Source organism: Bacillus sp. JJ1562, from assembly GCF_036962705.1.
GTDB lineage: Bacteria > Bacillota > Bacilli > Bacillales > Bacillaceae_L > Ferdinandcohnia.
Map to the genome: position 1 here is coordinate 1 of NZ_JBALOQ010000057.1, position 57,671 is coordinate 57,671.

Annotated in this window: 55 protein-coding genes, 3 riboswitches and 1 other annotated feature (1 of these 59 running past the window's edge); of the genes, 19 read left to right on the top strand and 36 right to left on the bottom strand. The window is 37.1% G+C overall.

The genetic code is table 11. The features are described from left to right. Positions 1 to 355 precede the first annotated feature (355 nt). Positions 356 to 1,372 (bottom strand): DUF1646 family protein, encoded by a 1,017-nt coding sequence (locus V7097_RS23575; protein WP_335706074.1) that lies wholly within the window; start codon positions 1,370 to 1,372, stop codon positions 356 to 358. A gap of 521 nt (positions 1,373 to 1,893) precedes the next feature. Here V7097_RS23575 and V7097_RS23580 point away from each other — a divergent pair. After that, a complete protein-coding gene (locus V7097_RS23580) occupies positions 1,894 to 3,294 on the top strand; it encodes a purine-cytosine permease family protein (RefSeq protein ID WP_335706075.1) in 1,401 nt (466 codons plus the stop codon). 424 nt (positions 3,295 to 3,718) lie between these two features. Beyond that, positions 3,719 to 4,876 carry a pyridoxal-phosphate-dependent aminotransferase family protein gene (locus V7097_RS23585; protein WP_335706076.1) on the top strand — a complete coding sequence of 386 codons (1,158 nt, stop codon included), beginning with the start codon at positions 3,719 to 3,721 and terminating at the stop codon, positions 4,874 to 4,876. A gap of 69 nt (positions 4,877 to 4,945) precedes the next feature. Here the strand turns inward: V7097_RS23585 and hprK are convergent, their stop codons facing one another. From hprK to V7097_RS23600, 3 genes are all read right to left on the bottom strand, one after another. Continuing rightward, positions 4,946 to 5,872: an HPr(Ser) kinase/phosphatase gene (gene hprK, locus V7097_RS23590; protein ID WP_335706077.1), complete on the bottom strand. Its 927-nt coding sequence runs from the start codon at positions 5,870 to 5,872 to the stop codon at positions 4,946 to 4,948. Positions 5,873 to 6,258: 386 nt separating this feature from the next. Then, positions 6,259 to 7,260 (bottom strand): 3-dehydro-L-gulonate 2-dehydrogenase, encoded by a 1,002-nt coding sequence (gene yiaK / locus V7097_RS23595; RefSeq protein WP_335706078.1) that lies wholly within the window; start codon positions 7,258 to 7,260, stop codon positions 6,259 to 6,261. 25 nt (positions 7,261 to 7,285) lie between these two features. Beyond that, a complete protein-coding gene (locus V7097_RS23600) occupies positions 7,286 to 8,128 on the bottom strand; it encodes a sulfurtransferase (RefSeq protein ID WP_335706079.1) in 843 nt (280 codons plus the stop codon). Positions 8,129 to 8,241: 113 nt separating this feature from the next. Between V7097_RS23600 and V7097_RS23605 the strand changes: the two genes are divergently transcribed. Beyond that, entirely contained in the window at positions 8,242 to 9,858 is a 1,617-nt protein-coding gene (locus tag V7097_RS23605; RefSeq protein WP_335706080.1) for an acetolactate synthase large subunit, read from the top strand. A gap of 71 nt (positions 9,859 to 9,929) precedes the next feature. Here V7097_RS23605 and V7097_RS23610 read toward each other — a convergent pair whose 3' ends face one another. The 5 genes from V7097_RS23610 to proB all read right to left on the bottom strand — a co-directional run bounded on the left by V7097_RS23610 (position 9,930) and on the right by proB (position 15,752). Further along, on the bottom strand, positions 9,930 to 11,126 hold the full coding sequence (locus V7097_RS23610) for a class I SAM-dependent rRNA methyltransferase (RefSeq protein WP_335706081.1): 1,197 nt from the start codon (positions 11,124 to 11,126) through the stop codon (positions 9,930 to 9,932). Between the two features lie 132 nt (positions 11,127 to 11,258). After that, positions 11,259 to 11,846: a hypothetical protein gene (locus tag V7097_RS23615; protein WP_335706082.1), complete on the bottom strand. Its 588-nt coding sequence runs from the start codon at positions 11,844 to 11,846 to the stop codon at positions 11,259 to 11,261. Between the two features lie 16 nt (positions 11,847 to 11,862). Then, positions 11,863 to 13,035: a ParM/StbA family protein gene (locus V7097_RS23620; protein ID WP_335706083.1), complete on the bottom strand. Its 1,173-nt coding sequence runs from the start codon at positions 13,033 to 13,035 to the stop codon at positions 11,863 to 11,865. Between the two features lie 352 nt (positions 13,036 to 13,387). Then, the gene (locus tag V7097_RS23625) at positions 13,388 to 14,632 is read right to left on the bottom strand and encodes a glutamate-5-semialdehyde dehydrogenase (RefSeq protein WP_335706084.1); all 1,245 of its coding nucleotides are present in this window, start codon (positions 14,630 to 14,632) and stop codon (positions 13,388 to 13,390) included. After that, positions 14,625 to 15,752 (bottom strand): glutamate 5-kinase, encoded by a 1,128-nt coding sequence (proB, locus tag V7097_RS23630; RefSeq protein ID WP_335706085.1) that lies wholly within the window; start codon positions 15,750 to 15,752, stop codon positions 14,625 to 14,627. Before proB ends, V7097_RS23625 begins: the two co-directional genes overlap by 8 nt. Positions 15,753 to 15,811: 59 nt before the next feature. Continuing rightward, positions 15,812 to 16,036: a binding site (T-box leader), on the bottom strand. 289 nt (positions 16,037 to 16,325) lie between these two features. On the opposite strand from proB, the gene ahpC reads away from it, so the two are divergent. Continuing rightward, on the top strand, positions 16,326 to 16,895 hold the full coding sequence (gene ahpC / locus V7097_RS23635) for an alkyl hydroperoxide reductase subunit C (protein WP_335706086.1): 570 nt from the start codon (positions 16,326 to 16,328) through the stop codon (positions 16,893 to 16,895). 12 nt (positions 16,896 to 16,907) lie between these two features. After that, entirely contained in the window at positions 16,908 to 18,488 is a 1,581-nt protein-coding gene (gene ahpF, locus V7097_RS23640) for an alkyl hydroperoxide reductase subunit F (protein ID WP_335706087.1), read from the top strand. 155 nt (positions 18,489 to 18,643) lie between these two features. On the opposite strand, the gene V7097_RS23645 is transcribed toward ahpF, so the two are convergent. Continuing rightward, the gene (locus tag V7097_RS23645) at positions 18,644 to 20,119 is read right to left on the bottom strand and encodes a multicopper oxidase family protein (protein WP_335706088.1); all 1,476 of its coding nucleotides are present in this window, start codon (positions 20,117 to 20,119) and stop codon (positions 18,644 to 18,646) included. Between the two features lie 270 nt (positions 20,120 to 20,389). Between V7097_RS23645 and V7097_RS23650 the strand changes: the two genes are divergently transcribed. Together V7097_RS23650 and V7097_RS23655 are read left to right on the top strand one after the other, a co-directional pair. Next, a complete protein-coding gene (locus tag V7097_RS23650; protein ID WP_335706089.1) occupies positions 20,390 to 21,337 on the top strand; it encodes an SDR family NAD(P)-dependent oxidoreductase in 948 nt (315 codons plus the stop codon). Between the two features lie 147 nt (positions 21,338 to 21,484). Then, a complete protein-coding gene (locus tag V7097_RS23655) occupies positions 21,485 to 21,913 on the top strand; it encodes a VOC family protein (protein WP_335706090.1) in 429 nt (142 codons plus the stop codon). A gap of 93 nt (positions 21,914 to 22,006) precedes the next feature. Here V7097_RS23655 and V7097_RS23660 read toward each other — a convergent pair whose 3' ends face one another. From V7097_RS23660 to V7097_RS23675, 4 genes are read right to left on the bottom strand one after another with little or no spacing between them, the layout of a single operon-like run. Continuing rightward, entirely contained in the window at positions 22,007 to 22,495 is a 489-nt protein-coding gene (locus V7097_RS23660; RefSeq protein ID WP_335706091.1) for a methylated-DNA--[protein]-cysteine S-methyltransferase, read from the bottom strand. Continuing rightward, positions 22,479 to 23,396, bottom strand: a complete 918-nt coding sequence (locus tag V7097_RS23665; RefSeq protein ID WP_335706092.1) for a DNA-3-methyladenine glycosylase 2 — start codon at positions 23,394 to 23,396, stop codon at positions 22,479 to 22,481. Before V7097_RS23665 ends, V7097_RS23660 begins: the two co-directional genes overlap by 17 nt. Next, the gene (locus V7097_RS23670; protein ID WP_335706093.1) at positions 23,383 to 23,955 is read right to left on the bottom strand and encodes a bifunctional transcriptional activator/DNA repair enzyme AdaA; all 573 of its coding nucleotides are present in this window, start codon (positions 23,953 to 23,955) and stop codon (positions 23,383 to 23,385) included. Before V7097_RS23670 ends, V7097_RS23665 begins: the two co-directional genes overlap by 14 nt. Before the next feature lie 19 nt (positions 23,956 to 23,974). Further along, positions 23,975 to 24,751 carry an isocitrate lyase/PEP mutase family protein gene (locus V7097_RS23675; RefSeq protein ID WP_335706094.1) on the bottom strand — a complete coding sequence of 259 codons (777 nt, stop codon included), beginning with the start codon at positions 24,749 to 24,751 and terminating at the stop codon, positions 23,975 to 23,977. 333 nt (positions 24,752 to 25,084) lie between these two features. On the opposite strand from V7097_RS23675, the gene V7097_RS23680 reads away from it, so the two are divergent. The 4 genes from V7097_RS23680 (at position 25,085) to V7097_RS23695 (ending at position 29,204) form a co-directional block, all read left to right on the top strand. Then, the gene (locus V7097_RS23680; protein WP_335706095.1) at positions 25,085 to 25,576 is read left to right on the top strand and encodes an SRPBCC domain-containing protein; all 492 of its coding nucleotides are present in this window, start codon (positions 25,085 to 25,087) and stop codon (positions 25,574 to 25,576) included. Positions 25,577 to 25,861: 285 nt separating this feature from the next. Continuing rightward, positions 25,862 to 26,539 (top strand): hypothetical protein, encoded by a 678-nt coding sequence (locus tag V7097_RS23685; protein WP_335706096.1) that lies wholly within the window; start codon positions 25,862 to 25,864, stop codon positions 26,537 to 26,539. A 68-nt stretch (positions 26,540 to 26,607) separates the two neighbouring features. After that, positions 26,608 to 28,140 (top strand): glycine betaine uptake BCCT transporter, encoded by a 1,533-nt coding sequence (locus V7097_RS23690; protein ID WP_335706097.1) that lies wholly within the window; start codon positions 26,608 to 26,610, stop codon positions 28,138 to 28,140. Between the two features lie 161 nt (positions 28,141 to 28,301). Further along, positions 28,302 to 29,204: an EamA family transporter gene (locus V7097_RS23695; RefSeq protein ID WP_335706098.1), complete on the top strand. Its 903-nt coding sequence runs from the start codon at positions 28,302 to 28,304 to the stop codon at positions 29,202 to 29,204. Positions 29,205 to 29,285: 81 nt separating this feature from the next. Here the strand turns inward: V7097_RS23695 and V7097_RS23700 are convergent, their stop codons facing one another. Continuing rightward, a complete protein-coding gene (locus V7097_RS23700; protein WP_335706099.1) occupies positions 29,286 to 29,627 on the bottom strand; it encodes a zinc ribbon domain-containing protein YjdM in 342 nt (113 codons plus the stop codon). Between the two features lie 222 nt (positions 29,628 to 29,849). Here V7097_RS23700 and V7097_RS23705 point away from each other — a divergent pair, with 222 nt between their 5' ends. Beyond that, a complete protein-coding gene (locus V7097_RS23705) occupies positions 29,850 to 30,716 on the top strand; it encodes a LysM peptidoglycan-binding and 3D domain-containing protein (protein ID WP_335706100.1) in 867 nt (288 codons plus the stop codon). A gap of 129 nt (positions 30,717 to 30,845) precedes the next feature. Here V7097_RS23705 and V7097_RS23710 read toward each other — a convergent pair whose 3' ends face one another. The 7 genes from V7097_RS23710 to V7097_RS23740 all read right to left on the bottom strand — a co-directional run bounded on the left by V7097_RS23710 (position 30,846) and on the right by V7097_RS23740 (position 36,125). After that, the gene (locus V7097_RS23710; RefSeq protein ID WP_335706101.1) at positions 30,846 to 31,388 is read right to left on the bottom strand and encodes a VUT family protein; all 543 of its coding nucleotides are present in this window, start codon (positions 31,386 to 31,388) and stop codon (positions 30,846 to 30,848) included. A 4-nt stretch (positions 31,389 to 31,392) separates the two neighbouring features. Then, entirely contained in the window at positions 31,393 to 32,058 is a 666-nt protein-coding gene (queC, locus tag V7097_RS23715) for a 7-cyano-7-deazaguanine synthase QueC (RefSeq protein WP_335706102.1), read from the bottom strand. Positions 32,059 to 32,105: 47 nt separating this feature from the next. Then, positions 32,106 to 32,149, bottom strand: a riboswitch (PreQ1 riboswitch). A 20-nt stretch (positions 32,150 to 32,169) separates the two neighbouring features. Further along, positions 32,170 to 32,670, bottom strand: coding sequence for a preQ(1) synthase (queF, locus tag V7097_RS23720; RefSeq protein ID WP_335706103.1), 501 nt, complete (start codon positions 32,668 to 32,670; stop codon positions 32,170 to 32,172). A 123-nt stretch (positions 32,671 to 32,793) separates the two neighbouring features. Further along, a riboswitch (PreQ1 riboswitch) is annotated at positions 32,794 to 32,840 on the bottom strand. Between the two features lie 186 nt (positions 32,841 to 33,026). Further along, a complete protein-coding gene (locus tag V7097_RS23725) occupies positions 33,027 to 33,761 on the bottom strand; it encodes an ABC transporter permease (protein WP_335706104.1) in 735 nt (244 codons plus the stop codon). Beyond that, a complete protein-coding gene (locus V7097_RS23730; RefSeq protein ID WP_335706105.1) occupies positions 33,761 to 34,693 on the bottom strand; it encodes an ABC transporter ATP-binding protein in 933 nt (310 codons plus the stop codon). The genes V7097_RS23725 and V7097_RS23730 overlap by 1 nt, the downstream gene beginning before the upstream one ends. A gap of 71 nt (positions 34,694 to 34,764) precedes the next feature. Continuing rightward, positions 34,765 to 35,502, bottom strand: coding sequence for a MerR family transcriptional regulator (locus V7097_RS23735; RefSeq protein WP_335706106.1), 738 nt, complete (start codon positions 35,500 to 35,502; stop codon positions 34,765 to 34,767). A 125-nt stretch (positions 35,503 to 35,627) separates the two neighbouring features. Continuing rightward, positions 35,628 to 36,125: an LURP-one-related/scramblase family protein gene (locus tag V7097_RS23740; protein WP_335706107.1), complete on the bottom strand. Its 498-nt coding sequence runs from the start codon at positions 36,123 to 36,125 to the stop codon at positions 35,628 to 35,630. 386 nt (positions 36,126 to 36,511) lie between these two features. On the opposite strand from V7097_RS23740, the gene V7097_RS23745 reads away from it, so the two are divergent. Both V7097_RS23745 and V7097_RS23750 read left to right on the top strand, forming a co-directional pair. After that, positions 36,512 to 37,225 carry an AzlC family ABC transporter permease gene (locus V7097_RS23745; RefSeq protein ID WP_335706108.1) on the top strand — a complete coding sequence of 238 codons (714 nt, stop codon included), beginning with the start codon at positions 36,512 to 36,514 and terminating at the stop codon, positions 37,223 to 37,225. After that, the gene (locus V7097_RS23750; protein ID WP_335706109.1) at positions 37,218 to 37,562 is read left to right on the top strand and encodes an AzlD domain-containing protein; all 345 of its coding nucleotides are present in this window, start codon (positions 37,218 to 37,220) and stop codon (positions 37,560 to 37,562) included. The genes V7097_RS23745 and V7097_RS23750 overlap by 8 nt, the downstream gene beginning before the upstream one ends. A 25-nt stretch (positions 37,563 to 37,587) precedes the next feature. Here V7097_RS23750 and V7097_RS23755 read toward each other — a convergent pair whose 3' ends face one another. Then, positions 37,588 to 38,301: an RluA family pseudouridine synthase gene (locus V7097_RS23755; RefSeq protein WP_335706110.1), complete on the bottom strand. Its 714-nt coding sequence runs from the start codon at positions 38,299 to 38,301 to the stop codon at positions 37,588 to 37,590. A gap of 336 nt (positions 38,302 to 38,637) precedes the next feature. Here V7097_RS23755 and V7097_RS23760 point away from each other — a divergent pair, with 336 nt between their 5' ends. Then, entirely contained in the window at positions 38,638 to 39,819 is a 1,182-nt protein-coding gene (locus V7097_RS23760) for a NupC/NupG family nucleoside CNT transporter (RefSeq protein WP_335706111.1), read from the top strand. Positions 39,820 to 39,939: 120 nt separating this feature from the next. Here the strand turns inward: V7097_RS23760 and V7097_RS23765 are convergent, their stop codons facing one another. Continuing rightward, positions 39,940 to 40,788, bottom strand: a complete 849-nt coding sequence (locus tag V7097_RS23765) for an MBL fold metallo-hydrolase (protein WP_335706112.1) — start codon at positions 40,786 to 40,788, stop codon at positions 39,940 to 39,942. A gap of 329 nt (positions 40,789 to 41,117) precedes the next feature. Here V7097_RS23765 and V7097_RS23770 point away from each other — a divergent pair, with 329 nt between their 5' ends. Further along, positions 41,118 to 42,509, top strand: a complete 1,392-nt coding sequence (locus V7097_RS23770) for an APC family permease (RefSeq protein ID WP_335706113.1) — start codon at positions 41,118 to 41,120, stop codon at positions 42,507 to 42,509. A 73-nt stretch (positions 42,510 to 42,582) separates the two neighbouring features. Here the strand turns inward: V7097_RS23770 and V7097_RS23775 are convergent, their stop codons facing one another. Then, positions 42,583 to 43,788 (bottom strand): HAMP domain-containing sensor histidine kinase, encoded by a 1,206-nt coding sequence (locus V7097_RS23775; protein WP_335706114.1) that lies wholly within the window; start codon positions 43,786 to 43,788, stop codon positions 42,583 to 42,585. Between the two features lie 433 nt (positions 43,789 to 44,221). On the opposite strand from V7097_RS23775, the gene V7097_RS23780 reads away from it, so the two are divergent. Next, positions 44,222 to 45,067, top strand: a complete 846-nt coding sequence (locus V7097_RS23780) for a formate/nitrite transporter family protein (RefSeq protein ID WP_335706115.1) — start codon at positions 44,222 to 44,224, stop codon at positions 45,065 to 45,067. A gap of 233 nt (positions 45,068 to 45,300) precedes the next feature. Here the strand turns inward: V7097_RS23780 and V7097_RS23785 are convergent, their stop codons facing one another. The 3 genes from V7097_RS23785 to V7097_RS23795 form a co-directional block, all read right to left on the bottom strand. Continuing rightward, on the bottom strand, positions 45,301 to 46,212 hold the full coding sequence (locus V7097_RS23785; protein WP_335706116.1) for an HD-GYP domain-containing protein: 912 nt from the start codon (positions 46,210 to 46,212) through the stop codon (positions 45,301 to 45,303). A gap of 89 nt (positions 46,213 to 46,301) precedes the next feature. Then, positions 46,302 to 47,000 (bottom strand): hypothetical protein, encoded by a 699-nt coding sequence (locus V7097_RS23790; RefSeq protein ID WP_335706117.1) that lies wholly within the window; start codon positions 46,998 to 47,000, stop codon positions 46,302 to 46,304. Between the two features lie 73 nt (positions 47,001 to 47,073). Continuing rightward, a riboswitch (cyclic di-GMP riboswitch) is annotated at positions 47,074 to 47,159 on the bottom strand. A gap of 280 nt (positions 47,160 to 47,439) precedes the next feature. After that, complete coding sequence (locus V7097_RS23795; RefSeq protein WP_335706118.1) at positions 47,440 to 48,279, bottom strand: CPBP family intramembrane glutamic endopeptidase; 840 nt, start codon at positions 48,277 to 48,279, stop codon at positions 47,440 to 47,442. Positions 48,280 to 48,632: 353 nt separating this feature from the next. Between V7097_RS23795 and V7097_RS23800 the strand changes: the two genes are divergently transcribed. Further along, positions 48,633 to 49,202 carry an acetylglutamate kinase gene (locus V7097_RS23800; RefSeq protein ID WP_335706119.1) on the top strand — a complete coding sequence of 190 codons (570 nt, stop codon included), beginning with the start codon at positions 48,633 to 48,635 and terminating at the stop codon, positions 49,200 to 49,202. 433 nt (positions 49,203 to 49,635) lie between these two features. On the opposite strand, the gene V7097_RS23805 is transcribed toward V7097_RS23800, so the two are convergent. The 4 genes from V7097_RS23805 to V7097_RS23820 form a co-directional block, all read right to left on the bottom strand. Further along, positions 49,636 to 50,904 carry an OFA family MFS transporter gene (locus V7097_RS23805; RefSeq protein ID WP_335706120.1) on the bottom strand — a complete coding sequence of 423 codons (1,269 nt, stop codon included), beginning with the start codon at positions 50,902 to 50,904 and terminating at the stop codon, positions 49,636 to 49,638. A 503-nt stretch (positions 50,905 to 51,407) separates the two neighbouring features. After that, positions 51,408 to 52,259 (bottom strand): creatininase family protein, encoded by an 852-nt coding sequence (locus V7097_RS23810; protein WP_335706121.1) that lies wholly within the window; start codon positions 52,257 to 52,259, stop codon positions 51,408 to 51,410. 47 nt (positions 52,260 to 52,306) lie between these two features. Then, positions 52,307 to 53,674, bottom strand: coding sequence for an MFS transporter (locus tag V7097_RS23815; protein WP_335706122.1), 1,368 nt, complete (start codon positions 53,672 to 53,674; stop codon positions 52,307 to 52,309). Between the two features lie 222 nt (positions 53,675 to 53,896). Then, entirely contained in the window at positions 53,897 to 54,649 is a 753-nt protein-coding gene (locus V7097_RS23820) for a helix-turn-helix transcriptional regulator (protein ID WP_335706123.1), read from the bottom strand. A gap of 311 nt (positions 54,650 to 54,960) precedes the next feature. Here V7097_RS23820 and V7097_RS23825 point away from each other — a divergent pair, with 311 nt between their 5' ends. Further along, positions 54,961 to 55,227 (top strand): Ada metal-binding domain-containing protein, encoded by a 267-nt coding sequence (locus tag V7097_RS23825; RefSeq protein ID WP_335706124.1) that lies wholly within the window; start codon positions 54,961 to 54,963, stop codon positions 55,225 to 55,227. 126 nt (positions 55,228 to 55,353) lie between these two features. On the opposite strand, the gene rlmH is transcribed toward V7097_RS23825, so the two are convergent. From rlmH to V7097_RS23845, 4 genes are all read right to left on the bottom strand, one after another. Continuing rightward, positions 55,354 to 55,833 carry a 23S rRNA (pseudouridine(1915)-N(3))-methyltransferase RlmH gene (gene rlmH, locus V7097_RS23830; RefSeq protein WP_335706125.1) on the bottom strand — a complete coding sequence of 160 codons (480 nt, stop codon included), beginning with the start codon at positions 55,831 to 55,833 and terminating at the stop codon, positions 55,354 to 55,356. Between the two features lie 93 nt (positions 55,834 to 55,926). Further along, complete coding sequence (locus tag V7097_RS23835) at positions 55,927 to 56,082, bottom strand: CxxH/CxxC protein (protein WP_335706126.1); 156 nt, start codon at positions 56,080 to 56,082, stop codon at positions 55,927 to 55,929. A gap of 161 nt (positions 56,083 to 56,243) precedes the next feature. Beyond that, on the bottom strand, positions 56,244 to 57,479 hold the full coding sequence (locus tag V7097_RS23840) for a S1C family serine protease (protein ID WP_335706127.1): 1,236 nt from the start codon (positions 57,477 to 57,479) through the stop codon (positions 56,244 to 56,246). 130 nt (positions 57,480 to 57,609) lie between these two features. Continuing rightward, positions 57,610 to 57,671 carry the end of an ABC transporter permease gene (locus V7097_RS23845; protein ID WP_335706128.1) on the bottom strand. The gene runs 1,051 nt beyond the window's last position, so only the last 62 of its 1,113 coding nucleotides appear in the window; the start codon falls outside the window, past its right edge; the stop codon is at positions 57,610 to 57,612.

Below are 57,671 nucleotides of genomic sequence, written 5' to 3' on the forward strand. Positions count from 1 at the left end.
TTTCTATTCTCCTGTCTGAATGGCGATCGGATTTGGACTCTATTCCGAAGCTTTGCCTTTCCTCTGTCCGAATGGGACTGACTTTCTGACTCTGTCTCTTCTTTTTTCTATTCTCCTGTCTGAATGGCGAGCGGATTTGGACTCTATTCCGTATCTTTGCCTTTCCTCTGTCCGAATGGAGATGACTTTCTGACTCTGTCACTTCTTTTTTCTATCCTTTTGTCCCAATTGCAAACGGATTTGGACTCTGTTCCGTATCTTTTACTTCCATTTGTCAAAATGGGAGGAAAATAACAAAATAAGATACAAAAAAGCCACTTACTTGAAATCGAAGCAAGTGGCTCTCCTCTTTTCTTTACCCCATTATAAGCAAATAAATAAAGAACACGACCATCATAACTAAACCAAATGGTACACCAAATACTGCCCATTCCTTACTTGTAATTCCAAGTTTGTTAGCTGAAATGATGTTTGGAATATTTCCCGGGATTAGCATTCCACCACTAATGATTAGCCCTAGTAGCAAGAAGCGAATAGTTTCCGTGCTCATGGATGGACTAATTTCGGCAGCCGCTAGTGTGGCATTATCGAGAACCGCTGAAATCATATTAATCCAGTATAAAGCCCCTGGTTGTAAATGTAGTAAATACTGATTTACTAATGGTTCATAACCTGCACCTAGTAAAGTTAGCCCCATTACGAACAAGTAAATTTTAAAGGAACGGATAATAATCTCAGAGTAGCTTTCTGCCTGGTTGTCCCCTTGTAAGCCGCCTCCACCTTTACTTGGCTTTAATGCGAATAATGCTACAACACCTATCAAAAGAACCGCAATAATAACTTCAGCGCCAATCAATTCAAAGAGATAAAAGAAATCCTCTTTTAATTTACTTGTGGTAATGGTTGATAATGGTTCCCCAACTGGAGTAAGCACTGCACCTAACCCAATCGAAAAACATGCTAAAATAACAGTCCGAATTTCAGTTCTGCGATCCAAACTTAACGTACTTACAATCGAGACGAGTACGATAGCTGCAATAATGGCAGTTATCACACTTGATAATAATCCTAATACGACAATAATGATTGCAAGAAATAGTCGAATATCCATTTTGTGACTTACTTTTAAAATTGCCCCTTCAATTGGCGTCTTCAACCATTTGAATAACAAGCCCGCGATAAGTACCGCAAGCGTGATAAAAATCGGGTCTTTTAAAGCGTGAACGAACAATTCTAAATTAAAGACACCACTTACGAGTGCCGCTAGAAGGCCCATAACAAATAAAAAAGGCTCTAAGTTCCGTTCAATTGGTTTTACAACGAAAGGTAAAAATAATACGAGTAGTAAAATGATAATTAGTCCAGCAGCCAAGTTTTATTCCTCCAATCCTTCTGCTATTCGCGTCTACTTATTAATAAGTAGACATTATGTATTGCTGGGTAAATTTTTGCGAAAGTTTTCCTCTCTATGATAACGTATGCTTGACTCTATTAATTTTAACACACTTTTCAGAAGATTTTACTTAAATTTTTCTATGAGGAATTATATCATTATTACTTATTAATAATATGTAAACCCTCGCCGAGTAAATCCGAAAATTTTAAAATGTAATATTGCAATATAATCTACGAGGCAACATAATGCGCATATTTATAGACATAATGGGTGTATAATTCGGCATTTGGTACTATTTCTATGATACCGGCAGATTATGTCTACTAGAAACGCCCTAAAGAGGGATTATCACCAAATACGTTGGATTATCGCATTTGATTCCTTTATTTTATTATTGATATACTTATAATCGGTTAAGCGAACCGTTCATTACTATTTATTTTATAGGAAATACATTTGTGAAATTATTCACAAACTAAAAAAAGGGAGTTGATAGGATGGGATCTGTTATCCAATCGGAGCAAAATCGCAACGAAGCGTTGAGTGATGATTATTCCTTGGATAGAGTACCACTTAACAAAAGAAACATGAGTTGGTTAAGTATAACGAATATTACATTCGGAATTGCAACGGCTATATTTTATTTTCAAATGGGAAGTGTTATGGCTCTTCAATTTGGTGCTATTAACGCTATTATTTCCGCTATATATGCGATTATCGTTGCCGGTATTCTTGGAACATTCATTGCGTACTTATCTGCAAAGTCTGGTATGAACGTCAATTTATTATCAAGGGGTGGCGGGTTCGGCTATATTGGCGCATCATTAACCTCCATTATTTATGCCACAAATTTCATCATGTATTGTGCACTTGAAGGTTTAATTCTTGTTTCCGCAGTCCATGAATTCTTACCCATTATTCCTGAATGGGCTTTAATTCTATTCTTTGGTATCCTCGTCATTCCATTAAATTGGTTTGGAATCAAACAATTGGACAAATTACAAAAATGGTCCTTACCACTATTTGGCGTCTTTTTAATCGCCGCGATTATTGTAGCAGCAATGACACCGTCTTTATACGATGGAAGTTTCTGGACCTATATGCCTGAAAATGTTCAGGTTGGAGGAACTGCTCTTCTACTTTGTATCGGTATGCAACACGGGATTATGGGATTAACCCCCCTACTTGCGTCCGACTATGCACGTTTTCTTAAGCCTAAAGACGTAAAAATCGGAATCTTTGCAATTGGCTTTATCCCACAGATTTTCTGTTTTGGTGTAATGGGCGGATTAGGTATTTGGTTCGGTGTTCGTCTTGGTGAACCAAATCCTGGTGTGTACATCGTTACACTTCTAGGTATGTGGGGAGCATTATTTACAATGATTACCCAAGTTAGAATTAACGTTACAAACATTTACAGTGGTTCACTATCCCTTTCAAACTTCTTTGAAAACGCATTACATTTTAAACCCGGAAGACGATTTTGGGTCGTTGTAACCGGAGTATCGGCCATCTTCTTAATGCTTGGTAATATTGTCGATCACCTTGGTACAGTCTTGACTTTCCAAGGAGTCTTCCTATTATCTTGGGCATCTATTTTAGTGACAGATGCAGTTTTCGTTAAGAAAATATTAAAGCTTAGCCCGGGTTACTATGAGGCTAAACAAGCGTACTTATATAAATGGAACCCAGTCGGTGTTGGCGCACTATTAATTTCATGTATCCTTGGAACGGTCGCCGCGCTAGGATTTATGGGGACGTTTTTACAAAGTACAGCCGCGTTTTTTGCAAGCATTCTTGCATCAATCCTAACGATCATTTTAGCAATTGTTACAAAAGGAAAATATTATGCAAAGAATGAATCAACTAATATTAAAAAAGAAGAGTACGTCGCTTAATCTTCAAGTGGTGGCCTATTGTAGGTCACCGCTTTTTTACATCTATTTTTCTTTTCATTCCCGGTTAGGAACCGACAATTCCCTAAAAGCAGTGAATGGATTTGCAGAGCATTGGCGGGGATCTAACAAGAAGACCTCGGCGGAGCCTTAACAAGTGCACCGGCTGTTACCTCTAAGCGACCAAACCATCTAGAAGTCTTCGTGAGAGGCACCGGAAATCGCCTTCACAAAAGAGAAAGGACTGGCTCGCACTAGGAGGCATAGGAAAACCTTGGCGGTACCCTCACCTCAGCAGCAGTTTCCTGGGGACTGAAACGGAAGGGTCATCTGCCGTTTTTTATGATAATGAAAAATATATTAAAATAAGATATAATCGAATCTAGATGAAATAATCTTATGAAAATTGTGAAATGGAGGAAAAACTATGTATCCAAATATTCTTAGACATCCTGGACCTACTCCAATTCCTAGGAAAGTGGAACTGGCAATGGCCCAAGACATGATTAGCCATCGCACAGAAGAATTTGTCAAGCTATATCAAGAAACCACCGGGCGTGTCAAAGCTGTTTTCGGAACTAAGCAAGATATATTGCTTCTTCCTTCAGGAGGAACTGCAGCATTAGAAGCAGCTGTGGTAAATACAGTTTCCCCAGGAGATGAAGTTGTTGTCATTACAGTAGGCGCCTTTGGCGATTATTTCGTTTCAATTTGTGAAAAATATGGCTTAACTGTACATAAGCTTTCAAAAAATTGGGGTGAAGCTTGTACCAAAGAAGACCTGGTTGATTTTTTGAAACCGCTATCTAATATTAAGGCTGTTTTTGCTACATATAATGAAACTTCAACAGGAATTTTAAATCCTGTCAACGAATTAGCAGAAGTGGTACACAACCATTCAGATGCCCTCTTTATCGTTGATGGCGTAAGCTGTATTGGCGGTGCCCCTGCTGAAATGGACGAATGGGGTATTGACATATTGGTAACAGGTTCACAAAAAGCGATGATGCTTCCTCCTGGACTTGCTCTTTTAGCTGTAAGTGATAGAGCCTGGAAAGTGATAGAGGCAAATCATACTACTGCATATTATCTAAATCTATTAAGCTATCGTGAGTGGGCAGCAAAAGGAATGACACCTAATACGCCAGCGATTTCGCTCATTATGGGTCTTTCTGCTGTGTGCGATTTAATCGAGGAGGAAGGTGGATTTTCGAAAACAGTTGAACGACATGAAGTTATGAAAAACATGGTTCGGGAATCTATGAGAGCCTTATCAATTGAATTATTAACGAGTGATGAATATGCATCACCAACAATCACCGCAATCCGTGCACCTGAAGGATTAGATTTGGCAGCCTATTTAGGACACTTAAAAAAGCAGTATCACCTTGATTTTGCTGGTGGTCTTGGCCATCTTCAAGGTGAAATTTTCAGATTTGGACATATGGGCTATTGCTTCCCTAGCGATATTCTTCAAGCAGTTTCCCTAATGGAAGCAGGTTTGCAGGACTTTGGTTATCAATTTGAGCCAGGTGCTGGAGTAAATGCTGCGCAAAATATTTTCTTGTCCTCATTAAGAAAGTAGCATAGTTACGGTGCCAGACTCCCACTAATGTAATAGGGGTCTGGCATCTGTTGTTTGGAGGCTTTACCTTTATTCATTATTAATTTCAGCTTCAATCCTGCTCATGAATTCTTCAGCTGCATTGTATCCTTGCTGTTTCAAATACCAGTTATTTGCCGCTGCTTCAATAAGCCCGGCTACATCACGACCTGGCTGTAGCTGGATTTCAATTGAAGGAATCTTAACACCCATATATTCCATTGTGTTGATTTCCTGTTCCAAATCATTATACAAGCCGTCTTTTTCCCATTTCGTTAAATGAATATCAAGGGTAATCCGTGTTTCATCTTGAAAGGCTTTTCTTCCATACATCCGAACCACATTTAATAGCCCAATACTACGGAGGGCCAAAAATTCTTTTGTTTTTTCATCATGTGTCCCTAAGATGGTTTGTGGACTTAGCTTTTTTAAAACAACGATATCATCCGCTACGAGCCTGTGTCCTCTCCGGATTAACGTATGGGCTGTCTCGCTTTTTCCTACTCCTGAATTTCCACGAATTAGAATTCCAATCCCAGAAACATTCATACAAACTCCATGTACGGCAATTTCCTCAGCTAATTCCTTTATCAAATATGCGTCCAATTTTACGATAAAATCAGAAGTTACCTCAATATCTTTCGTCACCAACAACGGAATCCCTTGCTCCACACAATGCTGCGTTAAATATGTGAGCCCTTCTTCCCCACATGTGACGATAAAACACGGAGGATGATATTGTACAATATTTCCAATCCGGATTCTACGTTCCTCTTTTGTGAGCTTATGTAAATATGTAACTTCCTTTTTCCCTAGAATTTGAACCCGCTCTGTAGGAAAAAAGTCGAAATGGCCAACGAACTCTAGACCTGGACGATGCACCCGAGATTGCGTGATCGTATTTTGTAGCTGGCTTTCACCAGCCAGTACCTTCAACGAAAACTTGCGAACCAAGTCTTCCACTATTATCTTCTTCAACCTACTAATCACCCGCCAATCAAATACGCCTTGGCGTATTTGCGCCCAGATTTTTTTCGAGCTTGCCCGAAAAACTTCTTTTGAAAATCTGTGGCATCCGCCGGAGGCTTTAACTTTATTCAGTTAACAACTGAATAAAGTTAATCTTTTATTAGAATTATACTTTATGAATAGTGTAAGCGCCATCATATTAGTTTGTTTTTTGTGCATTTATACGGAATTTTTCTTTTGTCCGATATATGATGATTTTGGTTCGATATATTAAACATTTGGTTCGAAATATTTTCAAGTTTTTCCGATATACTGCCAGCATTGTCCGATTTATTCAAAATTTGGTACGATAACCACAAAAAATAGCCTCCCCAAAGTGGAAAGGCCCAATCGTCTTATAGTTTTTTCACTGTTTCCCAGATCTCTTTATTTACTGGAATTCCCTCTTTTAGATTTTCCTCACGCTCTTTTGCTGTTCTCTCACCTGGATAAAGTATATCCGTAACCCCGTCCATTTTTGCTGAGGACTTTATATATTCAGACATATTCTTGATATATTCATCTGCATAATCTGCACCCGCATAAGCAGTTGGATTTATCGCAATAAATAATTGTGAAATCCCTTCGTCCCTTGCATCCATTCTCATATCAAATGTTGATCTACCAATCGATAACGCTGAGACCACCATGTCAATCGCGATCGAAAGCCCTGAGCCTTTCCAAAAACCTGCTGGAAGAACCTCACCACCGTTTAAAATAGCATCTGGGTCATTCGTCAGATTCCCCTCTGCATCATATCCCCCATCAAATGGGAGTTTCTCTCCTGCTAGCGAATAGGTTTGCAACTTCCCGTACGAAAATAGAGACTGTGCCATGTCCAATAAAACATGTTCTCCATTTTTCTGTGGGATGGATAGAATTAAAGGATTGTTACCGATTCGCTTTTCTGTTCCACCCCAAGGTGGCATATTAGGAAATGTGTTTGTCATGCAAATTCCGATACAGCCGGCATCAGCGGCCTTCAAACCATATGTACCACCACGAAGCCAGTGGTTCGTATGACTTAACGCAACACAACCGATGCCGTTTTCTCCAGCTAATTCAATCGCTCTTTCCATCGCAATACTCGCATTAATTGGACCAAACCCCAATTGCCCATCCCATTGCTCAAGCGCACCAATACCATTTTGTTTTTTCGGGTGCATGTTTGGCTTAATCGCACCCTCGTCGATTGCCTTCACAATAGAGGGAAACCTATTCAATCCATGGGAATAGACGCCATCACGGCTGTTATCAGCGATAATGGATGCAGCGGTCTCCGCCATTTCCTCCTCAAATCCCCTTTTTAAAAGAACCCTTTTAAATGCATTTTTCAATTCATCATATGGTACACGCATGTCAACAACTCTCCTTGCTAATATTTTAAGCCTCTTTCCCCTTTGCCACTGGATTATCTTTATAAGAAACCCAATCGCTATAGCTTCCCGCATATAGTCTTACATTTTTAAACCCTGCCATTTTTAAAGCAATATAATTAGGGGTCGCTGTTACACCTGAGCCACAATAAACGATTATTTCATCTTCCTTGTTAAGGTCTGTAAATCTCTTTTTCTGCTCGTCGCTATTTTTAAAGCTACCTTGCTCCATACCTTCTACCCAGCACCTATTAATTGCCCCGGGAATATGACCTGCAATACGGTCAATCGGTTCGACTTCCCCTAAGTAGCGACTTTCATCTCTTGAATCTATTAAGATAGGAGACTTTTTCTCCTGTTCAACGATTTCCTTTACTTCCTCATATGAAGCCAGCATGTCTTCACGAATATTTACTTTAAATGAATCTGGTTCTACTTTCGGTACTTCCATTGTCGTCGGGTATCCCGCTTCGATCCACCCCTTAAAGCCCTCGTTTAATACATATACCTTGTCATGGCCAAGATACGTTAGTAGCCACCAAAAACGAGACGCAAACTGACCTTCGCCGCCGTCATAGGCGATTACTGTTGTTGAATTATTGATTCCCACTTTCTCAATTTCATACTTAAACTGCTCCATATTTGGTAGCGGATGTCTTCCCCCATGCTCTAATGCAGGTGCCGACAACTGCTTTTCTAAATCAAAATAAAATGCGCCTGGAATATGGCTTTCCTGATAAAGCTGTTCTCCTTGGGTTGGATTTCCTAATTCAAATCGGCAATCTACTATTTTTACATCCTTGCTATGTAGTTGTTCAACAAGCCCTTCCATGTTCACGACAAAATCCACTCAAACCGCCTCCATCTTCCAACAATTTACTTCATATCCCCATTTTACAACATTCTAGGTAAGGTTGAAGAAAAACCCGTTTTTTAATTCATTATAGGGGGAAAATAGGAAAAATGAGATTTGAAAGGAAGAATCCAATGAAAGCAACAGATGTTATAGTACACTGCTTAGAAAACGAAGGTGTTGAGTATGTGTTTGGCATCATGGGAAAAGAAACTCTTGATCTCATGAATTCATTGTCAAAATCAAAACAAATTACGTATATAAATGTACGTCATGAACAAGGAGCCGCTTTTATGGCCGACGTCTACGGAAGATTATCTAATAAGGTTGGTGTATGCCTGGCGACACTAGGACCGGGTGCCACAAATCTTTTGACTGGAATATCAAGTGCTACTCTTGATCATTCTCCGCTTGTCGCTATTACAGGACAAGCAGGCTTTGAAAGTCAACATAAAGAGTCCCACCAATATCTAGATATCGTTAAAATGTTTGAACCCGCCACAAAATGGAGCGTTCAAATTAAGGAATCAAAAACCATACCTAAAATAATCCGCAAGGGGTTTAGAGAAGCACAAATGGAAAAGCCAGGTGCTGTCTTAATTGAATTACCAGAGAATCTAGCACCAGAAATGACTTTCTCTCAGCCAATACCGGTTACACCTATTCCGAAATCTAAACCTACTACAGAAGCAATTGAAGCTGCACGAACTTTAATAGAACAGAGCAAAAATCCGGTTGTAATTGTTGGAAACGGGGTAATAAGACAGGAATCTGTGGCAAATCTCCGTAATTTCGTAGAATACCTACAATCACCTGTTATTCATAGTTTTATGGCAAAAGGAATTTTACCAAAGGAACATCCACTTAATTATTTTACATTTGGGTTTATGAAAAAGGATGAAGCCTTACCTTTAATAGATGAATCAGATTTATTGATTGTCATTGGTTTTGATACAATTGAGAAGCCGCCTAAGGATTGGAATAAAAAGAAATGCCCTGTTTTACATCTCAGTGCACTCCCAGCTGAAATCGATGAATACTACCCTGTTACAGGAGAATTAGTTGGAGATTTAAATGAAACCTTACAGGCACTTACTCAACTAGAGTTTCCATCTAAGCAATGGGTTCCGTCTGGAAATCTAAAAGAACGAATTGAGACGGCGTATCAAATTAATGTAGACCTAAAGGGTAAACAGGCACTTTCGATAGAGAATGTGTTAACCGTTATTGGATCTTATTCAACAGAAAAGACCATTATGGTCTCTGATGTTGGAGCACATAAGCTAGCCATCGCTCGCACATACCAACCAAAACAAGCCGGTGGGCTTATTATCTCCAATGGATTGGCATCAATGGGGATTGCCCTTCCTGGTGCCATTGGCGCGAAATTAGCAAGACCAGATTCTCCTGTTATTTGTATTACTGGAGATGGAGGAGCGTTAATGAATATTTCTGAATTAGAGACTGCCAAACGACTAGGCTTATCGATTATCGTAATTGTGTTAAATAATATGACGTTAAAATTAGAGGAACAAATGATGGAGGAAAAGTTCGCTAATAGCTTTGGAGCGAGCTTTGGAAATCCTGATTTCTTGAAGCTCGCTGAAGGCTTTGGGGTAAGAGGATTAAGACCTACTCATCTGAATGAATTTGAGCATGTATTGAGTGAAGCATTGAATATTAACAATGAACTTACACTGATCGATATACAATTGCCAAATCAATAAAAAAAAGGATGGTTTCTCTGCTTCTAAGCAAATAAACCATCCCTTTTTTATAATCTATTAGATGGCCTCCACTAGCCATTTAGCTTTTTGATAAACACAACCTTAAGGTAGTTTCCTTCCTTAAACTGCTTAATCGTTTGGAAATCCTGAGGTAATGAAAATTCTTCTACCATTTTATATTTACTGTTACTTTCCTTAAATGCCGCATCAATAAATCCTTTGAATTTTGGCATGTCAAATGATGCACTATTTGTTGATGCGACAATGACGCCGTTATTCTCCGTAATTGCAATTGCTTCCTTGAGGAGGTTCTTATAGTCTTTTTCGGCACTGAAGGTAAATTTCTTAGACCTTGCAAAACTTGGAGGGTCAAGGATGACCATATCAAATTTCAGATTCTTTTTAGCTGCATATTTAAAATAATGGAAAACATCTTCAACGATAATATCATGGGCTTCATAATCAATTCCATTTACACTAAACTGTTCAATCGTCTTCGGTAAACTACGGTTAGCCAAATCAACACTCGTTGTCTTAGACGCTCCACCCAATGCCGCAAAAACGGAAAACGCCCCTGTATACGAGAAGGTATTTAATACAGTTTTTCCTTTCGCATACTTATCGCGAATGGTTCTTCTCACATCACGCTGATCTAGAAAAACTCCAACCATCGCTTCTTCATTAAAATAGACAGCAAAGTTTACCCCGTTCTCTTTTACAAGAATCGGAAATTGCCCTCTCTCACCAGCTATAAATCCATCTTCCTCAATAAATTTTCCATCAGCACGAAATCTTTTTTTCTGGTATATCGCTTTGTACTCTATGAGGTTTTTAAGTGAGGTAACCACATGATCGGAATACGTATAAATTCCTTCACTATACCAATTGATTAAGTAATAGCCATCAAAATAATCAATGGTGAAACCTCCGATTCCGTCTCCTTCTCCATTAAAGACTCGAAAAGCGGTCGTTTCCTTATCTCTAAAAAAGGATTTTCTTTTATCTAATGCTGCTTTAATCTTCCTATCAAAAAAGGATTGATCAATTTTTTCATCTTTATTTCTCGTAAGCACCCAGCCGTACCCTTTATTTTGCTTCCCGTAATAACCCTTCCCGATAAAAGAATGATTTTCATCAACAAGGTTTATAACTGTGCCCTCTTCTAATTGACCGGTGTGGTTCAATACTTGTTTCGTGATAAGAGGATACCCTCCCCTATACTTATTAACTAGATTTGATTTTACCTTAATATTCAATTCCGTTCCCATGATCTCATCCTATCTAATGTGTCTACTTTTACCTATAATACATTTCTCCTTACAAATTTAAAAGGGGCAGTCCTCCGCTACCTTAAAGTAACGGGGAACTGCCCCTACTGAATCTAATGCGCCTTGGCTTGTTTATTTATTCATTGCAGAAAGGAAATCCCCTAATAGGCTGTCTAAATTTGCTTCATCTTGATCCTTTTCCTCTTCTACCGGTTCGTCTTGCTTGGCCGTTTCCCAGTTAAAATTATTTAAATCAGCATCGAAGGTATCTACAGCATTAGTTGAGGTAATTTCTTCCTCCTCATTTGAAGCTGCAATTTGTGGCTCAATCGCTGAAACCTCCTCCTGAAGATACAAAGCTTCATCCAGATCCAAGGAATTGCTATTTAATGACGCCAGTAGCGCGGTTGCTCGAACTGGATCCGTTAAAAGCTGATAAATGATGCTGCCCAGAAGGGCCTCAGAGTGCTCATGCTTTAGCCAATTCCTCTGGGATTTATTCAATTTATGAGGGAGTGGAACCGTGACGACTTCCCGCTCCCTTGAATAGGACTGGCCGACGCCCTGCATGACAAATTCAGCAATTTGGCTTGAAAAATTCCTGCGCTCTGTTTCCTTCAACTTTTGTAGTTGCTTTAATAAATGATCAGGTGTATCGGATGGTACGCGAAATGATATCGCTTGGCCCCTTTTCACCTCAGTTGAGGTAGACTTTTTCATAGGATCACCTTATCTTTTATTTTTTCACCGGCTCTTGTGTTACTTTTTGCTTCTCATTCTTCCGTACATAGTCAGTGATGAGCTTATAATAAGCATTAGCCATCATCCAAATGCTCTCTTTTTCATCTTCGAAAAATTCAATATTATAGCCATCTAGATTATTATTTAATGTTTTCATATATTCCTTTAACACAATGGACCCGCCACCAACGAAGTAACAGATTTCTGTTTGGGAGTTTTTTAACCAAACATTGCGTAGTAAACGATATTGCTTTTTGGCTAATTCAAGTAGAATGCGATCTGTTATATCATGAACACTTGTCCGGCTTCCTTTTACCATAATATGATTTCGATTATTCTTTCTTGTAATTATATCGACTACATCACGGCGACTATCTAATTCTACTCCATGCTTGGAGCGGATTTCCTCTCTAATCGCTTCCAATGATTCAGACACCCCAAGATTAAAGCCTTGTGCTTTGTCATCATCGACAGTTCGATTACGAATCACCGCAATATCAGTAGAGAGTCCACCAATATCTTGAATTAAAATTCGTTTATCAATTAAATCCTTATTAATAACCTTCAGATTATGATCCATTACGAGATTAATATAAGCGGCAAAGCCTTCTGGATAGATTTTTACTTCATTGAATTTAAGGTTTACCTTTAGTCCTTGGTATCTTGGTGTCACAAGAAATTCAACCTGATGGACAGAGCCTGTTAGCTTCGAGCGGTATCCTGCATCCTTGCCTTCCTTTACTTCTCGAAGCGGTAAACCTGTGCCGAGAGTGTAATTTGCATCAATCACATTTTTGGAACGAGGGAACGTAGATGTGTTTTCCTCTCTTACAGCATCCAAGGCCAATGTAGCAAAAAGCATAATCAATGTTTGATCTTCTTCTGATTTGCTGCTTCCTGGGTCCAATTCTGACGCGCTGCCGCTCTTAGTCGCCAAATGGCCAACACGATAGATCATATTATTTTCTTTTAGGGCAGGGGAATGAACCTTAATATGAATTCCTTCCAGTGGGTCCTTACTATTTAATTCTTCTATTCCAATCACCGGACGATCCTCAGTGTCTCTAGCGATTATATTAGGTATATTTAATTCGTAATCTAGCTCTCCAAAGATAGCTTTAACTGAGTCATTTCCAACATCAACTGCTGCAATTCTGGACATAGACATTTTAAACATCATCCCTTTCATTTAGTAGAGCATTTTTATGTATACTGACTTACTAAAAGGTTATAAGAGATTACTAGATTCTACAATGACTCTGGCCGAAAAGATACATAACTGTAAACCTGTAAACACTCTGTAAACATGTCGATTTTTGTATACACATTTGTAAACTTCGAATACAAAAGTGTACACATGTTGTCGTTTCGGGATGTATACGGATTTGTAAACAAGTAAACGGAATTGTACACATTCTGTTTACTTTTCGTGTACACGTAAACACTTTTGTAAACATCCGAAAATAAAAAAGGAATGCTACCAAATTTCTTAGTAACATCCCCTACTCTTTCATTTTCAATTATCTTATTTGCCCATTTCCTCGAATCGTATATTTGGTAGATGTAAGTGCTGGTAACCCCATTGGTCCACGTGCATGAAGTTTTTGCGTACTAATCCCGATTTCAGCACCGAATCCAAATTCAAACCCATCTGTGAACCTAGTGGATGCATTGTGATAGACAGCTGCTGCATCCACTTCTGTGAAAAATTGCTCTACACTTTCAACTGATTCCGAAATAATTGCTTCTGAATGCTTTGTTCCGTAATGATTAATATGGGCAATAGCCTCGCCTACGTCCTCAACCACTTTTACAGTAACCTCTAGCCCTAAAAATTCTGTACCCCAGTCTCCCATTTGCGCAGGTATGACACCCTTCCCTACCTGCTGGACTGCTTCATCACCATGAATTTGAACATCATGTTCTTGTAATGCGTTTATTAACTCCTGCAAATGGTTGGATGCCCAATCCTTCTGCACGAGAACATTTTCAATCGCATTACATACAGATGGACGTTGGACTTTCGCATTTATCGCAATCTCTATCGCCATTTTTGGGTCAGCTGTTTCATCAATAAACACATGACAATTCCCTGCACCTGTTTCAAGTACCGGAACGGTTGAATTTTGAACGACTGTCTGAATCAATTTTGCGCCACCACGTGGAATTAATACATCAAGATATTCATTTAGTTTGAACATTTCTGATGCTGTCTCACGACTAGTATCTTCTAATAATTGTACAGTCTCAATCGGTAGATTACTTAATTCAAGTGCACCTTGGATTACCTTTACTATCGCCTTATTAGAATGAATCGCTGTTGAACTACCTCGAAGCACTACGGAGTTTCCTGTTTTTAAACAAAGACTTGATGCATCAACTGTTACATTTGGCCTTGCCTCATAAATCATTCCAATAACCCCAAGTGGAACTCGAACCTGGGCAATTTTTAGGCCATTTGGACGCTCCCATTCCTCTATTAATTGTCCTATTGGGTCTTCAAGCTTTGTTAAGTGAATAAGGGCGTCTGCCATATCTTGAATCCGCTGTTCATTTAATTTTAAGCGGTCAAGCAAGGATTCACTCATCCCATTTTCTTTCCCAGTTTGTAAATCCTTATGATTTTCTTCTAATATAAATGCTTGTTCTTTCAATAATTGCTCGGAAATCGTCGAAAGTGCCTTGTTTTTTTGTTCTGTCGTCGCTTTTGCTAGAGTTGCAGCTGCTATTTTTGCCTTTTTCGCTTTTTCAATTAACTCACTCATATTTAACTCTCCTCTCTTTTTGACTTACCCAATTATCTCTATGGATGACAACACCTTGATCACTATTTACCTTAACCATTGCCTTTGAACTGGATAATCCCTTAATTTCTATTAATTGATCGGAAGAAAAATTCACTTTTCCTTTTCCGATAATATCTCCCATTACATTCACAACCTCAACAACGTCATTCATAGTAAAATTACCAATAATATTCGTCACCCCTGCAGGGAGAAGGCTTTTACCATGTCTTAGAATAGCCGTTGCAGCACCCTGATCCACTTCAATTTTCCCACTTGGAATCGAATGTAAGGCCAGCCACTGCTTTGATGTATTCATACTAGGACGTGAAGAGTCCCCAATATAAGTTCCATCCCCTTTTCCTACAAGAATATCAACAAATTTTTCTTCACCTGAACCAGAGCCAATAAACACTTTAACCCCAAGACCAAGCGCTGTACGTGCTGCCTCTATTTTTGATTTCATTCCTCCAGTACCTACCTTAGACCCTGCTCCAGAGGCACCACTTACTAATTCATCATGAATTTCATCGAGGAAATTATACCTTTTTGCATCCGAGTGTGTTCGTGGATTTTGATCATAGATGCCATTAACATCTGTAATAATAATTAAAAAATTCGCGTGAACAAGACCACTTACGAGCGCTGATAACATGTCATTATCCCCGAAGTTTAATTCTTCTAGTGACACAGAATCATTTTCATTAATAATGGGTACAACATTTCGTTTTAACAGTTCAGATAAGGTTGCATTTGCATTGTTATATTGATCTTTGTATAAGAAATTTTGCCTTGTTAACAGCAATTGTGCAGCAACAATCCTATGTTTTTTAAATTCTTCTGTATACCCTCTTAATAGTAAACCCTGCCCCACAGCAGCTGCTGCTTGTTTACCTGCTACGGTTTTTGGACGGGAAGAATAACCAAGATCCATAAAGCCAGCTGCCACAGCACCTGATGAAATGAGAATGACATCATGCCCGAGTTCCTTTAATCGAGCAATCGCAGCAACATGCTCACGTAGCTTTTCAATACTAAGACCACCATTTTGATTTGTTAATGAACTACTCCCTATTTTGACAACAATTCGCTTTTTCTTCATTTCATTCACCGCCAGATTAATATGAAAAAGGGTATAAAAAAAGGCCCTTCCATCCCTATTAAAAGGACGAAAAGACCATTGCCTTTCGTGGTACCACCTTAATTGACACTAGAAGTTTATTCTAGGTCCACTCGAAAACCTTTAACGCGGGCGGGCGGTTAGGTTTTGCCTAACAGTTCAAGGGACAGGTTCAATAGCATTGCGGGTCGTAAAATCTTTCAGCCGATGAATTTTACTCTCTTTTACCCGAGGACTATTTACTAATTCCCTATCATTACTTCTTATATATATAAAACCTATAACGATCCTTTTATTTTATGATTAGGAATATTATGAATCAAATTCGTTGCAATGTCAATGTTGCTAAATGATAATATTGGAGGAAGAATGGGAATAGAATTTTTTTGTCTTTATTGTGTAAAATACTATTTAGTTATAATTATTTATGCATTTGCGTTGACATAAATAATAATATCTATATAATAATTAGTATAAACAAGTAATAATTATAGATTTTTGGTGCATAATACTAATAATCTATTTTTAAATATAACCATATTGGAGGATTTTATTATGTCAATTATTGGAAAAGAAATATCACCATTCACAGCACAGGCTTACAATAGCGGTACTGGAGAATTTATCGAGGTTTCTCAAGAAAACCTAAAAGGACAATGGAGTGTTGTTTGCTTCTACCCAGCAGATTTTACATTCGTTTGCCCAACTGAGCTTGAAGATCTTCAAAACCAATATGCAACACTAAAAGAATTAGGTACTGAAGTATATTCTGTTTCAACAGATACACATTTCACACATAAAGCATGGCATGATCACTCAGATGCAATTAGCAAACTTGAGTATGTTATGATCGGTGACCCATCACAAACAATTTCTCGCAACTTTGACGTACTAGACGAAGAAGCTGGCCTTGCACAACGCGGAACTTTCATCATTGATCCAGACGGTGTTGTTCAAGCTATGGAAATTAATGCTGACGGTATTGGCCGTGATGCAAGCACACTTGTTAACAAAATTAAAGCTGCACAATATGTACGTAACAATCCAGGTGAAGTATGCCCAGCTAAATGGGAAGAAGGAAGCGAAACACTTAAACCAAGCCTAGACTTAGTTGGTAAAATTTAAGGGGTGCGATAAATGGTACTAGATGCTGGCATTAAGCAACAATTAAACCAATATCTCCAACTTTTAGAAAATGATGTGCTACTCAAAGTCAGCGCAGGTTCTGATAAGGTTTCAAAGGACATGTTATCACTCGTTAATGAGTTGAAAGCAATGTCGCCTAAAATTAAGATTGAACAGTCTGAGTTAGAAAGAACACCTAGCTTTAGTGTGAATCGTATCGGTGAAGATACTGGAGTAACATTTGCTGGTATTCCTCTCGGACACGAATTTACATCATTAGTGTTGGCTCTTTTACAAGTAAGTGGAAGAGCTCCAAAGGTTGATCAAAAACTGATTGACCAAATAAAAAGCATTAAAGGCGAATATCACTTTGTATCTTACATTAGCCTAAGTTGCCAAAACTGTCCTGATGTTGTACAAGCACTCAACTTAATGAGCGTTCTCAACCCTGGCATTACACATACTATGGTTGACGGAGCCGCTTTTAAAGAGGAAGTTGAAAGTAAAGATATCTTGGCAGTACCAACTGTGTTCTTAAATGGTGAAGCATTCAGCAGCGGTCGTATGTCATTAGAAGAAATCCTTTCGAAACTTGGAAGTGCTCCTGATGCTTCAGAGTTTGCTGAAAAAGATCCATTCGACGTTCTTGTTGTTGGAGGTGGACCTGCAGGTGCAAGTGCAGCAGTTTATGCAGCGCGTAAAGGCATTCGTACAGGTCTTGTTGCTGACCGCTTTGGTGGTCAGATTTTAGATACGCTCGGCATTGAGAACTTTATTAGTGTTAAGCGTACTGAAGGACCTAAGCTTGCAGCAAGCCTAGAAGAACATGTTAAAGAATACGATGTTGATGTGATGAACCTACAGCGTGCGAAGCGTATTGAAAAGAAAGACTTCGTTGAGATTGAGCTTGAAAACGGAGCTGTTCTAAAAAGTAAAACTGTTATTCTTTCAACTGGTGCACGTTGGCGTAACGTAAATGTACCAGGTGAAGCGGAATTCAAGAACAAAGGTGTAGCATACTGTCCACATTGTGATGGTCCATTATTTGCAGGTAAGGATGTTGCAGTTATCGGTGGCGGTAATTCAGGTATTGAAGCTGCAATTGACCTTGCAGGTATTGTGAAGCATGTAACAGTTCTAGAATTTAATTCAGAGCTTAAGGCTGACACTGTACTTCAGGATCGTCTATTCAGTCTTCCGAATGTAACAGTTATTACGAACGCTCAAACGACAGAAATTACAGGTACTGACAAAGTAAATGGAATTTCTTACGTTGACCGTGATTCTAAAAAAGAACATCATGTTGAATTACAAGGTGTGTTTGTTCAAATTGGTCTTGTACCAAATACGGATTGGCTTGGTGACACAATCGAACGTAATCGAATGGGTGAGATTGTTGTTGATAACCATGGTGCAACGTCTATCCCTGGTGTATTTGCTGCTGGTGACTGTACGAATAGTCCTTATAAGCAAATCATCATTTCAATGGGATCAGGTGCAACTGCATCTCTAAGTGCGTTCGACTATATCATCCGAAACAATTGGGATACAAGTGTCGATGAAGCAGGTAAGAAAACACCTGTTCACCAATAATATTAATCACATATGCTGATAAATAAAAAAGTCCCTTTATTACCATACCGGTAGTAAAGGGACTTTCTTTTTTAAAAAAATTATAATAAAAAAATATTATTATCTGAAGATTCTTATTTTTAAATAGCAATTTTTGTATAAGAAATGAATCCTTTTTATTCATGATGATCATCGTGTGCATTTTCACTTTCAGGCAATGTGGTTGGCACCTGTGATTCTGTACCTGGTTCGACTAGTAGAAATTGCCCCATCATACCGTCGTCTTCATGACGTAATAAATGGCAGTGATACATATACGGGACATGAGGGTCTGGAAAGTTACCAAACTCTACAACAATTCTTACCTTTGATCCATTTGGAATAAACACTGTGTCCTTTCTACCTCTTTCATACTCAGAAGGTTCCTTATCGTTAATGTCCAAAATTCGGAAAGCTGCATTATGAATATGGAAATTATGAGACCAACCAAAATTATTAATCTCCCAAATTTCTGTTGTACCGGCAGGAACAACCTCGTCAATTCGATTCATATCCATTACTTTGTCATTAATCTTGTTTTCCATTGTTAATTTAAATTGGCGAACCGGTGCATCCTTTGGAACTTCGATTGGCGGAACGGTTGAAAGCTGTCCTTCTATTGATGAGACTGGAGTTAATTCAGGAGCCGCAATAATCTTCAACAAATCAAATTCCCCATTATCAATACCATTATTTCCACTAAAACTATGGAGGATGGTTTCCTCACCTGGCTTAAATTCAACAACAATTTCTGCACGCTCACCTGGACTTAACATGAAACGATCCAAAGAAACTGGCTCTTGAAGGAGCCCAACATCATTCGCGACAAGCTTAAAAGATCGACCATCAGTAAAGCCAAAATGATAGGCTCTTGCATTTGAGCCATTTAGCAAACGAAATCGAACCTGACTAGATGTCACTTCAAGATATGGGTCATACGTTCCATTCACAAGTATTTCATCTCCAAGGGTACCAAAGACCCCTTCGTTATCCTCTTTCATTTGGCCATCACTTGTAAATAATTTATCTTGTATAATAAGTGGAATATCATCCACACCATAATCAGAAGGAAGCTTTTTGGAATCATCATCATCGATAATAAACATTCCCGCAAGTCCTTTATATACATGCTGTCCTGTTTTCCCGTGTAAGTGAGGGTGATACCAGGTTGTTGCAGATGGTTGGTCTATTGTCCAATGTGGTGTCCATGTTTCCCCTGCCTCAATCATCTGGTGCGGACCTCCATCCATCACAGCTGGTAACCTCATCCCGTGCCAGTGTAAAGTGGATGTCTCCCCTAATTGATTTACGATATCAAAAGAAACCTTGTCACCGCGAGAAGCCCTAACGGTTGGACCTAAATAGGTACCATTGATTCCAAAAGTGTCCGCCATTTTCCCTGGCAATAATTCTGTTATTCCTGTTTGCATGGTTAATGTGAAATTTTTTGTACCATCAGCTTCTATTGTAGGTTCGACAAGTTCTGGAATTTTTAAGGCTTGCGTAAACTCTAGCTCTCCTACATTTGTTATGATTTCATCCTTCCCACAACCTGCCAAACTTATTAAAAATAACATCATTAGTAATGCAATAAATCTATTATTTGATCTCAATTTTTTCCCTTACTTCCTCTCTTACCCAATTGGTAGATTTCGATCTATTCCTTGCCTCTAGTCTATTTTACTACGTTTTTTCTTTGTTCATTTTGAATCCCAATTTTGTCATAAAATCGACACATTAATAGTAATTAACCCACCTTTTCGTCGATTAATAATATGGTTTTCATTCCTGACTTCGACATTTTTCTCTCATACTTTAAGGTAATATCTTCATATTACTTATTACCTATTTCAAAGAAACCTAAGTAAAAAAGGAGGTTTGTAATGAAGGATAAAATTGTCCTAATTACAGGTGCAAATTCCGGGATTGGAAAAGCAGCAGCCCTTAAATTTGCTGCAGAGGGATATCATGTGATTATGGGTTGCCGCAATATGGAGATTAGTTCTGTTGTCCAAAAAGATATTATTGAAACCACGAAAAATACCAATGTAGATTTAATGAAGCTTGATGTTTCTTCTTTTGATTCGATTCATGCATTTTGCACTGTTTTTAAAGGAAAATACCCACGACTGGACATTCTGATACATAACGCTGCTTATTTAAATTACGGAATAAAAGAATATAGACTGAGTCCCGAACATATCGAATTATCTTTTGCAACGAACACATTTGGTCCTTTTTTAATGACCCAATTACTGGCCAATCATTTGGCCAAATCTTCAGATCCAAGAATCCTCCATGCCTGTACGACAAATATCAAAAATTTCTTCGACCCAAAAAGAAAGATCGAATTTGACAATTTACGTGGAGAACACAAGGACACAAGACCATATAGCACCTATAAGATGTATGGAGATTCAAAAATGGCGCTACTGATGCTAACCTTCAAAATGGCTGAAGAATATAAAAGCATGGGAATCAAAATGAATGCTCTTCAAATTAACCGTGTAAAGCTATCAAAAGAGACAATCGACAAAATGAATTCCTTTTGGAAAGTGTTTGCCAAGCTACAAAATCTCACTAACCCCCTACCATCGGGCATGGCCAACACCTATTTTCACATTTGCACCTCGGATGAATTTAAAAATGTGACCGGGCAGCTTATCAACCATAATAGAGAAATTGTCCATCCAGCAACAACCGAAAAAGGCTTTACCCAATTGAAGAATGTCTTTGGTTCAAACAGTTACCCTAATTACGCAATAAATTCCAAAAATGTAGAACAAATATGGAGGATGAGCACTTCGCTTACCAAAGAATATATTATATAAATGGTGAAGCCCTTTTTCGAAACTGCTTTTTTAACACATCTACTTCTTTTTCTTCACTTTCCATATACTCGAAAGAAAAATTGTCTATGATTAAAAAAATCGGATAAAATGAAATATGTACATATAACAATTTTTAGGAGTGAAGAGATGTCTGTAGATGTTTATCTTGTTTTTAATGGCAATTGCCGAGAAGCCGTCGAATTTTACGCAAAGGTGTTTAATTGTGAAACACCAAAAATTATGACTTTTGGTCAATCACCACAAAGTCCAGAATATCAACTTCCAGAGGAAGCAAAGGATTTAGTGATGCACTCGCGCCTTAATATCGATGGAAGCAATGTCATGTTTTCAGATAACTTCCCTGGTCAGCCATATACTGTTGGTGACAATGTTACACTTGCGTTAATTAGTAAAAATGTGAATGATTTAAAATCTTGGTATGAACAATTAAAAGATGGCGGCACAGTTGTTATGGAACTGCAAGAAACCTTCTGGAGCAAGCTCTACGGTCAAGTAACAGATAAATTTGGTATCCAATGGCAAATTAACTATGACAGTGGAGAAATGGCCATGTAAAAAAAAGATACAGGAACTTTTCTTTTAAGAAAAGACTGTATCTTTTTTATTAGGCGTGTACGGTTCCCCTTAACAAAAATAATGAGATACTGCCTACTTTTGTTCCTTAGTAGAAGATTTCTCATGTTGAAGCAGCCATTCTTTTCTCCACAGGCCTCCCGCATAACCAGTTAGTTTCCCAGTTGAGCCAATGACTCTGTGACAAGGAATAACAATGCTTAACTTATTTTTTCCATTCGCACTTCCTACAGCTCTTATCGCTTTTTCATTCCCAATGGAAACGGCAACATCCTTATAGGACCCAGTTTCGGCATAGGGGATTTCTTTTAAAGCTTCCCATACAGTTTTTTGAAAATCAGTCCCTTTAATGTGATAAGGGAGTGTAAATTCATGGCGGTTGCCTTTAAAATATTCATCAAGTTGGTTATAGCATTCTACCAGTAGTTGGGGTGTATCACTGTGTAGCATATTCACCTTTTTACTCTCTTCAGAGAATAAAATAGAGTGAATGGCTTCGTGAGTACCACTTATTTCTATCACGCCAATCGGTGATTCATAGTCTAATTTATGTATTCTTGTCATATAAAGACCTCCAAAGATAAAAGGTAGCATATGCCTGCCAACCATCCCAATTCTTTGCATATTCTTCTATTTCTTCAATAGTTGGTTTCTTCTCAAGACCTAATAGGTTTTTTAATGCATTATGAAGTCCGACATCCGCTATTGGGAAGGAGGAGGCAATGTGTAAGCATTTCATCATAACATAATCTGCTGTCCATGCTCCGATACCCCTTATCATCATCAATGTTTTTTTTACTTGCTGATCATCCTGTTTCTGAAGCAATAATTCTTTAGTTAATTGGCCATTTGCCATAGCTTTCGCAATGTCAATGATATATTCTGCCTTCCTGTTAGTAAATTGTAGTTTTGTTAAATCATCTATGTTTATTAAAGCTATTTTTTCAAATGAGGGAAATAACCAGTACGTTTCGCCCTCAAATGTAAGACTTTCGCCAAATTGCTCGACGAAGCGTTTCTTTAAAGTGTAAGCAAATGTTAAATTAATTTGCTGTCCCATAATCGCCCACACTATCGCCTCAAATAAATCTGGAATACACATAATCCGTAAGCCGTAGTATTTCTGGGCAAGTGACTTTAAGACTTTGTCTTGACTCGCTACTTGGTAAAATCCCCTTAAATCCTGATCCAGATCAAACCATTCCCAAATATTCTCTCCTACTTCTTTACGTTCGTGAATAGATGGAATGCTTATTGGAAATTCAAGCCTTATGGAATTATTGGTGTACCCAATTTTACATAAAACCAAAGATTTTTTCCCCTTTACTAGTTTATATAAAGAGTCCTTTTTAATTTGATGAAGCACTTCCTGTTTAGACCTGCCCAAAAAGATCAAACACTCTTCAAAATTAAATTCCTTTGGAGGAAAGATCTCTATATACGATTCATGATCATTCCATTTCATTTTGGAATTCCTTTCGATATTCGCTAGGTGAGCAGTTTTTTAAGCTTCGGAACACTTTATAAAAATTAGATGGGCTCTGGAAGCCCACCGCAAAGCATATATCGAGATTTGTCAAACTGGTGCTTTTAAGAAGGTAACCTGCTTTATCAGTGCGTATTTTTTCTAAATAAGTACGCGGGGTCTCAGATGTTTCTTGTTTAAATAAGCGTTCTAGATAATAAGGACTTAAGCCGACTTGATCTGCTATATCCTTTAATGTTAAGTTTTGCTTATAATGATTGACTAGGAAAGTAATGGTATTTCTTACAATCTCAATTTGCGGGGATTGTTCCATTTTAGGCTGACACCTTTTGCAAGGACGAAAACCCGCTTCTTCGACTGCGTTGATATCATGGTAAAATTCAACATTTATCTTTTTAGGCTTCCTTGATCTACAGGAAGGACGGCAGTATATTTTCGTAGTTTTTACTGCAGTGTAAAATAGACCATCATATTTACGATCACAAGCGATAATCTTTTCCCACATCTCTTCAAATGAAAGATTAATTTTAGTCACCATTTAACACTTTCCTTTCACATTAGTGCTCTGTCGCGTACAAAAGGGACGTATCTTTATGCTCTAATAATTCGTTAACCTTCTTTTCTAAATAAGCAATCACTTTATCAGATAGGGCATTTCCAAAACTAAATCGTTTCACTCCTAATTCTTTAAGCTTATTACAATTTGTGAGCCCGGGTAAAGATAATATATTTAGTGGCGTATTTACATTCATGGTAATTCCTTTAATCTCATTAGGTTCTTTTAATCCGGGGACAAAAATCCCACTAGCGCCACTCTCAACATACGCCTTTGCTCGTGCTATTGTTTCATCGAAAGGGTTTTCCCTCTGAAAATAAGTATCCGTTCTAGCATTAATATAAAAATCTTTATAACCATTATTGTCTAACGCTATTCGAATTTTCTCCAGAAGATTACAGTGTTGTGAAATCTCTCTTAATCCATTCGATTTCTTCAATGAATCTTCAATATTGACACCTGCTACCCCTACATCTGCAGTCCTTAAAACATTATTAATGATCTTGTTAGTGTCTTCGCTATATCCAGCCTCAATATCAGCTGAAACAGGAATTTTCACATTCTCAACTATAGTTTTAATGATTCCTAAATGTCTGTCAAAATCAATTAATTCTCCATCTAAAAGTCCCAGTGAGTTTGCAATACCCCAACTGGTTGTACCAATTGCTTTGAATCCTGCTTTTTCAAGCATTAAGGCTGAAAGTAAATCCCAAGCGTTTCCTAGAAATAATAATCCATTTGAAGAATGCAATCCATTAAATTCCTGAATCTTGGTCATTTTGTTCCTCCTACTGTTATTGGAACTATTTTAACAAGTAATCATCATCTATTTCGTCCTTATTCTTGCTCTTATGGTCTGTCATTTTAGACAACAAAAAAAGTGAAGCTAAATTGTGCTCCACTTTTAAAGCCTTATTTCCTTATTCTCCATGTTCAGTGACATTATTTAATAATAGAATACTTAAAAATTGCAATCCATTTATATATGAATCCAAATGGATAGACTACATTATATATTGTTGTTTTATGCCCTATGCGTTTATAGGAAAATTTCATAAATCTTGCGGGCTTGGAATTTTATCAATATAAAAACAATCATTGGAGGGATAATATGTTTCCAAAAACCGAAATCACTCATACTTTCAACGCTCCTCGTGAACTTGTTTTTAAGGCGTTCACCGAATCTGAACATTTGAAGAACTGGTGGGGCCCAAAAGGATGGGCTTTTGATATTGCTAAGCTCGAGTTAGGCAAGAATGGTGTCTTCCACTACAGTCAGACTTCTCCTGACGGTAACGTCATGTGGGTTAAATTCGTTTATCATGAAATAAATGCTCCTGAGAAGCTTGTTTACACTTCTTTCTTTTCTGATGAGAATGGAAACATCGTTCGTGCTCCTTTTAACGAAAACTGGCCACTGGAAATTCTCAACACATATACATTCAATGAGTCTGAAGGTAAAACAATTCTTACGATGATTGGGACTCTTGTATCTCCGACCGAGGAGGAAATAAAAACATACGAGGAGTCGCAAGAAATGGTTCATGAGGGCTTTTCAGGAACCTTCGTGCAACTTGCTGATTACCTATCAAAGATTAAATAAAACTGATATAAGTCGAGTACGAATAAAAAACAATGAGAACTCTGTGAATAGATAGCAGTCTTCTCATTGTTCTTTTTCATTATTTATTTGGATTTGAAATCAATACACAAACCTAATCCTTAAGCCTACAACTTCTCCTCCCATTTTAAACTTTCCCATTCTTACATTGTTTTACCTAAAAAAAGACATGCTAATGAAGGATAAAGTGAAAGTCCTTCCACTACATTCAAATATCTCTAGTGTTTTCGCAGCATGATAAACCTATGGTTGAAGGGAGTTTTATTGGTGAAATTGTTTCAGGTTAGAAAAGGACAATTTGTCTATTACAATAACGAGCTACATAAGGTTTATGGGGTAAAACCAATGTATAAGCAATCCGTTCATCTTATAAAGCTAAGGGATCTAACACAGCATTTAACCAGTGCAGCACAAGTGGAAAAATATAAACCAAAGGAACTAGACAGCTTTATTTTCAATCATAAAGCATATACGCTCAGACTCGATCAAAATGCTGAAGAAGGAGATTATATTTTAATTCACAATCCAAGGCCTGATTCCTTAGATACTTATTCTCTAAATGAAATTGAAATGGCTGAAACGGTTGATAGAAAAGGAATCATTACAAGTAATTCTCACGGAGTTAAGCACAATGAGTATTTGTTAATGGTACCTGGCCGTGACAAAGACAGCCACCCAATTGATTTTAAAGATATTGAGTCTAACGAAGTAGCAGACTTACAGGATACACAGTCCCAAAATGTCAATCTTTTAAACAATGCATTGCTACCTGCCTTAGGAGACATCTATCAAAAGAAGGACAGTACCGAATTATTCATAGCTATGGTTTTGGCAGTTAAAGCCGAAACCGTTTATCTAGGAGGCGGTCTAGAAGTTTCAGCGTTTGAGTTGATGAACGCCGACAAGTGGGAGTTTCTTTATAATCTTCAAGATCAGAATACGTGATATTATCTTTTGATAAATCCTAATTTCACTAACAAAAAATAATGCATTTATCTTACTAGGAGGTTCCCATGGCTAGAAAAAGTCAAAACGGATCAAGCGTTTTTATTATTTCATTAATCCTTACCCTTATTTTTATTATTTGGGGTGTCTTTTTTACAGAGAATCTCGCTCATGTCACCGATATCATCTATAATGGTTCAATTGATTACCTAGGCTGGGTATATCTTGGTGCAACCTTGTTCTTTGTGATTTTCTCTGTATATTTATTGTTTTCGAGATATGGCGATATTCGGCTAGGTAAAAAAACAGACCGACCTGATTTCAATACCGCTTCTTGGCTTGCAATGCTGTTCGGTGCTGGGATGGGTATAGGGATTGTTTATTGGGGTGTTGCCGAACCAGTCACCCATTACACAAATCCTCCAGTTGGTGAACCCTATACAGTTGGCGCAGCCAATAATGCAATGAAATATACCTTTTTTCATTGGGGTCTTGATCCATGGGCAATCTACACTGTTATTGGTTTAGCCCTTGCCTTTTTTCAATATAACAAAAAGCTTCCTGCATCCGTTAGTTCGGCATTCTATCCAATGCTAGGCGATCGAATTTACGGACCAATTGGGAAGACCATTGATATACTTTCAATTTTTGCAACAGTTTTCGGTATTGCCACCTCCTTGGGTCTTGGTGCCATGCAAGTTACGGCTGGAATGCATGACTTATTCGGCATTCCTAATGTGTTACTCGTCCAAATAATTGTGATTGCAGTCGCAACAGTCATTTTTACAATCTCGATTAATACAGGCTTAGAGAGAGGAATCCAATACTTATCTAATGCTGCGATGATTATATCCTTTGCGATTATGCTGCTGATTTTCATTGTTGGTCCATCCATGACCGTAGTAAAAGTATTTTTTAATACCTCTGGTCTCTATATTAGTGATTTTATTCAGATGAGTTTAAGACTAAATCCCTTTGGCGAAGGGGAATGGATTGCATCATGGACGTTATTTTATTGGGCCTGGTGGATAGCCTGGGCTCCATTTGTTGGTATGTTCATTGCCCGAGTTTCGAAAGGAAGAACAGTTAGAGAGTTTGTGATTGGCGTGTTGATTTTCCCTACCCTCGGAACATGCCTTTGGATGTCCGTATTTGGGGGTTCCGCATTAGATCTTGTTCAAAACACAGGAAATCATGACCTTGCAGCCCGTCTTACTGAAGACGTCTCATTGTCTATTTTTACATTCTTTGATTATCTTCCATTCAGTTCTATGTTAAGTATTTTAGGGTTTGCTGTCGTGGTCATATATTATATAACAGTTGCTGACACAGCCACTTTTGTATTAGGCATGTTAAGTGAAGGTGGTACATTAAATCCTTCGAATAAAATAAAAGTAACCTGGGGTGTTATTCAATCAGCTTTAGCTGCTGTACTACTCTTAGCTGGAGGATTAAACGTATTGCAAACAGCCTCCATCGCAGCTGCCCTCCCTTTTGCGATTATCTTGATCATCATGTCCTTCTCACTATTGAAAGGTTTAAAAAGTGAGGTTGAAGTACAAAGAGGCAATAAAAGTATAACGCGTTCTATAAAGAATTGAGGTCATAAGAAATCTCCTTGATGAAATCATTGGTCAAGGAGATTTTTTTATATAGGATCATTTCCAAAAAGAACCTTCCATTTAAAAGAGTGTATAAGACCAGCCAAGCCTCTTCTTATGCTATAATAGTTTAATAGTTTTGAGCAGCAGGAGGTTTCATAATGAAAATAAATAAAGGCATCTTATTTGTATTAGTAGGTGCTGGATGTTTTGGGTTTACACCGGTTTTTGCTAAATTAGGGTTCAGCCATGGCTATTCACTTGGCCAAATTAATATCGTTCAAATGATCATTTCCTCATTGTTATTATGGACTATCACACTCATTAAACGCCCAAGCTTTAAGGGGCTAAATAAGAAAAACATTCCACAAATTATGATAACGGGTTGTTTTATCGGATTAACAAGTATTTTTTATTATGGTTCGATGCAATATCTGCCAGCTTCATTGTCCATCATATTAATGTTTCAATTCGTTTGGATCGGAATTATTTTAGAATGGATTTTCAGTAAAGTAAAACCTGCCCCTGTAACTATTCTTTCGATTGTTTTAATTTTGGTCGGGGTCTTTTTTGCTTCAAATATAGTAAATGGTGACATCCAGGGACTCCCTTTTAAAGGCTTCCTCTTCGGTATTCTTTCTGCATTCACTTATGCGGGATTTATTTTTTTCAGCGGAAAGGTCGCCGTAGAAGTAAACCCATTAACCAGGACTTCCTTAATGGCAACTGGGTCCACCATCTTAATCCTTTTCCTATTCATGCGTGACATTCCATCTGTATTGCCATTAGAGGCAAACTTATTAACGACTGCTGTTGGTGTTTCGCTGTTTGGCGCAGTCCTTCCCCCACTCTTTTTCGCAGTGGGTGCACCATTGGTTTCAGGTGGAATCGCCAATATATTGACATCTATCGAATTACCGGTTGCTATCCTATCTGCTAGCATTATTTTGTCAGAAACGGTAACGGGGCTACAGTGGTTCGGCACGGCTATAATATTAGTAGCAATTGCGGTAAACGAGCTTGGTAGTAGGCTTTATAGAGCTAGAAGGCATGTTGAGGGATAGCATTTTTGAAAAATATGCAGATAATTTTAAGCGTCAAAGACTAGACAATGTCTTTGACGCTTTTTTCGTGAAAACCACATGCTATAACTTTTTAACAAACTCCGATTTTAATTGCATGGCTCCAAATCCATCAATTTTACAATCGATGTTATGGTCTCCTTCTACCAAACGAATGCTTTTTACTTTAGTACCTTGCTTGAGCGTAGAAGAACTTCCTTTTACTTTAAGGTCTTTAATGACTGTTACAGTATCCCCATCATTTAATACATTACCATTGGCATCTTTAATTACCTCTTTATCTTCACTATTCTCCACTTCCGACCCTGAAGCCCACTCATGACCACATATTGGGCAAACCAATAGTGCTCCATCCTCATAAGTGTATTCAGAATTACATTTGGGACAATTTGGTAGAATACTCATTTATATTTCCTCCATTAATATATTGATATCATCCACTACATCTTAGCATATATTATACTTCACTATGACTTGTAGCATTCCTTTTTAGCTACTACCAGAAATACTTTTGCAATATAACTGCCATAGATGTTACCAAATTAAAACCTCCCTGTTCTTTTTCTACGGAAAATCTATGTTACGATTATTAAAAATTAGCAACTAAGGAAAATGGAGGGTAATAGAATGCTTAAAAAAATGGTAGCAATTTTGGCAGGGACTGTACTCTCAGTCACAGTAAGTGCTAATGTACAAGCATCAACGATTACAGTACAAAAAGGAGATACACTTTGGGATCTCTCACAAGCTAATAATACATCAGTCAAAAATATCAAATTGCAAAATCACTTAACGACAGACCTCATCCACCCTGGAGATGATCTAACTATTGTGCCAGAAAAACAATATACAGTTGAGCAAGGTGACACACTATGGGGCATAGCAAGAGAACATCAAGTCACGGTTCCTCAACTTCAAGAGTGGAACCAAATACACACTGACCCTGACTTAATCCATCCTGGATTAAATCTATTAATCTTTGAAGGCGCAAAAGCTACGGCTGCTGTTACTGTTGAAACACCAGCACAGCCTGTTGAAGCAGCACCAAAGGAAACTACAAGTGCAGCACCAGCTGTTGAAACACAAAAGGAAACAGCAGCTGCACCAGTAACTGAAACAACAAATACTAGCACAGCTGCAGTACCAGCTACTCAAACGCAAAAGGAAAGCACAGCTGAAGTAAAAGCTGCATCAACAAGTAATACAAAGGAAATTATTGTAGAAGCTACAGCTTATACCGCTACATGTGAAGGATGTTCTGGCATAACATCCACTGGAATTAATCTATTAGAAAACCCAGATGCAAAGGTTATCTCTGTTGACCCATCTGTTATTCCTCTTGGCAGTAAAGTCCATGTAGAAGGCTATGGAGAAGCAATTGCCGGAGACACTGGTGGAGCCATCAAAGGAAATAAAATCGATATTTTTATTCCTTCTAAACAAGATGCTATCAATTTCGGTAGAAAACAAGTGAAGGTGACCGTTTTAGACTGATTCAGAATCAGCTTTGTTTTAGAATCTTCAACTTAGGACACTGCGAAATCATGGAGTTCAAGGTTTTGCAGTGTTTTTCTTTTAAAGAAATTTGAAAAAGCCACAAAAATGTGGCCTTTTCATAGATTATTATTTAATTGTTTCTGCGCTATCCAAATGATTCAATCGAACTTGGTTCAAAATGAGAGCACCGATCATTTGAATGATCGTCTTAACAATAATTTGCCCTAAAATAGCAGCAGGTACAGCCTCCCAAGGCAGAATATTAGCTCCAAGTGGACTTAAACCAACAATTACGAAAATAACAGAATCAAGAAACCCTCCAACAATTCCGCTGTAAAACACGCGCCAAGCTATTGGTAGTTTCAATCTAGAATAAATTTCTGTATCAGCTGATTCAGAGACAACAAATGAAATTGCCGATGCCACCACGATTAATAATGTATCTCCAAGCATAAATGAAACCAATGCTGATAGGGTTAAAGCTATAAAAATAAATAAATACGTTTTCCCTCTACCATATTTATTTTGCACTAGGTCCCGTAGAATAAAGGTCGCTCCTACAAGCAGCGTACCCATTGGAACGATAAAAATTCCAAACTGTAATGGTGCAAGTGCTGCCGTTACTACATTCGCGGCAACAATAGATAATAAGTAAAATAGTATTCTCATGATATTACCCCTTTAAATTTGATTTCCCCAAATAAAAATCATCAAGCCCTTTTTTTCGTAGTTTACAAGCCGGACATTCACCACAGCCATCTGCGATAATACCGTTATAGCAAGTTAAGGTTCTTTCACGGACAAATTCCAGTGCCCCAAGTTGATCGGCAAGCTCCCATGTCTGTGCCTTATTCAGCCACATCAACGGTGTTTCAATCACAAAAGAATCGTCCATCGATAAATTTAAAGTTACGTTTAAAGATTTCATAAAAATATCACGGCAATCGGGATATCCACTAAAATCTGTTTCACTAACGCCAGTCACGATATGCTTTGCCCCTACTTGACGCGCTAAAACTCCTGCAAATGAAAGGAAGAGTAGATTTCGACCAGGTACGAAAGTCGATGGTAACTCTCCATTTTCTCCCTCTTCTACCCTAATATCTTGTCGTGTCAATGCATTCGGAGCAAGCTGGTTCAAATGCGACATATCGAGTATGTGGTGTTTGATACCAAGTTCTGCAGCTATTTCCTTCGCACATTGGATTTCAAGATGATGCTTTTGACCATAATCAAAAGTCACTGCTTCAACCTCTTCAAAACGTTCCTTTGCCCAAAACAGACATGTTGTGCTATCCTGACCCCCACTAAACACAACGATTGCTTTTTCCCGCTTCATAGTTAGACCACCTTTTAACGAAAAAACAGCACTCTAAGAAAAAGTGCTGTTTCTTAGTTTTTTAAAGAGGGTAGCTAAAAACCTCTTTCATCATTAAATTTTTCAATGTTTTTATCGATTATCTATTTTTTCTGGATTTAAATCATGATTCATTAAACGATAATTTGCCATTTCCTCATATTTCGTTCCAGGCTTTCCATAATTACACCATGGATCAATCGAGATACCTCCACGTGGAGTAAATTTCCCCCAAACCTCGATATATCTTGGATCAAGTAAGTTAATTAAATCGTTCATAATGATATTGACACAATCCTCATGGAAATCACCATGATTTCTAAAACTAAATAAATATAACTTTAATGCTTTACTCTCAACAAGTTTTTTATCAGGAATATATGAAATATACATTGTCGCAAAGTCAGGTTGATGTGTAAGTGGGCATAGACTAGTGAACTCTGGGCAATTAAATTTCACAAAATAATCACGATTTGAATGAAGATTATCTACTGCCTCGAGTACCTCTGGTGCATATTCAAATGAATATTGAGTATTTTGATTACCTAATAGTGTTAAATCTTTTAATCCTTCTTCATGGCTTCGGCCAGACATAAAAAAACCTCCTTGTAAATGTTTCCCAACACTTGTCAAGAGAGGTTTAGCCAATCATTCTATAAAATACATATGTAAAAAACAGAAAAAGCCACATCCGATTATGGACATGGCATTTGTCATGTTTCCATAGTTTTTTATAGAGGGTATCAGCTATGAACCTCTCCCATATTTACCTGGGCATTCTTTACCTCAATACAATATATAATATATAGGCGAGAACGTCAAATGGAAATTTTTATATGAAGCTGTCAACTAGTCTAAAAAATATAGACTTTGGACATCAGGACTTAACGAGCTTTATTTCCTTTTTCTTTATTTTATAATTTGATATACACGGTTATACATAAATCTTCTTATCTTTTATTTAAAATGTAGATAGCTCCACCGTACCCTAATATACACCAGATAATTAAATTCAAATAATTCCCTATATCTGCCGTAAAGGTTGAGCCAGCTAAAGAGGCACGCATTATTTCTGCCATCGAATAAATTGGTAATACCTCATGAAGTATTTGAAGCCATTCAGGAAGTCGCTCCATCGGAAAATTTATCGGTGAAAACATAAGTGCCCCAAAGACGGTCACTTGAGAGATTGCGAGTGAGGCTATTGGTGACAACATATAGGAAAATCCATAACCAACACCAATGGATGTTAAGGCAATCATGATTAAAGCTGGACCTATAGTCCAAGAAACATCGTATCCTGGATGAAACATAACATGGGCAAAAATAGATGAAACAATTATGCCAGGAACAGTGATGATTAACCATATCGTAGTATCAGCACCAAGAATAACAGAACGGTTGACTGGCCACGTCTTAATATACTCCAAATATCCATCCGCTTTAGCTGTACCAATTTGTTGAGGTAAAATAACTAAACCAGTAAAGATCAAAATTAAAGTAGGTGCACCTGTTGCTAAATAAAGGATGCTACTGCTACTTGGGTCTGGAATCAAATAGGTAAAGCCGATCACAATCCCGATTGCAATTAAAATTTGAATGAGGGCCATAAATACCAAAAACCCTCCATTCCTTAATAGCTGCATTTGAAAAACGTACTTATAGTGGCTTAGTATAGTATTCATTACACGGCCTCCTTCCCGGAAGTTAGTTCAATATAAACATCCTCAATTGTAGATGGTGACAAGGAGTAATCCATAACCAACCCTTTATTAACTTGATCTCTTACCCAATCGATTGTTGATGATACATTTGACTGGTCAATTGTAAATAACAACCTAGAACCTTTCCGATTTGAGGAAAGCATCCAACTAGGGAGATCTATTTCATCAAAGTCCCTGAGTACGTTGACCTCCATGCGCATTTGATCATGTACCAAGTTTTTTACTTCTGATGGTGTCCCTTGAGTTAGAAGCTTCCCATTGTGTAAGATGGCTACTCGGTCTACTGCCTTTTCAGCCTCAATGACATTGTGTGTCACTAAAATAACAGAAGTGCCATCATTCGTCAGTTCACGTATGACCTGCCATAGATAACGCCTGCGAACTGGGTCTACATCGTTTGTCGGTTCATCAAGTATGACTAATTTACCGGGAACAATCACCGCCATGCAAAAGGCTGTTAACCTGCGAGCACCACCTGAAAGTTTTTCACCTTCCACATTCGCCCACTCTCCCATATTTAACGCTTCAAATAGCATTTCCACCCGCTTCGGATCAAACTTATTCCCCGCTCGCATTTTGCCCATAAGCGTTACGGCTTGCTTTGGGGTCAGTAAACCTAACGACACCTGAGACTGTGGTTGCACTGAACAAATAGATCTCGCTCGAGAAGGTGATTGTACGACAGATTCGCCAAGTAGGTTAATATCTCCAGCATTCGGTGTTAATAGGCCTAAAATTTGATTAACCAAAGTCGTTTTTCCTGCACCATTTTGTCCCAGAAGTCCAAAAATTTCACCTTCCTCAATACTAAATGTAAGATTGGCATTCACTACTTTGTCAGACTTTCCTCGGCTAGAAAAACGCTTTGTTAAACCTTCTACTTTAAGGATCATCCTATTTCCCCCTATTAAGTCTTATTAGCTAAAAGGCACATCAAAAAATTTGTATTTATTGATCAAGGTTCTTACGACTCACCATTCCCATACTTAACAGATCCTGCACGTTCAATAAAATTGATTACCTCTTTATTCAGTGGATAAAAGACAATACCTTCTTTTAAATTTTGAAGTGATTCCCACATATGACCAAGTAATTTTTCGTCATTTCCAAACATTTTTTCTGAATGGTTTATCCACCGTTCAACTAGTCCTTGAGCCACTTCAGAAGTTGGATCTGCTTCAAGATTATTTTTAATATCTCTAATAATCTGTAACCATTCCTTGGAATCTTCCTCAGTTATTTTTTCATTCATCTGTATAATTTTTTTCATTTCTTCTTCTGTTAAATATTCTTTATACTGTTGAAGGATATCTTCTGGGGTTTGTTGATACAATTGAATTGTTTTAAAAATAATGGACCAATTGATTTTACCCTCTATTTCAATAGAATACGAAACACCAAGAAGTGCCTGTTCCAACATTTTTAATCGTTCTTGTTCACGTCTTACCATCTCTAATTGTTGTTCGATTGCCTGCTGCCAAGTTGAAGATGAATTTTTTAAGATGTCTTTAATTTGTTCCAATGTGAATCCCATGTATTTTAATGCTAAAATTCGTTCTAACCGCATCACATCATCTTCATTATATAAACGATGCCCACCATTCGTTTTGGATGAAGGTTTAATCAAACCAATTTCATCATAATAATCTAACGTTCTTACCGTTACTCCTGTATTCTTTGATAATTGACCAATCGTGTACATTTTGTGCCCCCTTCCTCATTACCTAAAGTATAAAACAACACGTTACGTGTGATTCAATACAAAAATGCAAATATTCAAAAATATATTAAAAACGTAAAAAAAAGACAGGTTTCCCTGTCCTTACGTTAAGTCGACGCCGCTGAGGAAGCGGCTGCTTGGTCAGCCTTCACACAATCAATTGCAACAACAATCCCAATGATGATGGCTTCCATCTCCTCATTCAATATTTGAACCTTGTAGCTATCGCCCCACGTGAACCATTCCTTACTCACTTTACCGATAACTTTACCATGCTGTAATACCTGAAAATCCATATCCCACCAATTGCCTTGTACTTCAATGCCTGCCGCATCGATTGTATAGCGTGCTTTAAAGAAGGAAAACTCCTTCTTAATTGTTACCACCTCTCGGCCATTCACCTCAACAAAAAACTTCGGTAACCAGCTAAATACCTTTTTTGTAATGAGCGCAACTTCATTTCGTTTTGTATTCATAATGGAAAAGGTCTTAGGAACTTTCATAAAACTGCCTTCTACGTAATAAACATCCCTCTCCTTATGATCCTTTACAGTAAACTTGCCACTTAGGCTGAATACCTTTTGCTTTATATAGAGTTGTTTCATGCAATCCTCCCCTTATTTTTTTGTCTGATATATCTACTATACAATCTTTCTTACCGCACAAGTGATTCGCTTCATTAAATATATTCTACGTATTTTCTCAGAATACCTTCTAAACGAAAAAAGGTATGCAAACGGAGACGATTACATCCCCCACTTATCAATTCAATTCTTAGAAGCTCTCACTACTTATGCTACGGTTCATCCTACCTGATTAACCAGCAGTTATTCATAAAAATAAGAAACAATAGTCTATTTAATTATTAATTTTACTAAAACAAATACGTATGCTAGAATCACTTTCATACGTTAAGGCGCCAAAAAGTAAATGAGATAGAGATATTTCTAATAAATGCCCCTTTCATCGTAGCATCATTGGAGGAGAGAAAGTGAATACAAACATAAGAGAATGGAAAAGTGGGTTAAAGAATGGAATTCCCATTGCCATGGGTTATTTTGCAGTTTCGTTTACATTTGGCATTCTAGCCAAGCAAGCAGGGCTAAATCCATTTGAGGCGGTATTGATGTCCGTGACTAATTTAACATCAGCCGGCCAATTCGCTGGGCTTACGCTTATTGCCAGTGTCGCAACAGTCGTGGAAATTGTTGTCACACAGCTGATTATCAACTCTAGATATTTTCTAATGTCGTTTGCGTTATCCCAAAAGATTGATCCAAACACGTCCATTTTCCATCGATCAATAATGGCATATGGGATTACGGATGAAGTATTTGGTGTGTCCTCTGCCGTTCCTGGAAAATTAAGCCCTTATTACACTTATGGTGTAATGAGCGCTGCAGTACCGGGATGGGCGCTAGGTACACTGTTTGGTGTTATTTCGGGCAATATTCTACCGCCAAGATTGATTAGTGCCTTAAGTATTGCACTGTTCGGAATGCTGCTTGCTGTCATTATTCCCCCTGCAAAAGGGAATAAAATCCTCACCGGTTTGATTGTCATTTCGATGGTACTAAGCCTGATTTTTGCTGAATTACCATTCCTTGAGTCCATCTCATCCGGTGTAAAAATTATCATCTTAACGATTTTGATTGCAGGTATCGCAGCGTTTGTTTTTCCAGTAAAGGAGAATACATATGAATAATGCTATCTTTTATATCTTGCTGATGGCAGTTGTGACGTATCTCATACGGGTTCTGCCACTTACACTCGTCAGAAAAGAAATCAAAAATGTCTATATCAGATCATTTTTATACTATGTTCCATATGTCACATTGGCAGTGATGGTCTTTCCAGCCATTTTAGAGGCAACGGCATCACCATGGTCCGCGCTAATTGGCTTTATTGTTGCCATTCTTTTTGCCTACCGTGGAGCAAGCCTAGTGAGTGTTGCCCTATTGGCCTGTATTTCTGTTTTTGTAGTAGAACTGTTTTTTGTATTGAATATAGTTTTTATAAACTCTAGTAATATGTTTAATTGATTTAATCAAGGTGTTGATGGATTTTTTACATTTTCTGCAAAATTGAAATATCCGCTTCCACCTTTAAATAATCCCATAGACCCCAAGGATAACTATTAGGTGGTAATGAATAAACCCCTAATGGTTCCTTCCTAACTGGATGCTCGAAATAAAGCGAATGGGCCCAAAGTGCAAGTTGTTGCCCAGTTTTATTAAGATGCTCTCCATATTTTTGATCCCCAAAAATAGGGTTACCCATTGATGATAACTGAACTCGGATTTGATGAGGTCTCCCTGTTTGAAGATTCACAGACAGTAGACTTAATCCTTTTTTCGATTCTAATACCTCGTAATCTAGCACTGCTTTTTTACCGTTTGAGTGACTAGGGGAAACAACGAATACCTTATTCTTCTGATTATCCTTATGTAGATAATGCACTAGTTGTCCCCTTTTCTTTTTTGGTGTACCATGAACAACCGCAAAATAATGACGTTCGATCACATGTCTACGTATCATATCCGATAATCTTGAAGCGGCCTTAGAAGTTTTAGCAAACACCATGGCACCACCAACTGGACGGTCTAATCGATGGACAAGCCCCAAATAAACTTTACCAGGCTTTTGGTACCGTGTTTTTAGGTCATTTTTTAACTTCGTTAACAAATCAAGGTCTCCACTACTATCTGCTTGTACAGGAACATTAATTGGCTTTTCTACCAAAAGCAGATGATTATCTTCAAATAATATTGAGATATTCATAGATTTTTCATCTCCCTAGGCATAATCCATCTATCATAACATCTTTCTAACAAATACTCGCCAATTGCCTACTTTCCCCTGTTAATGTTATTCTATGTACTTAGATAAATTGCATCCATTAAGATAAAGATTAGTAACCGTTGAATCTTTCCTATGTTTAATACGGGCCTTCACATTATAAAACAGAAAAAAACTATCTTAATAAAACAATGTTTGGGTTCTTTTTATTAAATGTGGGCAAAATATCCATTGTAACATCAATAAAAGAGGTTGCTATGCGAGCGTAAACTTTATCGGACGCATATACATCATGTTTAAATCATCAGGAGGTTACATATGCAATATGTTATTTCAATTTTAGGCATTCTTGTTGTATTATTTTTAGCTTGGCTGGCAAGCTCCAATCGAAAAAGGATAAAAATTATTCCAATTATCATAATGCTCGTCATTCAAATTATTTTATCAATATTCCTATTAAATACGGAATTCGGCTTACTCATCATCACGGGAATTTCTACTATTTTTAACATACTTCTCGAATATGCAAGCGAAGGAATTTCCTTTGTATTCGGCGGCATGGCAAATGAGGGAGAGGCTCCATTCTTTTTAACTGTATTACTACCAATCATTTTCATTTCTGTATTAATTGGAATTCTCCAACATTTGAAAATTCTACCGTATCTTATGAAGGGAATTGGCTGGATATTAAGTAAAGTGAATGGGATGGGTAAGCTTGAATCCTATAACGCAGTTGCTTCATTGATGGTCGGACAATCGGAGGTTTTCATCACCTTAAAAAAACAACTAGGCCTCCTTTCAAAACAGCGTTTGTATACTTTATGTGCTTCTGCGATGTCAACTGTATCAATATCTATAGTTGGCGCTTATATGACGATGCTTGATCCAAAATATGTTGTCACGGCTTTAGCTTTAAATTTATTTGGCGGTTTTATCATAGCTTCTATCATTAATCCGTACGAGGTAAAACCAAATGAAGATCTATTAGAAATACAAGAGCATAGAAGGCAATCCTTTTTTGAAATGCTCGGGGAGTATATCCTTGATGGTTTTAAGGTTGCAGTTATCGTTGGCGCCATGCTGATTGGGTTCATTGCTTTAATGGCCGCAGTTAACCACGTGTTTGAGCTAATCTTTACTATTTCCTTTCAGCAGCTATTAGGTTATCTGTTTGCCCCAATTGCACTCATAATGGGGATTCCTTTATCAGAAGCAGTTAGCGCCGGGGGAATTATGGCGACTAAACTAGTGACAAATGAATTTGTCGCAATGTTGGATTTGTCCGGAGGCGATCATGACTTTAGTTCCCGCACTCTTGGGATACTGTCAGTATTCCTAGTTTCCTTTGCCAACTTCTCATCTATCGGCATTATTACCGGGGCAGTTAAAAGTTTGAATGAAGAGCAAGGGAATGTCGTCGCAAGCTTTGGGTTAAAGCTTTTATATGGCGCCACACTTGTAAGCATACTTTCAGGTATCATTGTTAGTTTTGTTTTATAAAACCAAGGTTTAAAATTGTTCGCTAATAGTTAGAACCCACTCCTTGGAGTGGGTTCCTTTTTATGATCTAACCATAATCTGCTTTGGAAATTAAGTATTCCTGGTATACACAGGGATCATTTAATAACCATTAACAAAGTTATTAATTGTTTCCCGTTCGTCTTCTGTCAGTTCCCTTTTTACGTACTTTTCGTATTCCTCAATTATTTTCTGTTCATTTCCACCGCAAATATCTGTATATTTTGCAACGGCTCTAAGCTTCGCAACTTCCTGATTAAATTCTTCTTTGGAAATCGGCCTTTGGTGCGAAGGGATATATGTATCCGCATCGAATGTTTCTAATTCATCTAATAGCGCAAGTGTTGTCTTGATGGTATAGTTATCTTTCGCTGAAAAAATATCAGGATAAATGCAATCACCAAGAAAAAGGATCTTTTCTTCTTTGATATACACGATTACTGAATCGGCAGCGTGATCTCCCCCAACGTGTTGTACGATACAGGTTACTCCGCCAAGGTCAATTTCCACTCGTTTTTCGATGGTTACATCCGGCAACACAATCGTGATATCTCGGTGATCCGTATATTCATTCTTAATCGCTTTTGCACAAAATTCAATTTCCGTACCCGCTTTTACTCGTTCATCTATAGCCTCGTCTGACCATGAAAGCGGGATGAGCTTCTCCATTTCTTTTTTCGTTTTATTAGAAGCAATCGAAACGGTATTTGGTATCGCTGAAAGTCCAAAGATATGATCCCAATGCCAATGTGTAAGAACAACCATATCAGGATATGGAGCCTCACTTTTTAAAGTTTCTTTCATAAAATAATTGACATGGTCTTCGGAGTTGCCTGCATCAATCATTAATGTCTTGTTTTGACCCACCACCATCCCTAGAATGGGTCGGTCAGTCTCCGAAATTGGAGTGATGTACCAGAAACTCTGTCCTATTTTGTTAATTGAGTGCATAACGGACTGTCTCCTTTCTTTTATACTATCTTTCGACAAATCTCGGTAGTTTACTCCAACCATTATAGTCGTCAAGCTTTCGCACATTCAATGATTTCTTTTTGTTTTCATGTTTTGGCATATTAATTAGCTTTCGAAAATAGCTCTTTTATATAACGATAGATATGCTCCACTCTGGATAAACTATTTTAGTCTACACTTTTCAATTTAATTTTTAAGAAACATCTAATTATTCGACAAAAATATTGGCAATTCGACAAAATCGGTTGACCTTTAAGATATAAACATCTAGAATCTTTAACATATTTCCAAAAAAATGAGGGTTCAATATGAAAAATGTTTTATTTAGAAAAAAAAATCTCGAAGATTTACTGAATAAAAAGGGAAATAATCAGCTACAGCAAACGTTAGGTGCTTTTGATTTAATGCTACTCGGGGTAGGTGCCATTGTAGGAACGGGTATATTCATTCTTCCTGGGACCGTAGCTGCGGTGCACGCTGGGCCTGGTATTGTATTTTCCTTTATTATTGCTGCTATTGTCTGTGCATTGGCAGCTATGTGTTATTCAGAATTTTCTTCAACCATACCAGTAACGGGTAGCGCATATTCGTATGTATACATTATATTTGGAGAATTAATCGCTTGGTTAGTTGGATGGGCTCTACTGTTAGAATATGGCTTAGCAGTTGCTGCGGTTGCAACTGGTTGGTCTGCTTATTTAAGTGCTTTGTTAGAAGGTTTTAATATTACCATTCCAAAGGCAATCTCTGGTTCTTTTAATCCAGCAGATGGAACATATGTAAATGTTCCGGCTATAGCCATTATTTTTGCCACTGCCTTTTTATTAACGCTCGGGATAAGAGAATCTACGAAGGTTAATATGATCATGGTATTTATTAAAGTAGGTGTTATTCTCTTATTTATTGGAGTAGGTATTTTCTATGTTGAGCCTGCTAATTGGCAACCATTTTTGCCGTTCGGAATGAATGGCGTTATGAGTGGAGCAGCCCTTGTTTTCTTTGCTTATCTTGGATTTGATGCTGTTTCGTCAGCTGCTGAAGAGGTAAAGAACCCACAACGTAATATGCCAATCGGAATTATTGGATCATTATTTATTTGTACAATTCTGTATGTTGCTGTTTCACTTGTTTTGACCGGGATGGTTTCATATACAAATCTAAATGTAAGTGATCCAGTTAGCTATGTTATGCAAATCGTCAATCAAGATTGGGTGGCTGGCGTTGTTTCACTCGGTGCTGTTGTTGGGATGATGACTGTTATCCTTGTTATGTTATATGGCGGAACTAGACTTCTATACGCGTTTGGCCGTGATGGATTGCTGCCAAAAAGTATGTATGAGCTTAGTAAAAAAAATAAAACACCCGTTAAAAATACGTGGGTATTTGCAACATTTGTAGCTTTTTGTGCAGGCTTCATTCCATTATCTAAACTAGCAGAACTAGTTAACATGGGAACATTACTTGCTTTTACAATCGTTTCAATCGGAGTTATTTACTTAAGAAAAAATAAGTGTATCCCTTCCAATGGTTTTAAAGTACCATTCTTTCCAATCTTACCAATTTGTTCATTCTTATTATGTTTATTTTTAATTACTCAGCTCTCTGTCTTTACATGGATTGCATGCGGTATCTGGTTTGTATTTGGATTACTCTTCTATTTTGCTTATGGTAAAAATCATAGCGTAATGAATAAAGAATAAAAAGTGCAAAAAGTGAGCTTACGTTGTCATACAAAAGACAATGTAAGCTCACTTTTTATTTGGCACGGATGGATCATAATGACGGAAAACGAATGATAACAGTTGTTCCATGACCTTCAGTAGTTTGGAAGTGAATCGTGCCGTTATATTTTTCAATAATATTAAAACTAATCATCATTCCTAAACCAGTTCCTTTACTCTTTAAAGAATAAAAAGGAGTTCCAAGAGAGTCAACTTCTTCTTCTGACATTCCCCTTCCATAATCAATTACTTTAATGACTACAAATTTTTTTTCTTTTCCAGCTGTTACTAGAACTAAGTCCCCTACATTAGAAGCCTCAATTGCATTTTTTATAATATTGATAAGTACTTGTTTTAACTCTATGTTGTTAGCGGAGATATTACATTCACCCGTTACCTTTAATTCGATCCGATTCTCATGTAAAAGTCCATATGAATAGAGTAAATCTGTAACACTCTTAAGAATAACCTTAACATCAACTATTTCAGTTTCTCTATTTTTTATTGGTTTTGCCAGAGATAAAAATTGAGAAATTACCTGTTCAGCACTATTTAATTCGTCAATCATTAAAGTAACATACCCTTTTCGATCAGGGGAATTTGAACTTTCTTGCTCAAATAACTGCAAAAAACCTTTTACAACCGTCAGAGGATTTCTAATTTCATGTGCTACCGCAGCTGCAAGTTGACCAGATATCTTCAAACGCTCAGACTGTTGAATTTGTTCGTAATATAATTTTTGTTTTTCCATTCTTCCATTTGTTAAATAAAAGATAAAATAAATGATTATTTGGCTTGCAAAAAAGTTTATTAAACTCCCTATTAAATCCTGTTCTAAATAGATGAATTGCTCTTGATTTATAAAAGTAATATATCCAAATAAAATCAAGATCGATACACAGTTTAAAATCAATGAAAAATAAAAAAGCCTTTTATCAAAAAACAAAATCGAAAGTGCAGGTATAAAACATAAAAAAATAAAGGAGGAACCTGTTTCTGGGTATAAAAGAAAAATTGAATAAAAGTAAATGGATGCTACCAGTATAATGCTTACTCTAAGAATACCAGTACTTTTCCTAGGATAAAGCAATAGACATACTGACAGAATGAATACAAGAATAACATGGGATAGATAACCAAACCTAAATTCACCAAAATACGGGTTATCAATCAACAAACCTGTTACCATAATGGCGATGATAAGCCAAACAACAATATAATATATTTTATTACTAAATTTATTCATAAACTCCTTCATACTTACCTCTTTGGTTATTAGTCTAAATGCATCCTTTAAAATATATCATTTTTAAAGATGAAATAGGTAATCAATACTATTGATAGAAGAAAATCTCAATTACACCATCACGTATTTGCGCACGATTTTTTATGCACACTTGAGGTCGTTCAGTCTCCAATATTGGTGTCGTATACCAAAACTCTTAGCAATTTTTATTAACTGATGCATATCGGATTGTCTCCTATCTTTTGTTATATTTTAAGTCAAATCACAGGCGTTTACTCCAAAAGCTCCTTACTTATCGCACAATAAACATCATTTATTCTGTGATTACCATATTCACCGTACATATAAGTAAATGTAATTTTTTGTAAAAAAGTCTTGCGGTGGCAAATTCCTTCTCATTACAATAAAAGAGTCTAAATATATAAAAGATAATGGAGGCATGGCCTTGGATTATGTTAAACCAACTCAATTAATAGAGGATGTTGCACATGCAGGTGCTTATAAATCCATCCTAAAGATAAGTGACATTTTGATTAAAGGGATACTCTCAGGAGCCTTATTGGGTTTTGCAACAACACTTGCCTTTACTGCTGCAATTGATACAAGCCTTAGTATTGTAGGTGCTTTTGTCTTTCCGGTTGGATTTGTACTTATATTATTACTAAGCCTTGAACTAGTAACTGGAAACTTCGCAATGCTTCCGCTTGCTAGAATAAGAGGTCTTACCTCTAGTAAAAATGTCGTCTACAACTTCTTTTGGGCTTTTCTCGGAAATCTTTTAGGAAGTCTTTTATACGGTATCTTATTTTATATCGTTGCGACAAAACTAGGGCATATCACTCAAGGAGCCATGATTGATAAAATTATTGCTGTGGCAGAGGGAAAAACCCTTGCATATAAAAGCATTGGCGGAGACGGATTAATTGTTGTTATAACAAAGGCCATATTATGCAATTGGATGGTAACGTTAGGAGCCTTTATGGCATTCATTTCAAGTTCAACTATAGGAAAGATTGCTGCCATGTGGCTACCTGTATTTTTATTTTTCGCCCACGGATTTGAGCATGCTATTGTAAATATGTTTGTTATTCCAACAGCTATTCTTATGGGTGCTGATATTACATTGGGTGATTGGTGGATATGGAACCAAATACCAGTTACAATCGGCAACTTTATTGGCGGATTTATCTTTACAGGATTAGCACTTCATCTAGTTAATAAGAAAAAGGTAACGAAAACTGAAAACGTAATTATTAACTACCCGCCTGCTCTAAAGAGAAAAGAAATGTAGTAATAGTATATTATTTTGGGATTTCGTATAGGAACCTACAACGCCCCTCCTTGTTAAAAGAAGGGGCTAAAAATTTCTTGAAGAATAGGATTATGGTACAGCTGGCAAATAATTTTTGTTCAATATTTTTTCCGTCCTCTGTAAAGTTAAGAACCTTGTCAACCTATAATAAGGCTCCCCACACCTACAAATTTCAAATAAAACCCACTGGTACTGTTTGATAACAACACCAATTAGCTTATTCGTCCTTCTTCTATTAATATTTGTTCTAGTGCCATTACAACTTCTTCATCATAATGGGAGCCGGCCAGTCTCTTAAGTTCATCTATTGCTATCTGTTCCTTAAATGCTTTTCTATAGGCTCGATCTTCTGTCATCGCATCAAATGTATCACTTACAGCAATAATCCTTGCCTCTAAAACAATGTCTTCTCCACTTAAACCATTTGGGTAACCGCTTCCATTCAGCCTTTCATGATGCTGTTCAATAATAGGAGCAAGTTCCTTATAATAAGAGTCCTTAATCATTTCTGCACCATCTACTGGGTGTTTCTTGATAATTTCATATTCTTCATCCGTTAATCGCCCTGGTTTATTTAAAATCTCAATTGGCACATTAATTTTACCGATGTCATGAAGTACAGATGCCGTCGTTAAATTCACTAAACGCTCTTTATCTAATTTTAGTTTTTTAGCTATTTTTACGGAATAATTTGCCACCCGATCACTATGTTTTTGAGTATATCTATCTTTTATTTCTACTTGTTTCTTAATTTCTATAAGAGAGGATATATCCTTACTTATATGGACAAAGATTTGTTCGGTAAATACACATAGTAAGGTTACCTTGGACAGCGCAGTAAAGTGGATTGGATCGCTAATCCCTTTGGCTGAGAAGAAGTCTTCCGGACCTAATATATGCTTTTTATTATTAAGTTCACACTCGACTTCTCCAGATAAAATATAATAAAACTCTAAAGCATCTACATTTTCACTGGGATAAACATAGAATAATTTTCCTTCGCCAATAGATTGTGTTATTATTTCCACTCCATCCCCTCGAGTAACTAAACTAATCTCAAGGTTATTATCAAAATTAACTGTTTCTAGGAATGTTCCTTGTTTTCCAATTGTAAAACCGGCCATACTATCCCACCTTACAATCAATAAAAACGAGTTCTACATAGAACTCGTTTTTATTGTACTACATTTTTATTCAGAATTGTAAAACTATTTTACCAACCCACTACTTTAATAGGGTCAATCCAAACCCACTTATCTGCAAAACGAACAAGCTTCCAGCTACATTCAGCCTGAACTCCCTTTTTTGCAGCCTTTTTAATAGTTTCCGATGACATTTTAAGTGTTTCATTATAAATATCCGTAATAACCTTATCTAAGTCTTTTGTATACCGTTCTGTTTTTTCATGATACTTCTCTGATCTTTTTTCCAATTTATCTTCTAATTTGTTAATTTTTTCTTCCATTTTTTTTGTATCCTTATCATCTGCAGTTATTAGTTGATGGGTTGCCTCTTCTATGTCCTGCTTGATTTCTGCGATTTTACTATTAATTTTTGCTTCCTCATTACTAAGCTTTGTATTAATTTCTTCTAATTTTTTATTTATTTTTTCTCGTTTTTTCAAATCGTTTCGAGTAGCTACTAAGTCAGACAATACTTTTTCTTTTTCTTCTTTTAATTTAACTACAGTATCTCCTTCTTCAATTTTACGAATGTCAAGAAGGTATTCGGCTTGTAACTTATCTGCTTTATTTACTGCTTTTTCAATCTTTTCATCAATTTCCTTGTTTGTCTTTTCAATTAATTCAATTGCTTTTCGAACATCTTCATCTTCATCTTCAGCTGCAAAAACTGGAAATCCTACCCCTAAAAAAATGGTGATTGAAATTAAAATCGAGAAAACCTTTTTCATATGATTACTCCTCCCCACTTTTAACTATGTAGACAATAGAAAAGACCCATTTCATATAAACGGGCCTTTTCCATTTCGCAACTGGCTGGCATAGTAGTCATACTTTAGCCCCTGTAGTTTTGCGTCCATATCCTTTCAGATAGGTTGCCCTTTGAGTCTATTATATTATCTACCATTATTATACAAGGACTAATGAACTATATCTATAGCTAATTTTGTAATATTTTGTATTTTTATAAAATTAATTAGATTTCTTTGTAAAAAATTTAGATTTTCTGAAAAAAATAAAGTTTCCTATTTTCATACGTTAAAATATTTTTTCACTCAGCCATTGGTTTAGCTGCATTAAAGTTAATAGAACTAGACATAAATAAAATCAACAAATCAACAAACTTTAAAATATGACAACCCCTCTTATATCAAGGGACAGTCTCTATTCTTATACCTTCCTGAATTCAGATTTCTGAAAGAGAAGCCAACTGATAGTTAGTACATACAGTACGACAACAGGGATAGAAACTTCAATTCCAAAAGAACCACCCGTAATCCAAAGGTCATTCGATTTAAACCTTAACATCACTAGTGAGGAATGATTTTTATCGGTCTTTGATGCAAATTGTATAATAGTAGAGTTTAAGAAAAAGTTCCAGATAATATGCACTACAACTGCATTCCATATTGTCCCCGTTTTATAAACAATTAGCGAAAACATTATACCAACCAAAGTGCCTGCGATAAGGATCAAACATACATCAAGTAACTGAAGCCCATTGAGGGTGAGTAAATGCAGTGCACCAAATAAAATGGAATTCACTAAAACTGCAGTTGCCACATTCCATTTGTCTTCGATTAGCTTAAACAAATAGCCTCGGAACAAAACTTCTTCAATCACTCCGGCAGAGAATGCCGTAATGAGCGATCCAACGATAATCGCTACTATAGATGGGATAGAAAGTTGGTCTTGCCGTTCAAAAATAGCGTATTGCATAAACACATAAAAAACAATCACTGTAAGTGGAAGCAATAGTCCTACAAAGACCCACAATTTATCCATCTTGATTAGTTTATGAATACGAAAATATGCACTCGACTTTTTTAAAAAAAGCATGGCGTACAGCCAGAATAGTCCAAGAGTAACCACTATACGTATAAACTCTTTAACAACAACACGAATTGTATCGTTATGAATCCAATCCGTCAGTGGATTTACAAAAATAACAGCTGCTAAAAATAACATTACCAAGCACAAACTATGCATTACTACCTTTCCCCAATGCATATCTTTCGCTCCCCTTCTTAATTCCTAAAAAGGATTATGACTGAAGTACTACTGTCTAATCCATTTTACTTTTTAAAATTGAATAAAATGCTACACTCCTGCTCAAATATTAATAAAGACAATATAGTGAAGAGTCGGTTGCCTAATTTTCTCTTGCAATTTTTGTAGAAAAGTTAGCATCAACTGGGATTCAATGCATTTATCATAACGGATTTTTCACTCCTATTTTGTAAAATTGGTTTCAGACACTCCTGGTTCCAATTGTTAATTTTCATAACATGATCAATTACCTATACCTCAGATCCCTTTCTATCTTAGATATGTATTAATCCATAAAAAAGGGGGGTGAAACCATGGAAAATCCTTGGTTCAACGGTTCTTGTATTAGTAAACAGGAAGTTCGTTTAAGTAATGCTATGCGTTTAGCTTGGGAGCAACACGTATATTGGACAAGAATCACAATCAAAAGCATAGCCTTTAATTTACCTGATTTAGATGCTGTTACCGCACGTCTTCTCCAAAATGCTACTGATTTGGGGGATTTATTAAAGCCTTTCTATGGAAATAAAATTGCTGAAAAATTCAGCGACTTAATAAAGGATCACCTAGTCATTGCTGCTGAAATTGTTAATGCTGCAAAAACAGGCAATCAAAAAGCTGTAGTAGATTTAAAGAGACGTTGGTACGCAAATGGGGCAGAAATTTCCGTATTCGTAAGTAGAATTAATCCTTTTATATCAGAAAAGGAATTCAGAGAAATGTTTTTTGAACATCTGGAACTTACAATACAAGAGGCAAAATTAATTCTCCAAAAGAATTTTAATGCTAGTATCGCTGTGTTTGATAAAATTGAGGCTGAAGCTATAATGATGGCTGATACCATGACAGTTGCTATTATGAGTCAATTCCCTAAAAGATTTTAAATATAAAGGGACATTTAGATGCTCTCCTTTCCGTGTAACGAGTGTGTTAACCCTCTTACCTTTTTTTCATTTAGCAATATATTCATTGCAGTCCTGGGTGAAAGTTATTCATCGTTTAGGAAGGATTAATCTGAATGAAGACAGTGCATGCTCCCCTTAATGCAAAGCTTTAACTCATTGGGGTCAAGCACTGTTTTCGAATAACTCACCTTTACTATATGTTTCAATCATTGTTTTATTAATTGCGCTGCAATTCCACCTCTCTAGAATCATATGCTAAAATAAGCTCATTTTTTTCCTGAGCAGAAAAAGTCCCCCTCTTAGTCATAAAAAAACTCCCAATAAGGTAAACAGACTTTTATTAATTCATCTGTCTACCTTATTGGGAGCATATCAATCAAGGCATCCCTTTTTACTTATGTTTAATTAATACTTAACCTGCTACTCTTTCCTCTGTCCTACTTAACTCTTCACTTTCCAAGTTTACTTTATCAGGTCTAACAATGAATATACTAATTAAAGTCGCAATCGCGAAGAAAGCCATAATGACATATAACACCATGTCATAAGATTGTGTCTTTGCAAGAACAAATGCACTTAGTTGGTTGCCTGTCAGACCTGCCAATGCCCACGCAGATAAGGCTAATCCATGTACAGTAGAAACACTATCTAAACCAAAGCGGTCAGATAAAAGTGGTGGTATAGATGAAAAACCTCCACCGTAACCTGCATTTACGACACAAAGTAAGGCGATAATAAGGATCGCGATAGAATTATTAATACCATCAAACATAATCGTTAATAAAATGGCTGCAATAGATGAAATAAAAATAATTTTATAGATTGAGTTACGGTCTTTTAATCGATCAGCCCATGAGGAGAAAACAATCCGTCCGCCTGCATTGAAAATAGCTGTTAACGAGCTAACTAAACCAATTGCCCCAAATCCAATGAATGCTAGAATACCTTTTTCTTGTGAAATTAGGGCTAATCCACATGTAATATTAATATAGAACATCAACCAAATTCCGATAAATGTTCTATTCGTCAATACCTTTCTATAACTAAAGCTTTTGGTTTTTACACTTTTTTCTTCATATCCAGCTGGTTTTTTGATCAGCAAGTGTCCAATAACCATCATCACCAAATATATACCCGCTAGAATAAAAAACATTGTATAGATATTTGTTGGGTTTACTAAGATCCCCTCATTGTTTCTTTCTCCGAGTAAATTTTCCATTAAAGGACTTGCAATGACCTTCGCTAAGCCAAAGCCTGCAACAGCAAGGCCTGTCGCTAACCCTTTTTGCTTCTCAAACCAAAGCATTAATGTTTTTACTGGTGTTAAATAACCGATTCCAAGTCCAATCCCCATTACAATACCATAGGAAACATAAATACCTATCAATGACTTTTGATAAATAAAGAAACCTGTTCCTGCCATCCCAACGACAAAAAAGATTGCCGAAAGTAAGGACGATTTATGAATATCTTTTTCAACAAGTTTTCCTCCAAAAGCTGCAGACATTCCAAGAACAAAAATAGCTATACTAAATGCCCATTCCACTTCACCAACAGGCTTCCCAATGTAAGAGGCAATATCGCTCTTAAACAATGACCAACAGTAAACTGTACCAATACTACAGTGAATCAATAAAGCTGGAAGTACAGCACTAATCCACTTGTTTTCAAATTTCCCCATATTATATCTCCTTCATTTCATTCAACTTAAAAATAAACTTACGAACATTATCTTTTAATATAAGTAATTAGTTCGATTTTAGATTAAAAAATGAGATAATTTCAGTTATTTTTAGGTTAAAACCGTATTATTTACGAAAATTAATAAATTGAGTATATATCATCTTGGTACATAATGAAAGAGTAAATGTTATATATGTATAGTAATAATAAGAAAAAGTATATAAAGGGCATGATCCAAATTACAATCATGTTAATCATTAGGTATACTCTTCTTCCTCCTCATGACGTACATTAAAATCCGCAAAAAAACAGCCTAATCATACGAATTAGACTGCTTCCAGGTGAAAAAACGGACCTTATTTACTTGTGATACTGTTCACCGTAACATACCTATATGAGATTTTATCGATATGAAGGACAGGCTATGTAACTTTTGATTTTTCTATATACAGAACAAGTCGTGCGACTTCCACATGATTCGCACGACTTGTTATTTGCTTCTTACGCTTTTTGGCCTGGCAAGATTGCCCCGTATCTAGGAAGAATCGCATCCTTCGTGTAAACATCTACTTGACGAAGTGTTTCAACGATTGTCGGCATATCCAATGACTTTACTAGTTCATTAATTGCTTGAACACCCCTATCTGCAAATACTTCTCTTTCTTCAGGTGTTTTCAAAAGCGGTGTAGCCATATGATCAGATGGTTCGTTAAAATAAGAACCCACTGCACCGGATTGATAAGCGTATTTTCCTAATAAATTTCCAGGATTCTTACCCATCCCTGATAACATATGCTGAACATCATACGTAACAGAATGAGATTCAGGTACATTCAATGGAATATCCTCTAATCTGCCTAAAGCTTTATAAGCGCCAATGGTCATATCATGAAATGCATCCATTAGATTGAAATCGGCTGCCTCTGCTGCTTTTAATACATCCATATACAGGGCAGGCACTTTTGTTTCATCAAAGAAATCACGAACCATACCGCTTACTGTCATATGGGCTGGGCCATGGCTGGTAATATAAATTTGTCGTCTAAAGCCTTGATTAAGTAATGACTTTGCTATTTTATCTAAATAAGCCATTCCGTCTCTTATGCTCATTTGAATTGTTCCGCGGGCGATAATCGTCCCGCCTGCGAAGAAATAGGGTAAATTGTGCAAAACTAGCCCATCTGATTCTTCAGCCATTTTTAAAGCAATCGCCTCAGCTAAAACAGTTTCAGCGTCCAGTGGTAAAGCCCCATGAGTTTCTGTAACCCCAACTGGAACAAAGATTAGATCATTTCGATCCAAGTATTCTTCTACTTCTCCATTTGTCAATTTTGAAAGGAATCTAGTACGCATATGCTCATCTTCCTCCTATAATATAGAATTCCTATAAAGGGATTTCCCTATATAGACGCTCTTCTTTCTTTTAATATTGCATACATTTCATTTGTTCTCTTTGAATTTAGGTTATAGATTAATCCAACACCGATTAAAATGATAATAAATGCTACGATAGGCATACCAGTGTACATTTTTAATATTCCTTGTGCTACTTCAGGTGATTGAGACTTTGCTCCAGAAACGAAACCAACCCAGCCTAAAGCATAACTTCCGATCGCAGCACCTAATCCCATCCCTACTTTACGCGCAAAGGAATATAGGGCATAAATTGTTCCTTCATAATGTTTCCCCGTTTGCAGTTCTGCGTAGTCAATACAATCTGTTACAAGGGCCCAAACAACCATTATGAAGACAGATGAACCGATTGTAGCAAGGTTATATAGAGCCATGAACACGTATACGTTTTCAATTGTCATTAATGTAATTAATAGTGTTGCAATGAAACTGAAGATTGCTGACGCAATAACTAAATTTCTTTTATTAAACTTTTCAACCAGTTTAGGAACAATTGTGAATAACACAAGTGTAATTCCAATGTTAATGAAAGAATTGATAGCAAATGCACCCGGCATATGATAACGTTCTGCAAAGACGATTGGAGCTAATTGGTTTACACCATTTATGATAAGAAGTGAGCCAATGGATGCAACCATCATACCGATTAACGGTCTATTTTTAATCGCTGCTTTAAATGCTTCCTTAAAACGATAATCGGAGTTTTTTCCTGCACCCTTTTCATCACGAATACGCTCCGTTGTTAATCTTACGAGTCCTGTATAAGCTAATACTGATAAAATACTAAACACAATTGAGATTTGGAAAAAAGCTGCTGGAACTACAGTGCCAGATTTATCATAGATAAACATTGGAACGAAAGATAAGAATCCAAGACCAACAACCATACCGCCGATAGCACGAGCACGAGACAACTTTGTGCGTTCAACAGGATCATTTGTAATCACTGATGCAAGAGATCCATAAGGAATGGAATCGGCTGTATAAGCAACACAGAAGAATAAATAAACGAATACTACCCAAATATGAATAGCTGTTGTTCCCCAACTAGATACATCGGCAAAAGCTAATAAACAAGAAGCTGCTAATATCCATTTCGAAATATTGATATAAGGTAAGAACTTATTGCCAGATTTCCCTAATTTCCAACGATCTGGAAGGGTTCCCATAATCACATTACAAATAGCATCAAAGACTTTACCTACTAAAAACATATTCCCCATAAAGTAAGGGCTTACACCTAATACATACGTACAAAAGATTAAGAAAAACCCGCCTATATATAAGTTAACGAAACTTCCTCCAATATCTCCAAGTGCATAACCAATTTGGTCTCTTACTCCAAATTTTTTCATGAATGCCTCTCCCCTTATTAACCGTTTACATTACAGTTAAAAAAATAATTAATTCCGGTTTAGCTGTATATGCTCCAGCTAAAACTTAATGTAAGTATACATCCAATAACAAAAAGTCTTTTGCACTACAATTGCATGTTTTTATAGTATAATTGCAGGAATTTTTATAAAAAAAAACAGGCGCATAATCTCTTATGCACCGTTCAAAGGATTTTTACTTTGTCATTTCTTATGCTTCTTTTTATACTCTATGGGTGTAGTTCCTTCTACCTCTTTAAAGAATTTTGAAAAATACTGGGGGGTGCTAAATCCGACCATTATAGCAATTTCAGTCATAGAAAGATGGGAGAATAGGATCAGTTCTTTTGCTTCTTTTAATCTTCTCAGGTTTCGATAATTACTAATGGTCATCCCCTTTTCTTTCTTAAACGCTCGCATTAAATGTGAAGGATGGACATGTATTTTTCTCGCCATTTCCTCCATTGAAATTTCCTCCGCAAAGTTCATCTCTATGTAGTTTTCCGTTTTCTCTACGATGGTTAAGTTTTCACTTTTAGATTTTCGAATGGATAAGTCAGAGTACTCTGTCATCATATTGGAATGAATCTGATCTAACTCAGATAAGGTTTCGGCAAACTCAATCATTATGGCATATTTTTCTGAAATAAAGTGGCACTGCCAAGGACTTAACCCTCCCTTTTCAGCCACATAGCTATAAAGGGTATTATGTGATAATAATATATTTTTATATGAACGAACTTTATTATTAGGAACCCTGTTAAGAATGTTTAATTGTTCGTCCCTAAATTTCTTAAATGCCTCTTTTTCATATTCACTTATTAAATCTCGATCACCTAGCTGAATTCCGTAGAGCAGCTTTTCTCTTAGCTTATGGACTGATTCAATGTATTCAGGCCCAGCACCCTTTCGATTACTATGTACATTTGGAGTATCTTCTTGCAGATGTTTCTTCATATATGGCCCCTGCCTTATGCATTTTTCCTTCACAACCAATTATATATTCTTTTTCGCCTTTTAGTTTGATCTAGATGCTGTCCTTAGTTTCTGTGATTTTGTTGAAATTTTATCCAGGAATTCGAATGATTTTTTTTTATTATCTCTTTGTTCCAGTTGCCTTCATTATTATCTAAACTAAGATAGTAGTAAATATATTTTGAATTTACAAAATATATTATGTACAGTATCATTTTAACCATAATGAAACCCACAAAAATGTGGTGAAAATAAAGTTTACAAATTATGTTAGGTGCAGGAGAGTGAATATAATGAGTGAAAAAATGTATACCTTGCTTGATGCGAACCGAAACCCATACCAGAGTGCAACACCTGGAAAACTAGGAGGGAACGGGACAGGGAAAATTTATGGGCGGCTGGACTGCCCAGCTGCATTAAGAGCGATAGTCACAGGTGGGTATGTGGAAAGTCGGGTCTTCTTTGCCGATGAGGAAACCGCAATTGCAGCCGGATTTCGCCCTTGCGGAGCATGCATGCGCGAAAAATATGCAAAATGGAAAGCACTGCAAGGAAAATAAATTCGATAGAAATATTTATTTTTGGGGTTGTTGTCTATGAGGTCAGTCCCCCGGCACGCTAAAGCAGTAACACAGCGGGGGACAGGCACTTATTTTTTAGCCCTATAATTTCGCTAAAACCCTCATTTACTTATGATAAGGTTCACCCCTATTAATCCGAAAAGCCCGATACACCTGCTCCACCAATATCAACCTCATCAACTGATGCGGAAAGGTCATTTTTGAAAAAGACAACGTATCATTGGCTCGCTTCATGACGTCCTTGCTCAATCCTAGCGATCCCCCGATGACAAAGGCAATTTTACTTTTTCCATAGGTTGCTAGGTTGTCAATATCCGCTGCTAGCTGCTCTGAGGACTTCATTTTGCCTTCTATCGCTAAGGCAATCACATGGGTGTCGTCCGATAGCTTTGCAAGAATTCGCTCGCCCTCTTTTTGTTTCACATGCTCCATCTCTGTCTCGCTTAGATTTTCTGGTGCCTTTTCGTCAGCAAGCTCCACGATTTCTACTTTTGCATAGGCTGTTAATCGTTTTAAGTATTCATTGATCCCTTGGATCAAATATTTTTCTTTCAATTTTCCAATTGTCACAATTGTGATGTTCACACTTATCCCCACTTCACTCACATTTTACAAACAAACTATCCACAGAAGTTATCCACATATCCACATTTTCTATCCACATCTTGTATGAGAATATTAGTTCCCTACAACATATACCGCCTTATTTTGACAAAATTCACAGGTTGTTGATATGTTTTCATCTTCAATTTTCGTCATTGTCGGAGCAACCTCATGTTCGTCCACCACTATATCCAAAGCTAATTCGATATGTTCTTCACAACATTTAATCATTTCTTATTTCCTCCATCTATTTTACCCACAACCCCTTGGGAATTATGGGTATAACTTTTTAAGTTTATTTTTCTTTATCCACATGTTATTATCTTACCCATTTTAGCATATATTTTTGTCCGCAAAAAACAGGAGAATCCTCACCCTCCTGTTTACGAATTCTACATTGATTCTCTTGCTAATTGTATGGTCAGCTTTTGTTTTTCACCCGCTCGGTAGAAAGTTACATCCATTGTGTCGCCTATTGATTTTTTATTTAAGTGCTTTCTTAGCTCTACAATCGATGTAATTTTTTCACCATCTATTTCAATAATTACATCAAGCTCCCGTAATCCCGCTTCAGAGGCAGGTGTATTTTGGAACACTTCTAAAACAGCTACTCCCTCTGTTATATCATTTGGTAGATGTAAGGTTTGCACACGATGATAGGAGGAAATTTCACTTAGTGATCTTAGCTGTCCCACTCCCATAAATGGTCGCTTCACCTCACCATATAGTTCAAGATCTTCTATAATGGGCTTTGCACTTGTAATAGGAATCGATAGACCAATTCCTTCAACCGCCTCCTGGGCAATTTTCATCGAATTGATGCCAATCACTTCGCCCTTAATATTCACAAGCGCTCCTCCACTATTTCCTGGATTAATCGCTGCATCTGTTTGCATAACATCGGCATTCCAATCATGCACTCCATCCTGATTAATATCAACTGGAATCGTTCGATTTAAGCCAGAAATTATTCCTTGCGTAACAGATCCGGAAAATTCAAGTCCCAATGGATTTCCAATAGCAATGACGGGTTCACCCAGATTAATATTGTCAGAGTTTCCAAATTGAGCAATTTTTCCTACATGGCTCGCGTCGATTTCAAGCACCGCCAAATCCGTCCAAATGTCACTCCCAAGTAATCTTCCCTTCACCCTTTCCCCATCACTTAAGCTTACTTCTATATCTGAAGCTCCTTCGATGACATGGTGATTCGTGACGATAAATGCTTTACCATTTCCTTTTTTGTATACAACCCCAGAGCCTGTTCCCGCTGCTGTGGCTTCTTCCGACCAAAAATTTGTTTGCTTGAGATTAACAATTCCCACGACTGCTTCACTTACACGGTTCACAGCATTGGTGATTTCAGATGTCACGTTTACGTTAATCGTCTGCTGGACATTTTCCCCGGTTGTAGGTGCTTTTTTCTCCACGTCATCTAGTCCATTTTCCTCTTCGGGAACGGCGTTCTCCTCAAATGGAAGTAAATGATACTTTGATAACGTCGGTAAGAGAATAATGACAAGCAATGCCCCAATAAAGGCTCCAACGAATGCTGCAAAAAACCAGCCACCACGGCCTCCTCTACGTCTAAACTTCCGATTTACATAATCCTGATCATAATACCCCATACCGCCATTTCTCCTTTTTCCTAAAAACTTTCTATATTCAATTTTACCCATATTTTATGCAAATCATGACCGAGCCCTAAAACGAACGAAAGGCAGGAGCCGATAGCCCCTGCCTTTTTTCCATTCATGATTATGCGTTTTTCCGTTCCATGACATTAATCCCGATGCCGATTAATACTACTCCCATTAATG

Bases quoted from the DNA above. Each gene is read 5' to 3' on its own strand.
- V7097_RS23835 (WP_335706126.1), bottom strand. From the start codon at position 56,082: ATGATTAAATGTTGTGAAGAACATATCGAATTAGCTTTGGATATAGTG.
- ahpC (WP_335706086.1), top strand. From the start codon at position 16,326: ATGTCAATTATTGGAAAAGAAATATCACCATTCACAGCACAGGCTTAC.
- V7097_RS23670 (WP_335706093.1), bottom strand. From the start codon at position 23,955: ATGGTGACTAAAATTAATCTTTCATTTGAAGAGATGTGGGAAAAGATT.
- V7097_RS23655 (WP_335706090.1), top strand. From the start codon at position 21,485: ATGTCTGTAGATGTTTATCTTGTTTTTAATGGCAATTGCCGAGAAGCC.
- V7097_RS23705 (WP_335706100.1), top strand. From the start codon at position 29,850: ATGCTTAAAAAAATGGTAGCAATTTTGGCAGGGACTGTACTCTCAGTC.
- V7097_RS23785 (WP_335706116.1), bottom strand. From the start codon at position 46,212: ATGGCCGGTTTTACAATTGGAAAACAAGGAACATTCCTAGAAACAGTT.
- V7097_RS23650 (WP_335706089.1), top strand. From the start codon at position 20,390: ATGAAGGATAAAATTGTCCTAATTACAGGTGCAAATTCCGGGATTGGA.
- V7097_RS23585 (WP_335706076.1), top strand. From the start codon at position 3,719: ATGTATCCAAATATTCTTAGACATCCTGGACCTACTCCAATTCCTAGG.
- V7097_RS23810 (WP_335706121.1), bottom strand. From the start codon at position 52,259: ATGCGTACTAGATTCCTTTCAAAATTGACAAATGGAGAAGTAGAAGAA.
- ahpF (WP_335706087.1), top strand. From the start codon at position 16,908: ATGGTACTAGATGCTGGCATTAAGCAACAATTAAACCAATATCTCCAA.
- V7097_RS23750 (WP_335706109.1), top strand. From the start codon at position 37,218: ATGAATAATGCTATCTTTTATATCTTGCTGATGGCAGTTGTGACGTAT.
- V7097_RS23695 (WP_335706098.1), top strand. From the start codon at position 28,302: ATGAAAATAAATAAAGGCATCTTATTTGTATTAGTAGGTGCTGGATGT.
- V7097_RS23775 (WP_335706114.1), bottom strand. From the start codon at position 43,788: ATGAAGGAGTTTATGAATAAATTTAGTAATAAAATATATTATATTGTT.
- V7097_RS23680 (WP_335706095.1), top strand. From the start codon at position 25,085: ATGTTTCCAAAAACCGAAATCACTCATACTTTCAACGCTCCTCGTGAA.
- V7097_RS23790 (WP_335706117.1), bottom strand. From the start codon at position 47,000: ATGAAAAAGGTTTTCTCGATTTTAATTTCAATCACCATTTTTTTAGGG.
- V7097_RS23735 (WP_335706106.1), bottom strand. From the start codon at position 35,502: ATGTACACGATTGGTCAATTATCAAAGAATACAGGAGTAACGGTAAGA.
- V7097_RS23815 (WP_335706122.1), bottom strand. From the start codon at position 53,674: ATGAAAAAATTTGGAGTAAGAGACCAAATTGGTTATGCACTTGGAGAT.
- V7097_RS23610 (WP_335706081.1), bottom strand. From the start codon at position 11,126: ATGGGAACGGAATTGAATATTAAGGTAAAATCAAATCTAGTTAATAAG.
- V7097_RS23615 (WP_335706082.1), bottom strand. From the start codon at position 11,846: ATGAAAAAGTCTACCTCAACTGAGGTGAAAAGGGGCCAAGCGATATCA.
- yiaK (WP_335706078.1), bottom strand. From the start codon at position 7,260: ATGCGTGTACCATATGATGAATTGAAAAATGCATTTAAAAGGGTTCTT.
- V7097_RS23625 (WP_335706084.1), bottom strand. From the start codon at position 14,632: ATGAGTGAGTTAATTGAAAAAGCGAAAAAGGCAAAAATAGCAGCTGCA.
- V7097_RS23710 (WP_335706101.1), bottom strand. From the start codon at position 31,388: ATGAGAATACTATTTTACTTATTATCTATTGTTGCCGCGAATGTAGTA.
- queC (WP_335706102.1), bottom strand. From the start codon at position 32,058: ATGAAGCGGGAAAAAGCAATCGTTGTGTTTAGTGGGGGTCAGGATAGC.
- V7097_RS23765 (WP_335706112.1), bottom strand. From the start codon at position 40,788: ATGCACTCAATTAACAAAATAGGACAGAGTTTCTGGTACATCACTCCA.
- V7097_RS23760 (WP_335706111.1), top strand. From the start codon at position 38,638: ATGCAATATGTTATTTCAATTTTAGGCATTCTTGTTGTATTATTTTTA.
- V7097_RS23805 (WP_335706120.1), bottom strand. From the start codon at position 50,904: ATGGGGAAATTTGAAAACAAGTGGATTAGTGCTGTACTTCCAGCTTTA.
- V7097_RS23725 (WP_335706104.1), bottom strand. From the start codon at position 33,761: ATGAATACTATACTAAGCCACTATAAGTACGTTTTTCAAATGCAGCTA.
- V7097_RS23665 (WP_335706092.1), bottom strand. From the start codon at position 23,396: ATGAAATGGAATGATCATGAATCGTATATAGAGATCTTTCCTCCAAAG.
- proB (WP_335706085.1), bottom strand. From the start codon at position 15,752: ATGAAGAAAAAGCGAATTGTTGTCAAAATAGGGAGTAGTTCATTAACA.
- V7097_RS23660 (WP_335706091.1), bottom strand. From the start codon at position 22,495: ATGACAAGAATACATAAATTAGACTATGAATCACCGATTGGCGTGATA.
- V7097_RS23730 (WP_335706105.1), bottom strand. From the start codon at position 34,693: ATGATCCTTAAAGTAGAAGGTTTAACAAAGCGTTTTTCTAGCCGAGGA.
- V7097_RS23825 (WP_335706124.1), top strand. From the start codon at position 54,961: ATGAGTGAAAAAATGTATACCTTGCTTGATGCGAACCGAAACCCATAC.
- V7097_RS23770 (WP_335706113.1), top strand. From the start codon at position 41,118: ATGAAAAATGTTTTATTTAGAAAAAAAAATCTCGAAGATTTACTGAAT.
- V7097_RS23795 (WP_335706118.1), bottom strand. From the start codon at position 48,279: ATGCATTGGGGAAAGGTAGTAATGCATAGTTTGTGCTTGGTAATGTTA.
- queF (WP_335706103.1), bottom strand. From the start codon at position 32,670: ATGTCTGGCCGAAGCCATGAAGAAGGATTAAAAGATTTAACACTATTA.
- V7097_RS23620 (WP_335706083.1), bottom strand. From the start codon at position 13,035: ATGTCTATGTCCAGAATTGCAGCAGTTGATGTTGGAAATGACTCAGTT.
- V7097_RS23755 (WP_335706110.1), bottom strand. From the start codon at position 38,301: ATGAATATCTCAATATTATTTGAAGATAATCATCTGCTTTTGGTAGAA.
- V7097_RS23820 (WP_335706123.1), bottom strand. From the start codon at position 54,649: ATGAAGAAACATCTGCAAGAAGATACTCCAAATGTACATAGTAATCGA.
- V7097_RS23700 (WP_335706099.1), bottom strand. From the start codon at position 29,627: ATGAGTATTCTACCAAATTGTCCCAAATGTAATTCTGAATACACTTAT.
- V7097_RS23605 (WP_335706080.1), top strand. From the start codon at position 8,242: ATGAGATTTGAAAGGAAGAATCCAATGAAAGCAACAGATGTTATAGTA.
- V7097_RS23690 (WP_335706097.1), top strand. From the start codon at position 26,608: ATGGCTAGAAAAAGTCAAAACGGATCAAGCGTTTTTATTATTTCATTA.
- V7097_RS23675 (WP_335706094.1), bottom strand. From the start codon at position 24,751: ATGACCAAGATTCAGGAATTTAATGGATTGCATTCTTCAAATGGATTA.
- V7097_RS23800 (WP_335706119.1), top strand. From the start codon at position 48,633: ATGGAAAATCCTTGGTTCAACGGTTCTTGTATTAGTAAACAGGAAGTT.
- V7097_RS23740 (WP_335706107.1), bottom strand. From the start codon at position 36,125: ATGAAACAACTCTATATAAAGCAAAAGGTATTCAGCCTAAGTGGCAAG.
- V7097_RS23580 (WP_335706075.1), top strand. From the start codon at position 1,894: ATGGGATCTGTTATCCAATCGGAGCAAAATCGCAACGAAGCGTTGAGT.
- V7097_RS23840 (WP_335706127.1), bottom strand. From the start codon at position 57,479: ATGGGGTATTATGATCAGGATTATGTAAATCGGAAGTTTAGACGTAGA.